This window comes from Maricaulis maris (assembly GCF_003634045.1).
GTDB lineage: Bacteria > Pseudomonadota > Alphaproteobacteria > Caulobacterales > Maricaulaceae > Maricaulis > Maricaulis maris.
In genome coordinates, this window is sequence record NZ_RBIM01000007.1 from 1 (window position 1) to 55,599 (window position 55,599).

Here is a 55,599-nt window from a genome sequence, read left to right on the forward strand (position 1 = left end):
CACACCGTCATCCCGGCGCAAGCCGGGACCCAGTCTGCGAGACAAGCTATTGCCATGCTTGGCGAAAACGCGTGTGCGAGACTGGGTCCTGACTTCCGTCAGGATGACGGTTTTGAAGCGCAGGGCGGGGATAAACGCCCACTTTTCTTCCCCACGAGTGGGGAAGAAGGGGCGATGGGGCCGAGCGAGTCTTATCCTGGTGTCATCCCGGACGGATGCCCGGCCCCGAGCCGGGCGGAGATCCGGGACCCATTATCGCGAAAGCTGGCAGAACCGGGCTGATGGGTCCCGGGTCTTCGCCCTGATCAAGTCAGGGCTCCGCCCGGGATGACAAGCCAGGGGTGGCCGGTGAGCGTATCCGCGTCTTCAGCGCTGGATTCTCCCGCAGGCTGCCAAGTCCCGATCCCCCGCAAAACAAAGCACATTTTTCCCGGCCGCAGCCCCGCAAAAGCGGGGCGGAGAGCCGGGACCAACCAATCTGTCCTGCAAGCGATGAGTTTCCCGTCGGTCCCGGATGGCGCTGCGCGCCTCCGGGAAAAATGAGAGGGGATGGAACATGATTTTCTCCCCACGAGGTGGGGATGTGGACCGAGGCAAGGCCTCGGCGCAGACGGCGCGAGGACCCGACTTTTCTGCCACCTCTCCGCGTGATATCATCACGCTATCAGGAGGCGGTCATGGGCCAGGTCATCATTCGCAATCTTGACGACGCGGTCGTCGCCAATCTCAAACGCATGGCGGCGCGGGATGGCAAGTCGCTGGAGCAATTCCTGCGTGAGGTGCTCGAGGAGCGAACCTATCGCGACAAGGAGACCTTTCTTGAATTCGCACGGGGCGTTCGCGAACGGTGCCGTCCCAGCGACCTCGATCCGACAGACCTGATCCGCGAGGACCGGGACCGTTGAGACCGGCTGTGTTCGATGCCAGCGTCGCCGTTCGGGCGTTTCTGCCTGTGCCGGGCAACGACCGGGCTGAAGCGGCCATCAGGTCCTACGCCATGGTCGCGCCGGCCCTGATCGTGACCGAAGTGGCGAATACGATCTGGAAGTATCATCGCAGGGGCGACATGGACCGCGGGACCTGTCTGGAGGCGATCCGGCATTTCGCGCCATACCCGGAATTGCGGCCGGACATCTCGCTGCATACCGAGGCCCTGGAGATTGCCTGCGAGCAGGACCATCCGGTCTATGACTGCCTTTACCTCGCCCTCGCACGTCGCGAGGGCTACCCTCTTCTCACCGCCGACAAGCGCCTGCTGGCCCTGGCCCGGGAACGGCTGGACCTGGCGGCGATCGGGCTGGACGAGGTCGAGGTCTGACACCCGCTTCATCGATTGCGGACCTTGATCCGCGGCGCTTTCACACAATTTCTCCCGCCGAGCCTTGGACCGGCCCCATTCCCGCGCCAACTTGCCGCCAGCAAGGGGACACAGCATGAAAATCCTGATCCTGGCCGCGATGCTGTTCGCGGCCCAGCCCGAAGCGACACCGCCGCTCGAGATCGAACCGGTCACCGAGGGTGTTTGGCGCCATGTCAGCTATCAGCGTCTGGAGGCGATCGGGCCCTATCCGTCGAACGGGCTGGTCATCGAGGCCGGTGTCGGCCTGGTCCTGGTGGACACGGCCTGGGGCGCGGCGGAGACTGAACGCCTGCTGGACGAGCTGCAGCGCCGTTTCGGCCGGCCGGTCATCGCCGCCATCGCCACCCACGCCCATGAGGACCGGGTCGGCGGGGCCGATGTGCTCGCCGCTGCCGACATCCCGGTCTACGCCACGCCGGACATCATCGCCGCGGCCGAGGCGCGCGGCCTGCCGGTGCCGTCCCATGCGCTGGGGGAGACCACGCCGCCGGCCCTGATGGTGGCCGGGATTAGCTGGTTCGCCGCCGGCGCCGGACATGCGACGGAAAACATCGTCGTCTATCACGCGCCCAGCCAGACCCTGTTCGGCGGATGCTTCCTGCGCGACGCTGCGGCCCGCGCACTTGGCTATACGGCCGATGGCAATGTGCCGGGCTGGCCGGCGGCGGTCGAAGGCGTCCGCGCCGCCTATCCCGATGCCGTCCACGTCGTGCCGGGACATGGCCTGCCGGGTGGACCGGAGCTGCTCGATCACACAGTTTCGCTGCTGGAAGAAAGGACATCGCCATGACCCTGACCCCCGATATTAGGTTGGTATCCAGCTGGGCCTCCTTCGGCGGCACGCTGTCTGTCCACGATCATGACAGCGAGGCCTGCCACGGCCCGATGCGCTTTGCTGTCTACACGCCGCCGCAAGCCAGGAAAGGACCGGTGCCGGTGGTCTGGTTCCTGTCCGGCCTGACCTGTAACTGGTCGAATGTGATGGAAAAATCCGGCCTGCAGCGCGTCGCCGCCGAGCTGGGCCTGATGGTCGTCGCGCCGGACACGTCACCGCGTGGCGAGGATGTCGCGGACGACGAGGGCTATGATCTTGGACAGGGCGCCGGCTTCTATCTCGATGCCACCGAGCCGCCCTGGACGCCGCATTTTTCCATGGAGACCTATATCGCCCATGAATTGCCGGCCCTGATCGGCTCGCAATTTCCGGCTGATCTGGAGCGCCAGGGCATCATGGGTCATTCCATGGGTGGCCATGGCGCCCTGACCCTCAATTTCCGCCATCCCGGCCGGTTTGCCTCGGTCTCGGCCTTCGCGCCGATCGTCGCGCCGACGAAAGTGCCCTGGGGGCAAAAGGCGCTGAAAGCCTATCTCGGTGATGAGTGTCCGGCCTGGGGCGAGCATGATGCCTGCGAGCTCGTCAAGCGCCAGCCGAGCGACCAGATGATCCTGATTGACCAGGGCGAGGCCGACCAATTCCTCGACGAGCAATTGCGTCCGGACCTCTTCGAGGCGGCGTGCCGGGAGGCGGGGCAGTCCGTGACCGTTCGCCGCCATCCCGGCTATGACCATTCCTACTGGTTCATCGCCAGCTTCATCGAGGACCATTTGCGCCATCATGCCAAGGCGCTGGGCGCCGGCGACTGAGCCTTTAGCGCTGGCCGATCTCGGACACTGACAGCGTGGCTTGAGCGTACTCGCCCTGGCGGTAGGAGCCGACCCAGACCGAATAGGCGCCGGAGCCCGGATTGCCGATGGTGATGGTCGGGTTGAGGCCCGGCCCGCTGTCGTCATCGCAATAGAATTGCCCGTTCGGCGCCTGCACGATCAGCGTCGTGTCGGCCTGGGAGGTCGCGGAAATCGTCAGATTGTAATTGCCGGCGGAGTAGTAGACGGCAAAATCCACCGCATCGGCGACCCAGCCGGTGCAATTGGTGAACAGGTTGCGGGCAGCAATATTGCCGCCCGATGTGATCGTGGTGCGATACGGGTCCGGCGTGAAACCGGCCCGCAGATTGACCGAGCCAAAGGTCTGGGCCGACGTGGACCCGTTGATGATAAGGCAGGCCAGGCCCGCAATGATGGCAAGTCTCTTCATGGAACGCTCTCCCTGTCCGTTTGAAGTGGGCAGAAGAAGGCCATGAGCGAGCCGGGCCCGGTATCCCCGGTTTCGGGGAGGGATGGCGCCAGGAAGGCCTCGCCCTAAAACGGATCGCGGCGATAATCGTCCGGGCGTTCGACGCGGTGGCGGGGGCGCATGTCCTCGTCGCCATCACCATCATCGCAAATCCATTCGCCCGGCGCGGCCGGGTCGTGCGGACCGGCGGGACGGCATTCGCCGGCGCCCAATTCTCCGGCGGACGGCAGATTCGGGTCGCGTCCCTTTTCCAGCCAGGCACAGCCGGACAGGGCGATCGCGGACAGACAGACAAGTATGAGGCGCATGACAACGCTCCGATGCGGGCTCCCCAGCCGGCGCATGGGGGGAGTTTAGCGGGTGGGAAGGTGGGGGCAAGTCTGTTGCAGGAGAGGCGCCGCCGCGCGGTCTCCTCCATAATTTCCTTGTCAGCCAGCGGATACGGCTGACTCCCGGCAAGGGATATATGGCGGGGTGTGCGCCGGGGCGCGGGCGTTGGCAGGAAGTGGCTCAAAGCAACCCTTTCCCTTCCTTTGCCCCGACAATCTTCCATCCATGTCGTTTCCGGCGCATCATTCGCTATCTTGCCAGGCTGGGGGACAGAAGATGATGCGGATAATCCTGATCGCGGGGCTGATGGCCCTGACCACCGCGACCGCCGGGGCCCAGCAGCAACCCTATTTCTGTCCCGCCCCGGAAGATGTCTGGGTGATGGACAAGGAATTCCCCGACGCGCCGGCCTGGCGGTATGAGGCGCGGGTGCGGGGGAATGCGCTTGGCGCCGATTCAACAGATTTCCGTCGCCAGAGCCGACCCGTCCGGGTCCCGACGCGCCCGGCCTCGAGCGTGCGTGGCCGGGCGCCTTCCACGACGCAAAACCGGCCAATTGTTGCGCCCATGCTGACCCATGCCCGCGCTGTCGGCGTGGACGCCAATCCCTTCGTGTCAAATCCCGACATGCCGCCGGTGATGGCAGCGCTCGAATGGGTGGCGGCGGAGGCCGGGCAATTCGGATCGGTCTGTCGCTACAGCTTGCAGGATGGCCAGCCAAGCGGCCGCAACGCCACCGCGACTATCCCGATCAACCGCCGCGACTGTGAAGCGCAACCCGGAACGATGGTCTGGCGCCATGACAGCCAGGTGAGCGGCTGGTCCTGCGAGGCGTCGCGGACGGACTGCCTCTTTTTCTGCGCAGCCGAGGCGGTGCTGGAAACTTGGTAGCGGTGGGTGTGGGCGGACACCCGCCTACCTTACCAGCTGCTTCACCGCCGCATGCCGCGGGCAGGTCACTTCGTGATCATTGACCATCCCCACCGCCTCCATGAAGGCATAGACAATCGTCGGCCCGACAAATTTGAAGCCGCGCTTTTTCAGGTCTTTCGAGATCGTCTCTGACAGCGCCGTCTTGGTCGGGACTTCGGCGAGGCTGGCATAGGCGTTCTGGATCGGCGTGCCGCCGACGAAGGCCCAGAGATAGTCCGAGAAATCCTCGCCGTTTTCGCGCATGGCGATATAGGCGCGTGCATTGCCGATGGCGGCGTCGATCTTGGATTTCGAGCGGATGATTCCGGGATCGGCGAGCAGGCGTTCGCGGTCGGCATCGGTATAGGCAGCGATCCGGTCCGGGTCGAAACCGTCAAAGGCGAGGCGCATCGTGTCGCGCTTGCGCAATATGGTGATCCAGGCGAGGCCGGCCTGGAAACCGTCCAGCAACAACTTCTCCCACAGGGCGCGGCTGTCATACTCCGGCACACCCCATTCGGTGTCGTGATAGGCGGCATAGATCGGATCGGGCGTATTCACCCAGGCGCAGCGCTGGTTCATGGATGGGTCCTTCGATGGTCCGAACCAGTGCAGCCTGTTCGGAGCGGCCTGCCAAGCCGCATTCTCAGGGACTGTTGCCAGGGTTGTGGCAGGAGGCGGCCGTCCTGCCGGGCCGATGGCGCTACCGCTTTATCCAGCCGTCGAAGACACGCATGAGAACGGGCATGATGGCGTACATCATCAAAGGGACGATGAGGGCGACGGCGAGGATCGTCACAAGCAGCTTTTCGCCCGGCAGAAGCCGGAAAAGCGCTTCTGGAATGAAGTACACCGGCGCCAGCAAACCGACGAAGGTGAGAAACGCGATTTTGTAGCGGGGCGGCGCTTGGCCAGTCGGGGAAGACGGCGTCATTGGACCCTCCATTGCGGGGAGAAACAGGCGTGGCGGGCAGACTCGTCGCAGACCCACCACGCTCTGCAGCTACGACAGCAGGCCGGAGCCTTACACGGCCGCGCTCGCGCGGACCTGACCGACGAGATTTGCCCAGTCCATGTCGAGACCTTGATAGACGTGACCGGCCTGCGACGCGGCGTTGTCGGCCAGGATTTCGACCATCAGGCTGGCACCGTCCGCCACCACGACACCGCTTTGCACGAGGCGCATCAGCCCCGTTTCGCGCTTGGTCATGTTGAACGTCCCGCTGGCATCAACGGCGACATAGGCCTCGAAGCCTTCGCGCACGGCGCGCATGGCGGGAAAGGCTGCGCAAACCTCGAGAGAAACGCCTGCAAAGATGAGTTTCTTGCGGCCGCTCGCCCGGATCGCGGCTTCGACACGTGGATCGTCCCATGCATTGACCGTGGTGCGATCAATGAAGTCCTGGTCTGGCAGCGCCGCTGTCAGCTCGGGAAAGGCCGGGCCCCAGAGCGTGTCGGCCGAAGTCGTGGTCGTAATGATCGGTAATCCGAGAGCCTTGGCGGCTTTTGCGAGGCCGACCACATTGTGTTTGAGCTCGGCGACGGAGTAGTCGCGGACTCCGGTCATCAGACCGACCTGATGGTCGACCAGCACAAGCGCGGCATTCTCCGCGGTGAGGGGTTCAGGGTTCAGGATATGGGTCATAGCTTCCTCCTTTGATTGAAGCCGTTGAAAGCGCCAGAATTGGCTGGGTGGGATTTCAGTCGATCGCGCCAAGCTGGCCGGCCGCGTAGGCCGCCTGCACGGCCTCGATTTCCTGGGCGGTGCTCATCACGAATGGACCTTGTTGCACGAAGGTCTCGCGCACGGGCTCGCCTTGCAGAAGGACGAGATGCGCACCGGTGTCACTTTGAACGCGTATTGAAGGTGCATTGGCATGGCTTCGAAGCGCGAGGGCGGTGCCCTTGTCCAGGATGGCCCAGGTGTCGCCCGCCTGGAGGCGCGCCTCGCCATCAACCACCAGCAGCCATGACGCCTGCCGTGTCTTGCCGCGGTGCGTGAACGCTCCGCCCGCTTGCAGGTGGATGTCGAGGATCGTCAGCGGCAGCGCCGGAGAAGATGCCCCGATGACACCATTGCTCTGCCCCAGCACAACACGCACACGGTGCTTGTCGCCTGTGATGATTGGCATTTCGGCGGCAGGAAGATGAAGAGAGGCCGGCGCGTCCGCCTTGTGCTTGGCAGGCAGGTTCACGAAAACCTGCAAGGCATGGATCCTGGCCCCCGGTCTTGGCGCCTCGTCATGGACCGCGCCTCGACCCGCCTTGAGCCAGTAAAGGTCCCCGGGCGCGATCTCGAAATCATTACCGAGCGAATCGCGATTGTGGAATTGCCCTTCACTGTCCTCGAAGAGAATTGACACCGCAGACATGCCGGCGTGGGGGTGAGCGCCGAAGGTCGGCTCGGTCATCACGAAATGATCTACCATGACCAGCGGATCCATCAGCCCGTCGAAGCGATCCTGCTTGAAGCTCAGGGCCTCAAATCCGTCACCGATGACAAGTGGGCGCCCACGTACGGGGCGGGAAATGTCGAGTCCGATCCGCTCTTCATCGTCCAGGGTTTGGGTCGGCATATTGGTCTCCATCTGTTGCGAATGGAGATATCAGCGGAACGATCACGATAAAAAGTGGCGATATTGGAAACTATCGTTCTATAATCAGAACGATAAAGGGGCCGGGTCATGGATTTGAATGACTATTATTATTTCGTCCACGTCGTGGAGAAGCGCGGTTTTGCCCCGGCCGGACGGGCGCTCAATGTTCCAAAGTCGAGGCTGAGCCGGCATGTGCAACAGTTGGAGGATCGCCTGGGCACGCGATTGATCCAGCGGACCTCCCGCCAGTTTATTGTCACCGATGCCGGCGAAGCCTTCTATCGCCACGCGCGGACGGCCCTGGATGAAATCGAGGCCGCTGAATCCGCCGTTCGCCGCCGGGCGAATACGCTGTCCGGCACGGTGCGCCTGTCGTGCTCGGTCGGCGTTGCCCAATTTGCCCTGTGCCGAGCCGTCGCGGACTTCCTGTCGGACAATCCCAAGGTCCGCATCATCCAACAGGTCACCAATCGAACGGTCGACCTTGTCGAGTCCGGATTTGACATGGCGATCCGCGGCCATATCGATCCGCTGCCGGATTCAAGCCTGATTCAAAGCCGCCTGGTCACGGTGACATGGCGCTTGTTCGCGGGGCACGCCTATCTGGAACAGAATGGCACCCCCTCTCGGCCGGAGGCGCTTGAGGGTCATATCGGGTTGAAGCTGGGCTGGCGTCCGGAAGTCGGGCACTGGACGCTCAGCAGCCCGCAAGAACCCCAGATCACAATTCCGTTCGAGCCACGGCTTTGCAGCGATGACATGGTCACCCTGAAACACGCGGCCGCTGACGGGCTGGGGATTGTCGCACTGCCGGACTATGTCTGCCGCGATCTCGTTGACGCAGGCCTGCTGGTGCCGATTCTGCCAGATTGGACAGCCGGGGATGCCCGGCTCAGCCTCCTCTTGCCCTCCCGGCGAGGCCTGCCGCCCGCAGTAGAAGCCCTTGCAGGCTTCCTGCGCGAGAATATCCAAGAGATCGTGTCGCCGACGGCTGGCTAGCGCTGCCCGGGCGGCAGTAACTGGTGCCGCGTGCCCCGTTTCCCGGTATCAGACCATGGCCGAGGCGGCTGTCTGGAGGTTGCGGGTCGCGCTGTCGATGGAGCGGCTGGTCTCTGCAAACTCGGCGATGCCGTCATTGATCGAGGCAACGCCGCTGGCGACCTGCTGCATGCTGGCGGACAATTCCGAAGTCACTGATGTCTGCTCTTCGGTGGCCCCGGCAACCGAGGTGGTGACTTCGTCGATCTCGCTGATCGTCGCGCTGATCTGATCGATGGCGCTGACCGCCTGGTCCGTCGAGCTGCGCATGGTCTCGATCTGGTCGGAAATCTTGTCCGTCGCGGAAGCGGCCTGGGTGGCCAATTCCTTGACCTCGGAGGCGACCACGGCAAAGCCCTTGCCGGCCTCGCCGGCACGGGCAGCCTCGATGGTGGCGTTCAGGGCGAGAAGATTGGTCTGTTCGGAAATCCCGTTGATCAGGGCAACCACATCGCCGATCGATTTGGCGCTTTCCGACAGTCCGCCAATGATTTCATTGGTCGCGCGCGCGGTTTCCACGGCATTGGCCGTCACTTCGGTGACCCGACCCAATTGCTGGGTGATCTCGCCGGCCGCGGCGGCCAGTTCCTCGATTCCGGCGGCGATCTCCTGCACGCCCATACTGGCCTGCTGGCTGGTGGCCGACATCTCGGTCGAGCGATTGGTCGACTGGGTCACGCTGGCGGCGATGCCGGTTATGTCGCGCTCGACTTCCTGCAGGGCGCTCTCGCGGGCCTGGCGCTGTTCGACATCGGCGGTGATGTCGGTTGCGAACTTGACCACGCGCATGATCTTGCCGGTCGGATCGAAGATCGGATTATAGCTGCCCACGATCCAGACCGTCTTGCCGCCCTTGCCGATGCGGCGAAACTGGTCGGACACGAACTCGCCGGCATTCAGCTTGGCCCACAAACCGCGATACCCATCGGAATCCCGCGCATCGGCCTCGACAAACATGGCGTGTTTCTGGCCGATGATTTCCGATTTCTCATAGCCCATGGTCGAGAGGAAAGCGGCATTGGCGCTGATGATCGTGCCGTCGAGCTCGAATTCGATCACGGCCTGGGTCCGGTCGATGGCCGCAAGCTTGCCCTGTTGGATGAATTGGCAAGTCTTCTCTTCGGTCACATCGGTGGCAAACTTGATCACCTTGCGAACGGACCCGTTATCCGCGAAGACCGGATTATAGGTGGCGCGGATCCAGACTTCCGAGCCGTCCTTGCCGAAGCGTTTGAACTCGTCGGAGACGTGCTCGCCGGCGGCCAACTTGTCCCAGAAGGCGGTATAGGCCTGGCTCGCTGTCTCTTCGGGGGCGACGAAAATCCGGTGGTGCTGCCCCTTGATCTCGTCCAGTCGATAGCCTGTCAGAGCGAGAAAATTCCGGTTCGCTGTCAGGATATGACCATCCGGCCGAAATTCGATGATCGCCATCGATGTGTCCAGGGCAGACATGATGGCCTGGGATTCGGATGAATTCTTGCGAGTGGAGCCAAACATCAATACTACCATGTGTTGAGTGGAATGTATTTATTTATGCAGGGAATAGGACGTGAAAGGCTTAATCGCGAGTTAATTTTAGGGTTATTATTGTTTCTATACTTATAGATAGGCTTCGATTTTTTGCCATCGGTGGGTGCGAGTGCGGGGTCGTTCCGGGTTCTGTTATCAAACCGAAATCAGCTGTTCTTGACCTAGACTTTCTGTGCCGCTTCCAGGTCGGCCCAGAATTCATCCGGCACCACGATCGTGGCTTCCTGTCCGTCGGCTTCGCAATAATGCTCGGCGGCGCGCAACCGGTCGAGGCGGGCGAGGATGACAGCGTGGTGGCCAAGACTGGCGCTGATGGCTCCGACCGTCGTCGGCCCGGCCATGACGGCGGTGCCGGGCGGTGGGGCCTCGGCGGCGAAGGTGGCGGGCAGGGACCGTTTGCGGATCGTGCCGCGGCGTTTCATGCGGCTGACGACTTCCTGGCCGATGAAACAGCCCTTCTTCCAGCCAACTCCGCCGAAAGCATCCAGATTGACGTCGGTGGGGAAGACGTCCGCCTCGCCATAATCGCGTCCGAAGGCGGGCACGCCGGCCTCGATCTCGAGTCGGTCAAGGGCGCGCACTTCGCTGCCGCTCTCTCCGATGCCGCGATGCACGCGGCCGGCGAGGCGCGGGTCTTCGGCGCTGCCGGGGAAGGGCGAGGTTGACCAGACGGCGATCAGATCACTGTTGAGTACGATCTCGGCCTTGGCCCGCAGTTTGAACAGGGTCAGCCGCTTCAGCAGCATGTCGGCGGCGGCTGCCGGCACGTCCAGCCAGATCGTTTCGCCGTCGGCGAAGACCAGGAAATCGACCATGATCTTGCCCTGCGGCGTCAGCAGGGCACCGGGGCGGCACTGGCCGGCAGTGAGGCCGGTGACATCGGCGGTGATGATCCGCTGCAGCAGGTCGCGGGCATCGGGACCGGCGACCGACAGGATCTGACGGTCGGGCAGGATGAAGGGCAGGGGGGCGGGCTGGTTCATGGTGTCGATATGGCATTGCGCCCGTCTCTGGCCAAGCCCTTCGCGGCGCGCTATCTGCGGTGCCCATGCAACGCGTTCTTTTCATCACATCGACCCGTATCGGTGATGCGATCATCAATTCCGGGGTCCTTGACCATCTCGTGCGGACGCGTCCGGAGGCGCGCTTCACGATTGCCTGTGGTCCGCTCGCCGCCTCGCTTTTCACCGAAACCCCCCGTCTGGAGCGCATCATCGTGATGCGCAAGAAGAAGGCGGGGCTGCATTGGTGGAATCTCTGGCGCGAAACCGTTGATGTGAAATGGGACCTCGTGGTCGATCTGCGCTGTTCGGGAACGGCCTGGTTCCTGCGCGCCAAGGAACGTCGCATTCTCAAACAAAGCGCCGTGCCGGTGCCCAAGGTCGAGGAGGCGGCCAGCGTGCTGCGGCTCGCACCGGCACCGGACCCGAAACTGCACCTGTCTGACGGCGTACGCGCCGAAGCTGCCGAGCGCGTGCCAGGCGAGGGGCCATACCTCGCGATCTGCCCGTCGGCCTCGTGGATTTTCAAGGTTTGGCCGGCGGAGAAGTTTGCCGAATTCATCCTCCGCTTCACCGCACCGGACGGGGTCATGCCGCACGCCCATGTCGTGATGCTCGGCGGGCCGGGTGACGAGCTGTACGCCCAGCCGATCTATGACGCCCTGCCGGAGATCGAATTCGTCGATCTGCTGGGCCTCGGTCTGCCGGAAACCGCCGCCTGTCTGGAGCGCTGCCGTCTCTATGTCGGTAATGATAGCGGGCTGATGCATATGGCCGCCGCCGTCGGCACGCCGACGCTGGGCCTGTTCGGACCGTCGGATGACCGTTGCTATGCGCCCTGGGGCACGCATACCGATGCGGTACGCGGACCGGTGACATTCGAGGAGATCGACAGCGCCCATGACGACCGCCGCAAGGCATCGACGAGCCTGCTGGCGGACCTCAGCGTGGATAGCGTGTATGATGCCGCCAAGGCGCTTTTTGAGAGGACGAGCTGAGCCATGACCCAGACCTTCGACGTAATTCTCAAGGGCGGCGAGATCGTCAATCATGACGGGCGCGGCCATGCCGATATCGGCATCATTGCGGGCAAGACCGCAGCGATCGGTGACCTGTCGCAAGCGTCGGCCGGCGAAGTGGTCGATTGTTCCGGCCTGATGGTCCTGCCCGGCGTGATCGACAGCCAGGTCCATTTCCGCGAGCCCGGCATGGAGTGGAAGGAAGACCTGCAATCAGGCTCGCTCTGCGCCGTGATGGGCGGGGTCACCGCCGTGTTCGAAATGCCGAACACCAATCCCACCACCACCGTGCCGGACATGCTGACCGACAAGCTGGCCCGGGCGAAAAACCGCATGCATTGCGATCATGCCTTCTATGCCGGCGCGACCAATGAGAATGCCGACATATTGCCCGAGATGGAGCGCATGCTGGGCTGTTGCGGTGTGAAGGTCTTCATGGGCGCTTCGACCGGTTCGCTTCTGGTGGCGGATGATGAGGGCGTGGAACGCGTCCTGCGCGCGATCAAGCGCCGTGCGGCCTTCCATTCCGAAGACGAATACCGCCTCGCGGATCGCCGTGGGCTGGCGGTCGAGGGCGATTGGACCAGCCACCCGCATGTGCGTGACGCCGAAGCCGCCATCATGTCGACCAAGCGCCTGGTGCGCCTGGCCCGCAAGACCGGCAAGCGCATCCATGTGCTGCACATCTCCACGGCCGAAGAGATGGACTTCCTCGCCGATCACCGCGACATCGCCTCGGTCGAGGCGACGCCGCAGCATCTGACGCTGGAAGGCCCGGAGATTTATGAGCGCATCAAGGGCCGGGCGCAGATGAACCCGCCGATGCGCGATGCCCGTCACCGGGCCGGCCTGTGGCGCGGTATCCAGCGGGGCATTGTCGATGTGATCGGGTCCGACCACGCGCCGCACACGCTGGAAGAAAAGGCCAAGCCCTATCCGCAAAGCCCGTCCGGCATGCCCGGTGTGCAGACCCTGGTGCCGATCATGCTCGACCATGTGAACGCCGGCCGTTTGACCATTGAACGCTTTGTCGACCTGACCTCGGCCGGCGCCCAGCGCATTTTCGGCATTGCCGGCAAGGGCCGCATGGCGGTCGGCTGGGATGCCGATTTCACACTGGTCGACATGAAACGCAAAGAGACCATCACCGATGCCTGGTCGGCGTCGAAATCCGGCTGGACGCCGTTTGACGGCATGTCGGTGACCGGCTGGCCGGTTGGCACGATCATTCGCGGCCGCTCGGTCATGCGCGACGGCGAGCTGGTCGTCTCCGGCGGCGGCGAACCAGTGCGCTTCATGGAAGCCCTGCCGCACGACTAGAGCCGGACGCTTGCGGCGCTGTGGCGCTGTGGCGCAGTGGCGATGAGGCGGTGGCGGTGCTAACAGGGCTGCATGCGCCTGCCCAAGCTCCTGACGACGATCCGGACCTATGATCTCGGTCAGTTCACGGCCGACCTGCTTGCCGGGTTGACCGTGGCGATGGTCGCGCTGCCGCTCAGCCTTGCCATCGCGATCGCTTCGGGCGCTGACCCGTCCACCGGCCTGGTGACCGCTGTGGTCGCCGGTTTCCTGATCTCCGCCTTTGGTGGCAGCCGGGTGCAGATCGGCGGGCCGACCGGGGCCTTCATCGTAGTGGTGTTCGGAATCATTGCCGATCACGGCTATGACGGCCTCGTTCTGGCCACCCTGATGGCCGGCTTCATCCTGCTCGTGGCCGGCTATTTCCGGGCCGGTCGGCTGATAGCCCACATCCCGGAGGCCGTGGTCAATGGTTTCACTATCGGCATCGCCATCATCATCGCGACCAGCCAGGTCAAGGACTTCTTCGGACTGAGTCTGGCCCATCTGCCAGCGGATTTCATCGAGACCGTGCCGATGCTGGCGGGCGCGGCCGACACGCTCAACCTGTCCGCGTTCGGCGTGGCCGCGGTGGCGCTGGTGTGCATCCTGTTGCTGCGCTGGCTGGCGCCGCGCTTTCCCGGCCTGATCGTCGGATTGGCCGTGGCATCGGGCCTAGTGGTGGTGCTGCACCTGCCGGTCGACACGATCCAGTCGCGTTTTGGCGCCTTGCCGTCCGGCCTGCCGATGCCGGCCCTGCCGGACATCTCCTGGTCGCGGCTTGTGGCGCTTCTGCCCTCGGCGATCATCATTGCCTTCCTGGCCGGGGTGGAATCCCTGCTTTCGGCGATGGTCGCGGACCGGATGATTGACGGCAAGCACCGGCCCAATGCCGAACTCACCGCCCAAGGCATTGCCAATATCGGCTCGGCGCTGTTCGGCGGATTGCCGGCCACCGGTGCAATCGCCCGCACCGCGACCAATGTCCGCGCCGGTGGCAAGACCCCGGTTGCCGGGCTGGTACACGCGCTGGCCCTCTTGGTGATCATGCTGTTCGCGGCGCCGGCTGCTGGCTACCTGGCCATGCCGGCCCTGGCCGCCCTGTTGATGGTCACGGCCTGGAATATGAGTGAACCGCATCGCTGGCCGGAATATTGGCGAGCTCCGGTCGGTGATCGCGCCCTGCTTTTCATCACCCTGGTGCTGACTGTCTTTGTCGACCTGACCGTCGCCATCGGGGTCGGCGTGGCGCTTGGCCTGGCGTTGCGTCTGGGACGGCGCAAGCCCGATGAAAGTGACTGGACGCCGCCCGAACGCTGAGCATCAACTGGGTGCGGCGATGATGAAGCGCTGGATTCTTTGCCGCCAACTCACGACAATCGCGCCAGAATCCAAATCACGCACCTCGCGAGAAGGCTTGTGCCATGACTACCACCATCCTCACCGCCATCGCCCCGGGCGAGCTGATCGACAAGATCACCATCCTGCGCATCAAGTCCGAACGCATCGACGACGAAGCCAAGTTGAAAAATGTCCGCACCGAGCTGGCCATTCTCAACGAGACCCTGGCCAGGGACGTGCCGGCCAGCGATGAGCTGTCCCGTCTCGACGCGGCGCTGCAGGCGGTCAATGAAGAGCTCTGGGTGATCGAGGACGATATCCGTGATTGCGAGCGGGCTGGCGATTTCGGACCGGAATTCATCCGCCTCGCCCGCGCCGTCTATGTCACCAATGACAAGCGCGCGACGCTCAAGAAGGAGATCAACCTCCTTTTGGGGTCCAATATCGTCGAAGAGAAATCCTACGCCGCCTATTGAGTTGATTGGCCAGGCTCTGTATGCGGGCGGGCATCCGGCGGCCCTTCGGGACCGCTGACGTCAAGCAAGGACTGCCTTTTGGAACGCCAGAGCTTCTATTTCTTCGATATCGACGAAAACATCCTCCACCTGCCGACGCGCATTCACCTGCTCAATACGATGACGGGCGAGGAACGGGCGATGCGGCAGCACGAGTATGAGGATATCAAGGCCTATCTCGGCGTGCCCGGCCTGTGGGAAGACTGGGCCGATCCGCCGGCCCGCGCCTATCGCGAGTTTGCCGACGGCAAGGATCGCAATGGCGAGGAATACCTGTTGCGCGACGTCAAACGGGCCATGGACAGCGCCAATTGGCGAGGCCCGTCCTGGGAGATTTTCAAATACGCTGTGCTCAAGCGTCGCCCGGTGGCCATTGTCACCGCGCGCCAGCATTCGCGCGAGACCATCAAGGCGGCACTGAAACTGATCGTCGATGCCGGCCACTTGCCGGAAGAGCCGAACTATCTGGCCATCTATCCCTGTTCCAACCCGGAAATCCGCGACGAGCTGGGTCCGCACCTGACCACAGCCGGTCTCAAGCGCCGCGCCATTCGCCAGTGTGTCGAGCAGGGGCTGGAGCAATATGGCCGCGATCTGCCGCACTCTTTCGGCATGTCCGATGATGATCTGAAAAATGTCGACCTGATCACCTCGGCCATGCTGGAGGCGAAGCTGGACTATCCCGACAAGCGCTTCTTCGTCATCTCCACCAATCGCCGCCGCCATGTGAAAATGGAAATCCTGCCGCCGCACAAGGACGAGGAAAAGCTCCGCGCGGCCGAGGATGACTGGTACGGGTGAGGTGTCGGCGGTCACGCGCCCTGAAATCAACAAACCCTTGTCAACTTGCTTGGCCGGATTCCGTGTATTATCTAGGTGCAGGTCGGTTTGCAGCAGAACAGGGAGAGCCATGAGATGACTGAGCGCGTCGAACGAGGCTTCCGTTGGGTTGCGAACCATCCCGGTGGGGCCATGTCATGGGCCGCGAGCATTGGAGCGATCATTTCGCTTGTTCTTGCGCTTGTCGCGTCTGCTTGAGCAGCTCGCCTGCGGTGCCGACGAGTAATCCAAGGAAAATATAGCCAAGCAGGGCTTGAGAGGCGGCCAATGCGCGCGCCTCTGCGGATGGAGCCAGATCTCCGTATCCCAGCGTGGTCCAGGTCACCACGGAAAAGTAGATGGCCTCGTGATAGCTTGGGAATTGACCGGCTTCGGTCTGGGCAAAGCCACTCATTTGGTAGAAGCGGGCGAACACGAAAATTATGACCGTCCCGTGGATCACGAGCGCGGACAGGGTTCGCAACGGTGACAAGCGGCGCATTTCAAGCATTCCGCCGATAATTGTAGTGAGCGCCAGCAATCCGACGGTGACGGGCAATTGGGCGCCCGTTTGGAAAACCGTCACCGGCCGCCAGATCGCTGCGGCGAAAATGGCTGTGGATACCAGCAGCGGCAAGAAATAATAGCCATAGACCGCCCGCACGAGACCCCCCTGAAAGCGCCACCCGTCGGCATGCTACTTTAGAGGGAGTCGGTTTTCCAGACTATCGAATGGTCCGGTGGCTGGACAAGACGGGAGCAGGCATGGCCGGTGCCTGGCTGCCCCCGAAATGCCTATTCGCTCCTGTGAACCGTCAGCAGCGGCACATAGGCCGAGCGGATGGCCGGGACGAGGCCGCCGAGGAAGCCGATAATGATGGCCATCACCATGCCGGCGATCACCGAGCCGCCGGTCACGGCGAAGGAAAACACCACCTGGGTGAAGCCTGATCCCAGTGTCGATGCGGATATCCCGTTGAACAGGAGATAGACGGCGCCGGCGCCGACCAGGCCACCGATCGCGGCCAGAACGAGGGACTCGACCATGGTGCCGACGGCAGCGGCAAAGCCGGAAAAGCCGATGGCGCGCAGGGTGGCGATCTCGCGCATGCGGGTATCGACCGAGGAATACATGGTGTTCCACGCCCCGGCGAGGGCGCCGATCGCCATCACGATGGCCAGCGGCCAACCGATGAATTCGATCAGCACGGCCGTTCCGCCCGCTTGGCCGGAGAAGAAATCGGTTTCGCTCTGGATGTCGAGATTCAGGCGTGGCTCGTTTTCCTCATAAGCGCGCAGCTCTTCAATGGCCTCCGGTGAGGTCAGCCGTGCCCGGATGGATTGCACGCCGGTGCCGCGATTGTAGAGATTCTGGATGACCGCGATGTCGGCCCAGATTTCGCTGTCAAACACCGAACCGCCAGTGGAGAAGATGCCGACCACGACCCATTCATTGGGGCCGAGGCGGATCGTTTCGCCCAGTTCGAAGCCGGAAAACTCGCGCAGCACCGCCTCGCCGACCACCAATTCATTGGTGCCCGTCTCGAACATGCGTCCTTCAACGAGTTCAAAGCCTTCGCGCAGGCGCAGGGCTTGTTCACCAACGCCGCGCAGGGGCAGGTTGGCTTCGGTTTGGGAGGAGCGCTTGATGCCGTCGGCAATGACAAAGAGTTCGCCGGACACCAGTGCGGTCCCGTCGGCATCACGCGCGATGCCAGGGGCTTCCTCGATCAGGCGGACCTGATCCGAGGAGAGGCCGGAATTGAGTTCGGCCTGTGACCCGGCCCGCAACATGACAGCCACGCTCTCGGACCCGGTGCCCTGCAGGGTTGCCCGGAAACCGTTCGACATGGCGAGGAAGCCCAGCAGCACGCCGGTTACCAGCGCGATCGAGATGATGGTCGCCAGGGACAGTCCGGCACGCTGGGGGATGGAGCGCAGGTTCAGCAGGGTGACGGCGCCGATTTGGTTCAACATGACGCGCTCCTATTGCTTGCCGAGCGCGGTGATGATTTTCACCCGCTGTGCATTGATGGCGGGGACAATCCCGGTGAGCAGGCCCAGCAGGATCGCCAGTCCGACGCCGACCCAGAACACTTGTGCTGACAGGGCGAGGCCGGGCAGGAAGGCCGCCGCGGCGTCGGCGACACCGGAAATCATCAGATTGGCCAAGCCGAGGCCGAGCAGGCCACCGACCAAGCTGAGCATGACGGATTCTGCCAGCACCATGCGGAAGATGCGCGGGGCCGGGAAGCCGAGTGTTTTCATCACGGCGATTTCGCCGGTCCGCTCATTGATCGCGGTCACCATGGTGAAGCCGACAATGATCAGGATGGTGGTGAAGGCCGAGCCGACCACGAACAACAGGATCAAGGCGATATTGCCAAACTGGTTGGCGAAGGCCTCGTTGAAGGCGGCCTCGGTTGTTGTTTCGGTTTCGGAAGGCGAATTGGCGAACAACTCATCGACCGCGCGGGACACCTGGTCGTTAAAGGACGGGTCTGTCGTGTTGATGATCAACCAGCCGACCTGGTCGGAGTTGAAGGCCAGCGCCTCGTTGTAATAGTCGTAGTGGAACACGGCGTAATTGGCCGGCACCTTGTCGTCTTCCGCGTCGAAAATGGCGCAGATGTTGAAGGTCCAGCTCGAAGTGCCGTCGGTCTTCTGCCAGATGTTGGACAAAAGCGGGATGGTGTCACCGACCGACCAGCCATACTGACCCGCCAGATCGGTACCGACCAGCAGGCAATCCCGCGTGTCCAGGAAGGCCTGGCGCTGCTCGGCGGGCATGGTCAGCTCCGGATAGGCCGCAAGATAGGTCGCCGGGTCGACGGCGAAGGTCTGGACCTGTTGCGTTTGCTCCTGGAAATAGCCGCCGAACCAGCTGGCATGGGCCACATTCTCGACGCCTTCGATGGCCGCCACGCGGTTCCAGTAGGCGAAGGGCATCGAGACGGTGAAATTGATCCGGTTGACCGTGATCAGCCGGTTGTCAGCCGCAAGCGCCCCGCCCGACGTCCACACTGTGTGGAAGGCCCCGAGAACCCCGAAGATCAGAAAAGCGATCAGGATCGACAGGGTGAGCAGGATCGCCCTCAGCTTCTTGCGGAAGAGATTCTTCCGGATCAGCGTGAGATCATTCATTGGGCCGGCTCCTGCGCCTGTTCGACGAAGCGGCCCTTGTCGAGATGCAGTTCGCGGCGGGCGTATTTCGCGGCCGAGGGGTCGTGTGTGACCATGACGATGGTCTTGCCCAGATCCTTGTTGAGGAGCTGCAGCGTCTCCAGGATTTCATCGGCCGACTTGCGATCGAGATCACCGGTCGGTTCGTCGCACAGCAGGACTTTCGGGTCGGCGACGATGGCGCGGGCAATCGCCACGCGCTGTTGCTGGCCGCCGGAGAGCTGGCGCGGCCGGTGCCCCTTGCGGTCGGCCAGGCCGACAATGTCCAGCGCCGTGGCGACACGCTCCTTGCGCTGCTTGCCGGACAGGCCGGTCAGCAGCAGGGGGAGTTCGACATTCTGGGCCGCGGTCAGCGTCGGCATGAGATTGTAGAACTGGAAGATGAAGCCGACATTCTGGGAGCGCCATTTGGCCAGCTTGCCTTCCGACAGCTTGTCGACGCGCACGCCCTGGCATTCCACCGATCCCGAGGTCGGACGGTCGATGCCGCCGAGCAGGTTGAGCAGGGTTGTCTTGCCGGAACCGGACGGACCCATGATCGCCATGAAATCCCCCTCCGGGATGGTCATGGTGAGTTCCTCGAAAATCGTGATCGACTCCTTGCCGCGGGTATAGCCCTTGGACAGGTCGGTGAGGCTGTAGAGCGACGTCATCGGCATTTCCTCGTTCGGCTGGCCGTCGCGCTCTTTTCGGGCGTCGGCGGTATCGGTCAAGCGTGCAGCAAACTTGCTGCTTTGTAAATAAAAGTACTTCTACTCGATGAAGATTACGCGCGACGCCATGTCCGGCAGGATGCGGCCATCGCGTTCATCAAAGGCAACGCGGACGGTGATGGTGGCGCGGGCGCGGTCGGCGGTCGGGATGATGGCTTCGACATGAGCCGGAATGCGCCAGTCCGGATAGGCGTCCAGCCGGGCCTCGACGCGTTGACCGGGCGTGACGCGGCCGATCTGGCCCTCATTCACATCGACCTCGATCTCCAGCGACTCCATGTCGACCAGGGTGGCGACACCGGTCCGGGTGAAACCGCCGCCGGCCGAGGCCGGGGACAGGATCTCGCCGACCTGGGCGTTCTTGGCGATGACGATGCCGGTAAAGGGCGCGCGCACGATATGGCGGTCGATCAGGTCTTCCTGGGCCCGCACCTGGGCGGCGACGGCCTGGTAATCGGCGCGCGCGGCATTGATTTGGGCGGTCAAGCTGTCGACCTGGGCACGGGCCGCGGTGACAGCGGCCTGGGAGCCGATATCGCGGGCGGCCAGCGTATTGGCCCGTTCCAGCACGGTCTGGGCCTCGTTGAGTTGGGCGAGCAGCGAGCGCGGGCGCGTCGCCGCGGCGTCGCGCTGGGCCATCAGGAGGTCGAGCTGGATGCGGGCGCGGGTATCGTCCAGACGGGCCAGGACCTGGCCAGCTTCAACGCTCGCGCCTTCCTCGACCAGCAATTCCTGGATCCGGCCGGTGATCTCGGCCGACACGGTCGCCTGGCGCCGGGCGACGACATAGCCGGTGGCAACGAGGCCGGATGTTCGCGGTGCGGGGCGGGCCGGCGTCGCGGCGGCTTCGGATGGCGTCTCGGAGGCGGGGCTGGGTGTGTCGACGGCGGCGACCGGCTGTGGTGCCGGCGTGGCGCTGCGGGTCAGATACCAGGTCGCGCCGGCCGAGATGGCGGCAAAGATGAGGGCGATGATCAGCGTGGTGGCAATCGACACGCCGCCTGAGCTTGCGCCCTCGTCGCGATCAATACTCAGTGATTCCAGTTGTGACCGGCGATCCGACATTGTGTCCCCTCACGCATCCCGCAGTCATCCTTACCGCGAGTTCATGACAATGGGAACGGGACTGGTGCGCGGCAAGTCCCGCTGGTGCCGGTTCAATCGCGCTCAATCAAAATAGGCCGAGCGCATCATTTCCGATAAATCCCGGCCGCGATGGGCAAGGGCGCGGCGTTCGGCGTCGGCTTCGAGACCGCAGCGGGTACGATAGCGTTGCTGGGCGCGGTAGCCGTCATTGAAGCCCTCGATCAACCGGTCACGCCAGCGCCGGTCATCGGCCGCTTCCATCGCCAGGAGTTCAACCATCTGCTCGCGCCATTGCTGGTCGTCGGGGCCGGAACAGGCGAAGGCCAGATAGTGGAGTTCGCCAAGCGTGTAGGCGAGATAGGGCAGGGTGCGTTCCAGGTCGAGCTCTTCGCGGATCTCCGGCGCGATGGCGTCATCGCGGGCCGGTTGGCCGGCTGCACGGGGCTCGGCAACCGGTTCCGGGCGGGTAAAACTGCGCGGTTTCTGGGCCAGGGCCGGGCTCGCCACAAGGGCCAGCAGGACAGGGAGGGCAAGGAGCGCGCGCATGGCGCGCATCATGGCACGGATTGTGGCGCGCTCAAGGCGGCGACGATCTTGCGGGCCCGGCCGATCACATCGCGCGTGCGGTCCCATTGGGTGCGCGCGATCGCTTCGTCATAGGGCAGGAAGGCGGCCTCGGTGACATCATCCGCCGGCACCGGCTCGCCGCCGGTCCAGACGCCGGCAAAGTCGACCAGCAGATAGTGCCAGTCGCCCGGCTGGCCGGTCTCGCGCAGGCCGATACTGTCGATCACATCGATCAGGCCGACAATGCGCGCCGTGGTGCCGGTCTCCTCGGCTAGTTCGCGCAGAGCCGCTTCGGCAGCGGTCTCGCCATATTCGATCTTGCCGCCGGGCAGCGACCATTGCCCCTCATAGGGCGGCTTGCCGCGCCTGATCAGCAGAACGTCATCGCCGCGAAACACCACCATGCCGGCCCCTGGCACGGGCTGGCGCCGCGTGGCGGTGTCAGGCGTTGCAGTCCCGTCAGACGGCGAACTCATTCGTCCGGATCATTGGCGGCCTGCGGGTCATACTTGCCATTGGGCGACCAGATCGCGAGCTCATTGCCGCTCGGATCGGTGAAATGGAAACGCCGCCCGCCCGGAAAGTCCTCGCGATTGATGATCTTGCCGCCGGCCTCTTCGACCCGCACTTCGGCGGCGAGGATGTCCTTGGCCTTGAGGATGATCAGGCAGCCGGTGGCAAAGGCCTTGTCCTCGAGCCGCAAACCGCCATCCAGGCCGGTATTCTCGAACGCGGCATAGGCCGGGCCGAAATCAATGAAGCTCCAGCCGAAGGCGCCGGCATAGAAGGCCTTGGCGGCTTCCATGTCGGTGACCGGTATCTCGTTATAGTCGATCTTGAGAATGGCTTCGTTGTCGTTCACTTGGCTGTCCATCCGCCGTCTACGCTGATCCAGGAACCATTCATATTGGCCCCGGCATCGGAGACAAGATAGAGCAAAGCACCGGCCAGCTGCTCATAGGTGACAAATTTCTTGGTCGGCTGGGCTGCCAGCATGACATCGCGCACCACCTCATCCTCGGTAATCCCGCGGGCCTTTGCCGTGTCGGCGATCTGGTTTTCCACCAGCGGTGTCTTCACATAGCCGGGGCAGATCGCATTGCAGGTGATGCCATCCTCGGCGAGTTCCAGGCCCAGCGTCTTGGTAAAGCCCATCACCCCGTGCTTGGCCGCGACATAGGCCGACTTGAACGGCGAGGCGACCAGCCCGTGGGCCGAAGCCAGATTGACGATGCGCCCCTTGCCCTGACGCTTCATGATCGGGATCGCGGCTTTCGCCGCATGGAAGACCGAGGTCAGATTGATGGCGATGATGGCGTCCCACTTCTCGGCCGGGAAGTCCTCGACCGGCGAGACATGCTGGATGCCGGCATTGGACAAGAGGATGTCCAGTCGCCCGAACTCACGCTCGGCCGAGGCGACCATGTCGGCAATTTCGTCCGGCTTGAGCATGTTGGCCGGATGGTAGCGCACCTCGACCCCGTGATCCGCCGCGATCTTCGCCCGCAGGGTCTCGATCTCAGCCGTATCGCCCAGCCCGTTGAGAATGATGTGACAGCCATTCTGAGCCAGTGCCTCGGCCATCGCCGCGCCAATCCCGCTCGTCGAGCCGGTAATGATGGCGACCTGGCCGCTCAGATCCGTACGAATGGAAGACATGAACCACCCTTCAAGTTTGCGCGGAGCGCAAGAGACGGGATGGCGGCAGGGAGGTCAAGGGGGCTGCACTTTTCTTCCCCACGATGTGAAAGCCCTCTCCATCCACCGTCATCCCACGGTCGCGGCGCGCCGCGATCCGGGGGGCCTCAGTGCTGGGGTCGCCGGGTGAAACGCGGAAGCTGGTGAGCGCGAGGCCCGCCGGCCAGTCGAGGTCCCCCGGATGATCGCTGTGCGCTCACCGTGGGATGACGGTGGGGAGAGTTAGAGTTTGAGGCCAGGGTTGGGCGGCACGGCCCAGAGCTCGTCCCAGAGGTCACGCCAGTGCGGATTGCGGTCCTCGATGAGATTGATCTTCCATTGCCGCGGCCATTTCTTGATCCGCTTCTCGCGGCGGATGGCTTCGACGATAACGCCGTGCGGTTCCCACCAGACCAGGCTCGTGCACTTGTATTTGCGGGTGAAACCGGAAGCGCTCCCATCCTTGTGCTGCCGGATCCGCCAGAGGAGGTTGGCCGTCACACCAGTATAGATCGGCCCATCATACCGGCTGGCCATCATGTAGACGGCAATCGTGCCTTCCCGGTCTTCCATGCAATTTATAATCGCATGATATTCGCATGCACTCAATTCACCGTCATCCCACGGTCGCGGCTCTGCCGCGATCCGGGGGACCTCAGCGCTGAAGGCGCCGGATGAAACGGGGAAGCGGGTGAGCGCAAGCCCCGTCGGCCAGCCGAGGTCCCCCGGATGATCGCTGCGCGATCACCGTGGGATGACGGTGAGGAGATTAAGCCGCCTTCTTCCCCGCCGCCGCCGGCTGCGGCCGGGTGAACAGCAGATCGCCCTCGCTCGAGCCCTCCGCTTCAAGCCGGTAGCCGCCGAGGTCGAACTTCACCAGGTCGGCCGGGTCGGTGATGCGGTTTTCGATGGCCCAGCGGGCCATCATGCCGCGGGCCTTTTTGGCGAAGACCATGAGGGCGCGCAGCTGGCCGTCTTTTTCTTCCTTGAAGGTTGCGGTGATGACGCGGCCCTTCAGCGCCTTCCTGTCGACGGCCTTGAAATACTCGTTCGAGGCCAGGTTGAGGATGATCGGTTCGGCGGCCTCGGCCTGCAGGCTGTTGAGCTCTTTTGCGATCTTGTCGCCCCAGAAATCATACAGGCTCTCGCCGCGTCTCGTGTGCAGCTTGCGGCCCATCTCCAGGCGATAGGGGTGAATGGCGTCGAGCGGTTTCAGGGCGCCATACATGCCCGACAGGATGCGCAGATGGTCCTGGGCCCAGTCGAGATCTTCGGCGGAGAGCGTGTGCGCCTCGAGGCCGCGATAGACCTCGCCTTTGAAGGCAAAGGCGGCCTGTTTCACGCCCGGCTCATCGGCATCAAAGGCCTGGAAGCGCTCGCGATTGAGGCGGGCGAGATCATCATTGATCTTCATCATCGCCTTGATCTTGGGAGCCGTCAGCTGGCGCGTCGTCTTCGACAGGATCCGGGTCTCACCGATCAGATCCGGCGTGGTCGCCGGCAGATCGCGATCGACGGCGTCGAAATTCATGTTCTTGGCGGGCGAGAGCAGAATCAGCATGGGCAATCTCCTTGCCGGCAAAGATAGGGCCCGTGCGGGCGCGTTGCCAGTGGCCGGCCGCCCGTTTTGGTTGTATCCTGCACCTGCTGAACAGGGGAGCGCGGCATGTCCTTCTTTTATGATCTCGACAAGTCTGACCCGCTCCAGCGCCGAATTGCCGCAAATCTGCTGACGTTGGGCGACGCCCTGACCGAGCAGATCCCGGCAAAGTCGATTGACGACACGCTCCTGCTCGCGACCTGGAATATCCGCGAATTCGACAGCCCGGCCTATGGTCTACGCGGGATCGAACCCTATCATTATATTGCAGAAATCATCTCCCGCTTCGACCTGGTCGCCATCCAGGAAGTCCGACGCGACACGGCGCCGCTGGAGAAGTTGCGTGGCCTGCTCGGCCGCTGGTGGAAATATCTCGTCACCGATGTCACCGGCGGCTCGGAGGGCAACAAGGAGCGCATGGCCTTCCTCTATGACAGCCGCAAGGTGCGTTTTGGCGGGCTGGCCAGCGAGGTCGTGATACCGCCGATCGAGACGCGTGATGCCAATCGCAAGCTGGTCTATACGCCGTCCAAGCAATTGGCGCGGACGCCCTATCTGGTCGGTTTCGAGACCGGCTGGTTCAAATTCATGCTGTCGACGGTCCATATCGTCTACGGCCAGAGCAAGGCCGAGGACCCCAAGCGCGAGGCCGAAATCCGGGCCATTGCCGATTTCATGGCGGCCCGCGCCAGGGAAGATCATGCTTGGGCGCGGAACATGATCCTGCTCGGTGATTTCAACATTTTTGATCCGGGCGATGTGACCTTCACGGCGCTCACCGATGCCGGCTTCGTCATTCCGGAAGGCCTGCAGCAGGTCACCAATGTCGGCAAGGAGAAGCGCTTTTTCGACCAGATGGCCTTCATGACGCCGAACCTGCGCAAGGATCAGATCCTCGCTTCGGGCGCCTTCAACTTCTACGACCATGTTTATCGCGAGGCCGATGAGGCGACCTATATCCCCGATATGGGCGCCGCCTATGACACCACATCGTCAGGCAAGCCGAGAGGCAATAAGTCGCTCTATTACAAGACCTATTGGCGCACCCACCAGATGTCCGACCACCTGCCGCTCTGGGCGGCGCTGAAAGTGGATTTCGGACGGGATTATCTGACGCGGCTGGCGGGCGCCGACTGACGATTAATCGGGACAGCCAGAATCCGTGCGCAGAAAACGCGGGACGGGCACCATTCGTCGCCCTCACGCCCCGCGCCTCCGGCGCGAACCCCGCCATAGACCGCTTGCCGAGAGACCGCCGCATCCGCTTCTTCAGGTCAAGGGCCGCAGAGCGGCCGCTGCGTGGTTTCACCCTTGAGCTGAAGAACCGGATACGGCCTGCTGGCTGATAAGCGTGCTATGGATGGCCCTGCGCGATGGCGCCGCGGTCGTCGCCGAACAAATGGCCGCTTGACCGATAGCGGTGGGGCCAGCCCGAACATGCGCTACAGCAAGACCCGCGGATTCATGATCCCCTTCGGGTCGAGCGCGGTCTTGATGGCGCGCATTACCGCCACATCAACCGGTTTTCGGCTGGCCAGTTCGGTGCGCTTCAATATGCCGATACCGTGTTCGGCCGAGATCGAGCCGCCGAAGCTGTCGACGAGGTCGTAGACCAGGCGCGAGAGCGGGGCGGCCTGGGCGATGAAGGCGTCATCGGCGCCGGTTTCGCGGGCGGCGACGTTGAAATGGACATTGCCGTCGCCGACATGGCCGAAGGCGATGACGAGGGCGCCGGGAAATTCGGCTTCCACGGCGGCCGTGGCCTTGGCCATGAAGGCCGGCATTTTCGAGACCGGGATCGAGACATCATGCTTGACCGCCTTGCCGTGGGCCCGTTCGGCCTCGGCGATGGTCTCGCGCAGGCGCCAGAAATCATGGATCTGGCTGTCATTCTCGGCGATGGCGGCATCGGCGATCAGACCGGCTTCAAAGCCCTGGCCCAGCGCGTCCTCGAGCGTCTCGCGTGCCCCGTCGGCGCGACCGAAGCTCATCTCACACACGACATACCAAGCGTGCTCGTCTGCCAGCGGGTCGCGAGTGCCGGGGACATGTTCCAGCACCATGTCCAGCGCCATGCGCGGCATCAGTTCGAACGCGGTGACGGCGCCGCCAGAGACCTGTTTGGCGAGGCCGAGGAATTTGACGGCATCCTCGGCGCTGTCGAGGCCGCAAAAGGCGACTTCCATGCGGGAGGGTCGCGGGAAGAGCTTCAACGTGGCGGCGGTGATAATGCCCAGCGTGCCTTCGGCGCCGATCAGCAATTGCTTGAGATCATAGCCGGTATTGTCTTTTCGAAGGCCAGTCAGCCCGGACCAGATCGTACCGTCGGGCAAGACCGCTTCCAGGCCCAGAACCAGCTCCCGCGTCATGCCGTAGCGCAGCACATGCACGCCGCCGGCATTGGTCGAGATCAACCCGCCAATCATCGCCGAGCCTTGTGAGCCCAGTGACAACGGGAACAGACGGTTATTGTCGGCAGCCAGGGTCTGCAGATTTTCCAGCACACAACCGGCCTCGACGGTCATTGAGTCATTGTCGACATCGACTTCACGCACGCCGGTCATGCGCTTCATCGTGATCAGGACCTCGCCCTGGGGCGTTGCGGCGCCGCACAGCGAGGTATTGCCGCCTTGCGGGGTGATGCTGACACCGGCCTCGTGACACAGGCGCACACAGGCAGCCACTTCTTCGGTATTGGCCGGCTTGAGCAGGATCGGGGTTGAACCCTGATAGCGACCGCGCCAGTCCGCAACATGGGGCGCCAACTCGTGCGCATCCTGCGACCAGCCTTTGGGTCCGAGCACTTGTTTGAGCTGGGCGAGCAGGGCGGCCGGCATTGGGGTGGTGGCGGGGCTGGCGGTTGAGAGCGTGTCGGTCATAACGGGTCCGGTACGGGGCTTGTGGTCAGATCAGGTCGTCCTTGGGCGCGGCGGCGCGTTGCAGCCGGTCATTGATGGCTTCACCCAAACCCTCATCGGGGATGGGTGCAACCGCTATTCTGGCCGCACCGCGTGCGTCGAGTGCGCGCAGGGCCGCAAACAGCCCGGTCGCGGCTTCGGCAAGATCGCCGCCGGGTGACAGGTTGAGATCGCCGTTGATCGGACCGAAGCCCAGGAAAACCTCCCCCGCTTCGGCCGCGCTGGCATTGAGACGCATGGTGGCATTGGGAGCGTAGTGGCTTTTCATCATGCCCGGTGCCAGCAGGGTGTCCTCCGAGCCGGGCTCGGCAAGCCGCCCGGTGATGGCTTCGATCTGCCGCCGCGCCAGCCCGCCGGGGCGCAACAGGGTCGGTGTGCCGCCCAGCAGGGCGATGACGGTCGATTCCAGGCCGACCGGACAGGCGCCGCCATCGAGAATGAGATCAATCCGCTCACCCAGACCGTCGGCGACGTGCTGAGCCGTGGTCGGGCTGATACCGCCGGACGGGTTGGCGCTCGGCGCAACCAGTGGCCCGTCAAAAGCGCGGATCAGGGCTTGGGCGGCAGCATGGCGCGGCGCCCGCAGGGCGATGGAGTCGAGGCCGGCATTGGCGATGTCGGCAATCGGTGCGTCCGGGCGTTTCGGCAGGACCAGGGTCAGCGGCCCGGGCCAGAAGGTTTCCGCGAGTTGATCCGCCAGGTCGGGCCAGCCAGCCAGGCGCCAGGCCATGTTGGGGCCGGCGACATGGGCGATCAGCGGGTTGAAGCGCGGCCGCCCCTTGGCCGCATAGAGCCGAGCCACCGCGTCCGGATTGCCGGCATCGGCGGCGAGGCCGTAAACCGTCTCGGTCGGCATGGCGACGAGACCGCCGGCCTTGAGAATGGCGGCGGCCTCTTCGATCACGGCGGGATCGCTTGCCGGTTTGATCGGGGCGGGTTTCACAGGGGCGCTCATGGCGATGAGCTAGCCCCCAAGCCCCCTGTCATGCAAGCACAAGCCGCAAGTCAGTCCGCCGCATCGGCTTCGATGTGCAGGACCATGGCGATTTCCGCCGCTGCCGATCCCCAGCTCGACCCGCCAACGCCGAAATCGGTCCGGGCGATGACGAAATGGCTGTCCGCCACGGCGCGGCCATCGGTGATATCCAGGGTGAAGGGCATGACCAGCGGCTGGTCGCTGCCACGAATGGTCAGGATGCCATGCGCCTCATAACCGGTGTCGGTGGCCCGGATGTCGTCAGAGACAAAACGCGCCGTCTCGAAATCGGTCGGGTTGAGGCCGGCATTCGAGAGCATGCTGTCATCCATCTGGCGATTGCCGGTCGAACCGCTGGCCGTGGACACGCTGGCCTCGATCCGTGCGTTTTCCAGATCGGCCGGATCGAGCGTGATCGCGGCGGCCCATGTGTCAAACGCGCCGGTGACGGCGCCGCCCGAGACCGTGGTCTCGAAGGCGACCGAGGAGGCGGCATGGTCGACGGTCCAGTCCTGGGCGAGGGCCGTCGGGGCCATCAGCGCCAGGCCGGAGAGGGCGAGCAGGGTGGTACGCAACATCAAGACTATCCTTTCAGGAAGGGGATCATGCGGCCGATCAATCCATCCTTGTTGATGAACTGGTGCTTAAGGGCCGCCGCCACATGCAGGCCCAGCAGGCCGAGAATGGCCCAGCCGCCGGCACCGTGCACGCTGCCGGACAGGTCCTGGAAGCCTTCGGTCTGCGGCACGGGCAGTTTCGGCAGGACGAGATCGGGATTGTTGAAGAGGAGGGTGGGCGGCTCGGCAGCCGAGGCAGCGATCAGCCCGCCCAGCGGCATGCCGATCATGATGACGTAGAAGGCCCAATGGGTTGCCGTGGCGGCAAATCGCTCCCAGCCCGCCATGCCGGCGGGCAGGGCCGGAACCGGATGGGTCAGCCGCCAAGCGAGGCGGCCGAGCGACAGGATGAGGATCAGGAGGCCGGTCGTCTTGTGGGCATTATAGGCGAACTGGACCTCGGCGATCGAAACCTCACCGCCTGCAAACAAGGCTTCGCGCAGGTCTTCCATGTACCAGCCATAGAACACCATGCCGACCAGAAGGACGGCGAGGATCCAGTGCAGGGCAATGGCAACCCCGGTATAGGTTTTTGGCGCTGTCATATCGGTCTCCCAGATTGCCGGCCTTTGCCGGTCACATGACCCATATGATGCCATTGGCCGTCGCGATAAAGCCACACCTTTGGATGCGATGGACAAAACACTGTTTCCGGATTCGCATCGGTGCGGCTTGCCGCTATGTTGCGCGACAAGAAATGCCAAACAGGCAATCCATGAGGAGGTTGGTCATGTCCTATCGCGCGCCCGTCGACGAAATGCGTTTCACGCTGGAAGAAGTGGCGGCCGTGGAAGGGCTGAAGGCGACCGGCGCCTTCCCCGACTTTTCCGCCGATCTGACCGCGGCGATCCTCGACGAGGCCGCCAAGCTGGCCGAGGGCGTGCTGGCGCCGCTCAACCGGGTCGGCGATGCCGAACACTGCAAGCTGGAAAACGACAAGGTCACCACCCCGACCGGCTTCCCGAAGGCTTATGCCCAATTCGTCGAGGGCGGCTGGCAGGGGCTGCAGTTCGGGACCGAACATGGCGGCATGGGCCTGCCGCGGGCGCTGGGCGTGACGGTGCTGGAGATGATCCAGGGCGCCAATCTCTCCTTTGGTCTCGGTCCGATGCTGACCTATGGCGCCATCGAGGCGCTGATCGAGCACGGCACGGACGAGCAGAAGGCGATGTATCTGCCCAAGCTGATCACCGGCGAATGGTCGGGCACGATGAATCTGACCGAGCCGTCGGCCGGGTCCGATGTCGGCGCGCTGCGCACCAAGGCCGAGCCCAATGCGGATGGCAGCTGGGCGATCTCGGGCCAGAAGATCTTCATCACCTGGGGCGATCACGACTGCGCCGAGAACATCATCCATCTCGTGCTGGCCCGCACGCCGGGCTCGCCGGACGGCACAAAGGGCATCTCGCTCTTCATCGTGCCCAAAATCCTGCCCGACGGTTCGGCCAATTCGCTCAAGGCGATCGGTCTCGAACACAAGCTGGGCATTCACGGCTCGCCGACCTGCACGATGGAGTATGCCGGGGCCACCGGCTGGCTGATCGGCGGCGAGAATGCCGGCATGCGCTGCATGTTCACGATGATGAATTCGGCCCGTCTCAATGTCGGCGTCCAGGGTGTCGGCATTGCCGAACGCGCCTATCAGCAGGCCCTGGCCTATGCGGCCGACCGCAAGCAGGGCCGCGCCATTGAGGCCGAGGGCCCGGCGCCGCACGCCATCATCCACCATCCCGACATCAAGCGGACCCTGGCGCTGATGAAAGCCAAGATCGCCGCAGCGCGTGCGATCTGCGTGTCCTGTGCGGTCGCCGCCGACATGGCGCATTATGGTGACGAGGACGAGGAGAAGGCGGCCGCCAAGCGTCGCGAGGAACTCCTCACCCCGATCGCCAAGGCCTGGTCGACCGATATCGGGGTCGAGGTCGCTTCGGCCAATATCCAGGTGCATGGCGGGATGGGCTATATCGAGGAAACCGGCGCCGCCCAGCATTTGCGCGACGCCCGTATCACGCCGATCTATGAGGGCACGAATGCAATCCAGGCCATCGATCTGGTCGGCCGCAAGCTCTCCATGGCCGATGGCGCGGCCTTTGACGAGCTCTATGCCGATATCGACCAGACCATCGAGAGTTGCCTGACGTCCGGCCATCCCGACCTGCCGCCGCTCGGCGAGCGGCTGCGTGACAGTCTGGAAGCCCTGCAGGAGGCCGCCGACTGGCTCGCCGAAGCCGACATGAAGGACCGCCTGGCCGGCGCCACGCCTTTCCTGACCCTGGCGGGAGAGACCGTTGGCGGCTGGCTGTTGTGCGTCGGCGCCGTTGCCGCCCGTCGCCGCCAGAAGGAAAATGTCGGTGATCCGGCTTTCGCCGCCCAACGCATCGCCCTGGCCAATTTCTACGCCGAAGCCGTCATGACCCTGGCGCCGTCGCGCGTCGACGACATCACCATGGGTGCCGACATGATTGATGAGGTCGGTTTCGGGCTTTAGGGGCGGCTTGCGCCTTTTCCGCCCCATAGCGCGGGGAGAAAATACCCCTCCATCCCCTCTCATTTTTCCCGGCTCTCCGCCCCGCTTTTGCGGGGCTGCGGCCGGGAAAAAAGTGTTTGGCTTGGCGGCGGCGGCGCGTGGCAGAATTCGGCGCTGATGACGCGGATAGGCCCGCTGACCACCACACGTTTGTCATCCCGGGCGAATGGCCTGCGTACGCAGGCCGCAGACCCGGGACCCAGACGCCCGGTCCTGCCAGCTTTCGCGATAATGGGTCCCGGATCTCCGCCCGGCTCGGGGCCGGGCCTGCGTCCGGGATGACAAGCGAGAGCGTCGTGGAACGCACCGCCAGCGCTCGCCCTTTTTCATTTTTCCCGGAGGCGCGAGCGCCGTGGCGATACCGATGCTTGGCTTACACCCACACCGCGTCGGCGTCGGGATGGCCGCGACCGTCGAGCAGACGGATCAGGCCGACGACACTGCGGATCAGCATCCACAACCAGGTCAGGGCCAGGCCGGTGGCGCCGAAGAGGGACAGGACGCCGGTCAGGATCATGAAGGTGCATACGACGATGCTCAGCACCGCCGTCCAGAATGACTTGATCTGGTAGGTATAGTGCGATTGCAGCCAGCGCGGCGCCCGTTCGCGCCGGGAATAGGCGATGATCACGGCGAGGATGCTGGAAATGCCGATGATATTGCCGATCAGGAACAGCACATAATTGAGGCCTGCGAATAATTTGTCGTCGCGGTCGGTAGCTTGGCTGTTCGGTTCGATGATCGTGTCGGACATGGGGCATTTCTCCTTGTCGATCAGGGTGCCAGCAGGCGGCGCCGCGTCCAAGCGGGACCGTGCGGAACATCGTCCCCTGCGGCTTCGCGGTCACGATTGCAGCTTAAAATACCGTCATTGGCAGGCGGACTTCTTGGTTGCGGGCGAATTTCGACGTATCGAAGAAGCTGTATTCGTCCGCACAGGACCATTCAGCCAGCGTTAGGCAGCCCGTGTTAGGCAGACTTCTGGATATTGCGATACCGGTTCTCCTTCTGGGTGGACTGGCCGGCTATCTCGGACTGCTCGCCGCCGGCTTGCTGGCCGGCTGGCAACTGCCCTATCCCGTCAGCTATCTCTGGCTGGCGGCGACCGGGTGTCCGGCGCTGGGCGTGGCTTTGATGTATTGGCGGGCCTGTTCGGACCGGCTTGTGCTGCAAGGGGATGAGGAATGAGCCTGATAATCACGATGGGCGACACGGTGCCCGGGCGCGAGATCGACCGTACGGTGGGTATCGCTCGCGGCAATGTTGTCCGGGCCCGCTTTTTCGGTCGCGATTTCATTGCCGGCCTGCGCAATCTGGTCGGTGGCGAAGTGCCCGAATATACCAGCCTCCTCTCGGAATCGCGCGAACAGGCGCTGGACCGCATGGTCCGGCACGCCGAGGAACTGGGCGCCGATGCCATCATCACGGTCCGGCTCTCGACGTCCTCCGTGATGGAAGGTGCCGCCGAAATTCTCGCCTATGGAACCGCAGTCAAATTGAAATGAGCCCTTTGATGAAGCGTCTTGCGGGCCGTGCGGCCGATGAAATCCTGGAAACCGTGCGTTTTGTCGCCGGTGTGGCGGCGGTGTGGCTGGGTCTGGTGACCTTCGGCTTTGCCGCCTTCCATATCCCCTCCGAGAGCATGCAGCCCTCGCTCGAGGTCGGTGACCGGGTGCTGGTGTCGAAATGGGCCTATGGCTATTCGGTCCACTCCCTGCCGCTGGGGCTGGGCTATGCCTTGCCGGACAGCTGGAATGGCCGCTTGGCCTGGTCGCAGCCGCGCCGCGGCGATGTTGTTGTCTTCCGCGACGAGAACCAGACACCGGCGCGCAATCTCATCAAGCGTGTCGTGGGCGTTGCCGGCGATGTCATCGAGGTCCGCGAGGGTCGGCTCTACATCAATGAGGAGGTCGTCCCGCGCATGCTGGAGGATGTCCGCATTTATCGCGAGGACCGGTCTGGCGTTGCTGTGACGGTGAGCCATTACACCGAAGTCCTGCCGGGCGACCGGGATCACGAGATCTACGAGCAGAATGACAATGACATGCTGGACAATTTTGGTCCGGTCACCGTCCGTCCCGGCACGGTTTTCGTGATGGGTGACAATCGCGATGCCTCGCGCGACAGTCGCGCCTCGGGCGGGCCGGGCTTTGTGCCGCTGGAAAATGTCGTCGGCCGCGCCGAGACCGTCCTGTTCACGCTGGAACGCTGCCGCCGCGAGCAGGGCCTGCATTGCCCCTCTGGCCGGGTCTGGCGCGGGCTGTAGGCCTTCCCGGAAACTGCGGCGACGGGTTTTTGCCGCTTCCCGGGCTGGTGACGCGGTGAGTGGCGCTCTAGTCTCTGTCCAAATCACGCATTCGGGGAGAGAGCGTCATGAGCCTCAAGGGTAAAACGATTTTCATCACCGGCGCGTCGCGCGGCATTGGCCTCGCGATCGGCGAGCGCTGCGCCCGTGACGGCGCCAATATCGTGATCGCGGCCAAGTCGGACACGGTGGACCCGCGTCTCGAGGGTACGATCCACACCGCTGCGGCGGCGATCGAGGCCGCCGGCGGACAGGCGCTGGCGGTCAAATGCGATATCCGTGACGAAGCCCAGGTCGAGGCGGCGGTGGCGGCCGCGGTTGACCGGTTCGGCGGTATTGATGCGGTGGTCAACAACGCCTCCGCCATCTATCCGCGTGGCACGGTAGATGTGCCGATGAAGCGCTATGACCTGATGCACCAGGTCAATGGGCGCGGCACTTTCCTGACCACGCAGAAATGCCTGCCCTATCTGATGAAGGCCGAGAACCCGCACATCATCGCCCTGGCGCCGCCGCTCGACATGCGCGGGATGTGGTTTGGTCCGCATGTCGCCTACACCTCGGCGAAATACCAGATGAGCCTGTGCATCCTGGGCTGGGGTGAGGAGTTCAAGGGCAAGATCGGCGCCAATGCGATCTGGCCGCGTACCGCCGTCGCCACCGCCGCCATCTCCAACGTGCTGGCCGGTGAAGAGGCGATGAAGAGTTGCCGCAAGCCGGAGATTCTCGCCGACACCGCCTATGCCGTCCTCAACAAGCCGGCGGCCGAGTTCACCGGTAATTTCATCATCGATGACAGCTTCCTGTGGGATGAGGGCGAGCGCGATCTCGACAAGTATTCCTACGACCCGTCGATCGAACTCCTACCCGACTTCTTCGTCCCGGAAGAGCCGGCAGCGCCTCCCGGTGTGAAGATCATGGCGATCCCGGCGGCGCACTGACCGGATTGGCGGCGAGGTCCCGGTCAACGCGGCATGGCCCTGACTGGCCGGGTGATTGCCCTGGATCGCGACACGGCGGAGAAGCAGGGTGATGACCGACACGTTTCTGACAATGGCCTACGCCATCGCAGCCGGATCCATCGGTTTCGCGCTGGTCATGGCGTTGACCAAATCCGGTCAGCGCGGCGACAGGTCATTATTCTTTTGCCTGGCGCTCATCGCGTTGCTGGCGCATGTGCTCGGTCAACTCGTCATTGTCTCGGGTGCCTATCGGCTTGCACCGCATCTGGTCGGGGCTGATCTTGCGATCAAAATGGTTCTGGGGCCGGCGGTCTTCTTCTTTGCCCGCGCCCTGGTCTCGACGACAAGCCGTCGTTTTGGCGGCTTCGACTGGCTGGTGCTGCTCGGCCCGGTACTGGTTCTTGTCGCGATGCTGCCCTTTGCCAGTCTGAGCGCCGACCAGAAACTCGCCCTGGCGGATCCGGCGACCCGTAATCCTGACCATTACCGGATCGCGCTCTACACCTGCACCGCGTCGCTGGTCATTTTCCTGACCTTCACCGGTTGCTACCTGATCTTGGCCCTGCGGCTGCAGATGCGGCACAGGCGGCGCATGATGGACGCGTTTGCCAATATTGAGCGCAAATCGCTGGACTGGCTGCGTACCATTCTTTTCGTCTTCGCTGGCGCCTGGACGTTCTTTGCCATCAAGCAAATCCTGTGGATGACCGGCACCTCGATCCCTGTTTTGAACATCGCCCTGGCCTTCACCGAAACCTTGGCAATCGCGGCCTTCGCCTATCTCGGCGTACACCAGCCCGCCCTGCCTTCGGACCGGGCGGCCAAAGCCGAGGCGCCGATCAGACGGCCGATCCTGACCGAGCAACGGATGACCCGGACGGCCGCCAAGCTCCTGGGCGCGTTGGAGGCCGACAAGCTCTACGCCGACAGCGACCTGTCGCTGCAAAAACTGTCCGACGTCACGGGCGTCACGAAGAACCATATATCCGAAACTCTCTCGCAGCATGTCGGCGTCAATTTCTTTGACTTCGTGAACAGTCACAGGGCCGACGAGGCCAAACGCTTGTTGAGCGAGACCGATCTCAATACGCTCGAAGTGGCCCTGGAGGTCGGGTTCAACTCCCGCTCAACCTTCAATGCGGCGTTCAAGAAACATGTCGGCACGCCGCCGAGCCAATATCGCGCAAAGGCACGAAGTGGCCGGTCGCGAGACGTGGAGAACGCCGTCACCTAGTGCACGACAATGTCCGAATGGCCCCATTCGGACGACAGGCAAGCCGGTCTCCTGCATGTCCGGGGGGCCGGTGATCGCACCGGCTTGGATCACTGCTTAGTCGACGGGGGCGCTCACGCCATGTCTGCATTACAACACACCGATCAATCCGCTCGCCGCATGGCCCGGCTGGCGGGTTTATCCTACGTCATCTATTCCGCTGCCGGGATTTACATCACCTTTGGCCCGATCCCCGGACTCAGCACGCTGTCGGGTGGGGACGCCGCGTCGCAGCCGCTTGAATTCCTGTTTCGGACGGGGCTCCTGGCCGAGGCGGTGATGTACACGTTCGTCGTCATCTCGGCCGCCGCCATGTACGCCGTACTGAAGCCGGTGAGCCAGGGAGGCGCCCTCGTCGGAGCCTTCTGCCGGTTGATCGAAAGTGCAATGGGGGCGACTTTCATCATCTTCAAATATGCCGCCTTTGCAGCGGTCGTGAACCCGGATCTGAGCCCCGGCTTCTCGGGTGAGGAACGATCCGCCCTCGTGATGCTCCTGCGCGATGTATACGGTTCGGCGATCTACTTCCTGCTGATCCCGATGGCCGTGGGCGGCATCCTCTTCTTCGCCCTGTTCTTCCGCGCGCGCTTCATTCCGCGATGGCTCGCAGCCTGGGGCATGCTCACCTATCTGGTTGTCGGATCCGTGGCCGCGACCATCGTCTTGTTCCCGTCCCTGAAGGAGCACGTCATGCTCTTCTTCCTGCCGGGGGCCCTGTTTGAGTGGGTGGTTGCTTTCTGGTTGCTTTTCGCCGGGATCAATACAGCGCGCTGGACGGGCAAGCCGTCAGCCACAGTCCAGGGCGCAGCCCCCTGACGCCGGTCATCCGGCTGTCCCGGTCGCGGGCGAGCTCACTGGTGCACTTATTCAGGGTGTGATGACCGTCACACCCTGAATAAGTGCCTGTCAGAGCTCACAACTTTACCGTTGGCTGAATCCGATTCACCGCTAGCTTCAGACCTGTCACGACAAGATAGTGAGGGGCGGGATGATGCGGACGAGATCGGGAAGTGGCTGGATCAGTGTGGTGATCATCGCCGGCGTCGCCGTCGGTTTCGCCCTGGCCTGGATCCGCGCCGGCTCTCCCTATAATTTCTGACCTGCGAGGCAGGGTCGGCGCGCCGCGCATAAAATCCCGCTTGCGCTTTTTCAAATTTCGCCAATATGGGATTTGGAGCGTCGCACTCTGCGGCCGGCCGGCCTTGATCCGGACCCGCCGCTGCCCCACTGCCTGCCGTCGACGCGGCTGGTCGGAGTGACAAATCCATGCTTCTCGTGGACACCTATCTTGCCCCCAGCCCGCTGGAAGGGCTGGGCGTTTTTGCGTCCGATTTCATCCCGGCCGGCACCCTGGTCTGGGTGCTCGACCAAGCGGTTGACCTGGTCCTGACCGAGGCCCAGCTGGCCGAACGGCCGCAGGTTTATCGCCAATACATGCAGCGCTATGCCTATTTCGACCGAGGCCTGAACGGCTATCTGCTGGACGGTGATCATGCCCGCTTTCTCAATCACAGCGGTGAGCCGAATATTGATTTCCGTGCCGACGGCAATGGCGAGGCCCGGCGCGACATTCACCCCGGCGAGGAAATCCTGTGTGACTACAGCCAGTTCATGGAAGACGTCGTGCTGCTGCCGACAGCGGCCCGGCACAATGGCGCCGCGATGAGCGCCTGACCCCGTCCGGAGCTGCAAACCCCGTCGGAATAAGGGCGTGGTCGGGGCTGGATTGCGGGGCGGGAAATGCCCACACTGGCGGTCATGAAAACCACGATTTTCGACAGCCCCGCCAGCCGCCTTCACGCCGTCCCGCCCGGACATCCCGAACATGTCGGTCGCTATGAGGCCGTGCGCTCGGCACTGCTTGCCCTGCCGGGATGTGATTGGGTCGAGGCTGGTGCGGCCGGCATGCCGGACCTCGCCCGCTTCCACAGCGCGGCACATGTCGACCGGGTGCTCAGTGCCTGTGCCCAGGCGCCGGACGGCGAGTGGGTGGCGCTTGATCCCGACACGCTTGTCTGCGACCGCTCCGCCGCCGCAGCGCTCGGTGCGGTCGGCGCGGCAGTGGCGGCCGTCGACACGGTGGTGGCCGATGATGGCGGCGCCGGCTTTGTGCTGGCGAGACCACCGGGCCATCATGCCGAGCCGGACCGGCCGATGGGGTTTTGCCTTTTCAACACCATCGCCATTGCGGCGATGCACGCGCTGGAGGTCCACGATCTGGCCTCGGTCGCCATCATCGATATCGACGTGCATCACGGCAATGGCACGCAATGCTTGGCCGAGCGCGACGGCCGCGTGTTTTTTGCGTCCCTGCATCAGGCGCCGCTTTATCCCGGCACGGGCGGGGAGGGCGAGACCGGCCTTGGCGGCAATGTTCTCAATTGTCCCATGCCCGAGGGCGTCACCGGTTCCCAGTGGCGGGCACGCTTCGAGACACAGGTGATTCCGGCGCTGAAACGGGCGAGGCCCGACATGATCCTCGTCTCGGCCGGATTTGATGCGCATGCGGACGATCCGGTCGGCGGTTGGGGGCTGCGCAGCAATGACTATGCCTGGGTTGCACGGCAACTGGCTGGCATTGCCCGCGATTTTAGCCGATCGCGGCTTGTTTCCGTGCTGGAGGGTGGCTACGACTGTCCGGCCTTGGGGCGGTCGGCGGCGGCGTTTGCCGGCGCGTTGTCCGAAGCGTGACCAAAAATCCTGCCAGGCTGCGTCGGGGCGCGCCGGTTGTTGCGCCTGCCCCCGCCCGTGACCGTGATCAAGTGTGACTGAAATCAGAGCATGACCGACATCAGACCTGCCACGCCTTCGCGGCCCGGCTTCATCACCATTGCCCGCCATGGCCAGCCGCTCGCGAACCGCGAAGCGATGCTGGACTGGCGCGGTTATGAGGACTGGTGGGACAATGAATACCAGCCCGCACCGCTGGTTGCCGGTCAGGTCGCTCCGGAGGCCTTGCAGCAACAGGCCGTCGAGGCGAGCACCATCTTTGCCTCGACCTTGCGACGGGCCGTGGAAACGGCGCAGGCGGTGGCGCCGAACCGTGAACTGGTGATCGACAAGGATTTCATCGAGGCGGAATTGCCGCCGCCGCCCTGGCCGGGCCGTTTCATGGCCAAGACCTGGGGCGTGTTTGCGCGCTGCACCTGGTGGCTGGGTCAGTCGCGCGGACGCGAGAGCCGGGTTGATGCCGACATTCGCGCGGCGCGCGCCGTTGAACGTCTGATCCGGGCCGCAGATGACGGACCGGTCGTGTGTTGTGCCCATGGCTGGTTCAACCGGATGATGCGACCGCACCTGAAAGCCGCTGGCTGGGTCTGTGTCCGCGATGGCGGTGACAGCTACTGGTCCTGGCGGCGGTATGAATATCGCGGCGACTGACGCACCGATTGCCGCGCACCGTCGGGCTTCCTATGGTGTCCGGCAATTCCGCCCGAACCGACACCCGGACCTTTCGAATACGGAGAGAGTTGATGGCAGCCGAGCCGCATGCCGATATTGCCACCCTGAGCTTTGAAAAAGCCCTTGCCGAGCTGGAAGGCATTGTCCGCCAGCTCGAGTCGGGCGAGGTCGAGCTGGAGCGCTCAATCGAGATCTATGAGCGCGGCGCGGCGCTGCAGGCGCATTGCGACAGCAAGCTGAAGGCGGCCGAGTTGAAGGTCGAAAAGATCGTCCGCGGCGAAGATGGCCAGCCGACGACCGAACCGGCCGGGCTGGACTAGTCGTGGCTGACGAAGATCCCGGCATGGCGTCGATCGAGGATTTCCTCAAGCTCGACATCCGCATCGGCACGGTGGTGCAGGCCGAACCCTTTCCGGAAGCGCGCAAGCCGGCGATCCGTCTGTGGATCGATTTTGGCGGCGAGTTGGGGACGAAGAAGTCCTCGGCCCAGATCACGGCCCACTACACGCCGGACGCGCTGATCGGCCGGCAGGTGCTGGCGGTGGTGAATTTTCCGCCGCGCCAGATCGGTCCGATGCGCTCGGAAGTGCTGACACTCGGCGTTTCTGATGGCACAGGAGAGATCGTGTTGATGGCGCCGGACCAGCCCGTGCCCGACGGGTCGCGACTGCATTAGCGACACACGAACAGCAAGATCGAGGCAGGTGCCTTGGGGGAGCCCTGACGGGCAGGCAGGACAGGCAGGTCGATGGAGACTTTCGAACAGCGACTCAACGAGCATGCCGACCGGGTGACGGTCGCGCTCGATGCCCTGTTGCCGCGGGCCGAGGGGCCGGAAGCCCATCTCAATTCGGCCATGCGTTATGCGGCCCTCGGACCGGGCAAGCGGCTGCGCCCCTTCCTCACCATCGAGGCCGGCCATCTTGTTCATGCCGATGAGCGCGGCATATTGCGCGCCGCCTGTGCGCTGGAATGCATCCACGCCTATTCGTTGATCCATGACGATCTGCCGTGCATGGATGATGATGATGTGCGCCGCGGCCGTCCGACCGTGCACAAGGCCTATGACGAGGCGACGGCCGTGCTCGCCGGCGACGGGCTGCAATCGGTCGCCTATGAAATCCTCGCCCATCCCGACACCCATCAGCGCGGCAGTGTCCGGGCCCGTCTGGTCGAGCGCCTGTCACGGGCGTCGGGTCCCTATGGCATGGTGGGTGGCCAGATGATCGACATCCGGGCCGAAACCGAACAGTTCGACATTTCTGTTGTCACCCGCATGCATCGCATGAAAACCGGAGCGCTGATCTCCTACGCGGTCGAGAGTGCGACCATCCTCAAGGATGTCGACGAGTCTGTACGTCGGGCGCTGGAGGGGTTTGCCCATGATCTTGGCTTGGCTTATCAGATAACGGACGATCTCCTGGATGCCACGGGCAATGCGGGCGAAGCGGGCAAGGCCGTCGGCAAGGATGCCGGTCAAGGAAAAGCCACCTTCGTCACCATTCTGGGAGTGGAAGGCGCGCGTGACCGTTCGCGGCACTTGGCCGCACAGGCCAAGGACCACCTTGAACCTTTCGGCGCACGAGCAGATGTTTTGAGAGAGGCCGTCGATTTCATCCTCGCGCGGCGCTCGTGAAAGGCCGCATGTCCATGGCACTGAAAACCCCGATCCTCGACACCGTCAATTCACCGGCAGATCTCAAGAATCTGCCGATCGACCGACTCAAGACGCTGGCCGATGAGCTGCGCGCCGAGACGATTGATGCAGTGTCGGTCACCGGTGGCCATCTGGGCGCCGGCCTCGGCGTGGTCGAACTGACCACCGCCCTGCACCATGTCTTCGATACCCCGACCGACACGCTGATCTGGGATGTCGGTCATCAATGCTATCCGCACAAGATCCTGACCGGTCGCCGCGACCGCATCCGCACCCTGCGCCAGGCCGGCGGCCTGTCCGGCTTCACCAAGCGTTCGGAAAGCGAATACGACCCGTTTGGCGCGGCCCACGCCTCGACCTCGATCTCGGCGGCGCTCGGCTTTGCCGTGGCGCGCGATCTCAAGGAAGAAGACCGCAATGTCATCGCGGTCATCGGCGACGGCTCGATGTCGGCCGGCATGGCCTATGAGGCGATGAACAATGCCGGCCATATCGGTGGCCGGTTGATCGTCATCCTCAACGATAATGACATGTCCATCGCCCCGCCGGTCGGCGCGATGAGCCATTATTTTGCCCGCCTCGTTTCCTCGCAGGGCTATCGCTCCATCCGCAAGCTCGGCAAGGGCGTCGCCAAGGCGCTGCGCGTCGAGGAGGCGGCACGCCGGGCCGAGGAATACATGCGCGGCATGGCCATGGGCGGCACATTGTTCGAGGAGATGGGCTTTCGCTATGTCGGCCCGATCGACGGCCATGATCTCGACCAGCTGGTCCCGGTCCTGCGCAATGTGCGCGATGGCGATAACGGCCCGGTCCTGATCCATGTCGTGACCCAAAAGGGCAAGGGCTATGCCCCGGCCGAGGCGTCTGACGACAAGTATCACGGCGTCGCCAAGTTCAACGTCATCACCGGCGAACAGCAAAAGTCCAAGGCCGATGCGCCGTCCTACACCAAGGTCTTCGCCCGGCAATTGATCCGCGAGGCCGAGACCGACAGCCGCGTCGTCGGCGTCACCGCCGCCATGCCGGGCGGGACCGGGCTAGACCTGTTCGGGGAACGCTTCCCGGACCGCATGTTCGATGTCGGCATTGCCGAACAGCACGCCGTCACCTTCGCCGCCGGCCTCGCCGCCGATGGCATGAAGCCCTTCGCGGCGATCTATTCGACCTTCCTGCAGCGCGGCTATGACCAGGTGGTCCACGATGTGGCGATCCAGAAACTGCCCGTCCGCTTTGCCATCGATCGGGCCGGCCTGGTCGGCGCTGACGGCGCCACCCATGCCGGCAGTTTTGACATCGGCTATCTTGGCGCCCTGCCGGGCATGGTGCTGATGGCCGCGTCCGACGAGCTGGAATTGTCGCGCATGGTGAAAACTGCGGCGCTGATCGATGACGCCCCGTCCGCCTTCCGCTATCCGCGCGGCAATGGCACCGGCATTGAAATTCCCGACCAGATCGAACCACTGGAGATCGGTAAGGGCCGTGTCGTCCGCGAAGGCTCACGCATCGCCATCCTGTCGCTCGGCACCCGCCTCGAGGAAAGCCTCAAGGCCGCCGACGCGCTGGCCGTACAGGGCTTCTCGACCACCGTCGCCGACGCCCGCTTCGCCAAACCGCTGGACGAGGACCTCATCCTGCGTCTGGCGCGCGAGCACGAAGTCCTGATCACGGTGGAAGAGGGCGCGGTCGGCGGTTTCGGCGCTTTCGTGCTGCACCTGCTGGCCGACAAGGGCGCCCTCGATCGCGGCCTGCGCATCCGCACCCTGACCCTGCCCGACACTTTCCAGGACCAGGAAGCCCCGTTCGACATGTACGAAACCGCCGGCCTCAACGCCCGCCACATCGCCGCCAAGGCGCTGGAAGCCATGGGCAAGGATGATGCGGCAGCGGAACGTGTGGCGGCGGCGTTGATCGCGGGGTAGGGGGCTGGTTCGCTTTCTTCCCCATTCCATGGGGAAGTGGGCCGAGGCGCAGCCTCGGGTCGATGGGGTCGAGCGCAGCGAGAGACGCCCATGCCGCCTTCGGCGTCACCCCTCCGTCTCGCCGTCATGCGGCGATCCACCTCCCCACAATGTGGGGAGGAAAGCGACGAAAAATGCGAGACACCGGGACATACACCAATTGTCGCGCACCTCGCGCGCATCAACCCATACATCACTTGTCAGCCAGCGGGCCGTATCGGGGTCTTCAGGTCAAGGGCGCCGCAGGCGCCGCTTCGCGGGTATGCCCCTTGAGCTGAAGACCCCGATACGGCTGTCTCCCGGCAAGTGAAGTATGGCCGGGTGTGCGCCGGGGCGCCTTGCTTCCCAGAGATTGATCCATCCCTCTACCGTCATCCCACGGTGACCGCGAAGCGGGCATCCGGGGGACCTTGGCTTGCCGGCTGACAGGATGGTCGAGGTCCCCCGGACAAGCCGTCGGATGACGGAGTTTGGGGAGGTTTTCTCGTCTCAATGACCCACATTTTGTCATCCCGGGTGGACGCCCCGCCTTCGCCGGACACCCAACGGGGATGACAAACATCCCTATCGGAACTGCATCACCGGAACAGCATCAGCGGGATGTGGCAATTGCGGATCATGTCTGTCGTGGTCGAGCCGATCACCAGATTGCGCAGGCGGGAATGGCCGTAGGCGCCCATCACCAGAAGCGAGATGGCTTCGTCCTCGACATAGTCGACGATGACGTTTTCAGGCTCGCCGGTCCGGATGGCCGTGGTGACATTGTGGCCGGCGGTCCGCAGCTCATCGGCGGCGGCTTCAAGGGCGTCGGTACGACCGGGGTCGTCCTTGCCGACTGTCAGAAGGTGTAGCGGGATGCCCTTGAAGAGCTGGCCGCCGGCAATGTGGCTGACGGCTTTCCTGGCGCTGGCGCCGCCGTCAAAGGCGATCAGTGCCCGTTCGACCGGGACGAATTTGCGTGAGGCGACCATGACCGGCTTGTGGGCGGCGCGGACAATGCGTTCCAGGTTGGAACCGAGATGCTCCTTGGCGAAATCGGCGGCCTCGCCGCGCTTCCCGACCAGGATGAGATCGGCGTCGCCCTCGACCTGTTGCAGCGCTTCGACCAGATCGCCGTGGCGCAGGCGGCGGGACACTTCCGGTACGCCGTGGTCAGCGAGATAGGCGGCTGCCGCGTCGAGGATGGCGTGGCCGCGTTCCTTGGCCAGCTTGGCGCGTTCTTCGTCATGGGCGGCGAGCTTGTCCAGCAGGTCATGCTTGGCGCCCAGGCCCAGCGAGCCGGACAGGTTGGTCGGCAGGCTCTGGGTGTCGCGGCGGCCGAGCACGTGCAACAGCTCGATCTGGGCGCCCATCGTGGTGGCGACCCAGGCGGCGTGATCGCACACGCTTTCGCCATAGACCGAACCGTCGACGAGAAGGATGAGTTTGGTCATGGAATTTCCCCTAATGGCCCATCAGCTTGTCCAGCGCGCCGGGCGTGTCGTGAATGCCCAAACGGTCGACCAGGGTCTTGCTGGCCTCGTTCATGCCGAGCAGTTCGACCTCGGCCCCCTCGCGGCGGAATTTGAGCACCGCCATGTCCACGGCCGCGACGCTGGAGAGATCCCAGACATGCGCCTGGCCGAGATCGATGATGACGGTATCGACCGCATCCTTGAAATCGAAGGCCCGCAGAAAATCTTCCGACGAGGCGTAGAAGAGCTGGCCGTCGACGCGATAGGTCCGGGTTCGCCCGTCGGCTGACACTTCGCTGGTGACCGTGAAGGCGCGCGAAATCCGCCAGGCGAAGAAGAGCCCGCTCAGGAGCACACCGACGCCGACGCCAATCGCCAGGTTATGGGTCGCGACGACGCCGATCACGGTGGCGATCATGACGAAGCTGGAACTCTTGGGGTGGTCGCGCAGATTGCGGATCGAGCTCCAGGAGAAGGTCCCGACCGAGACCATGATCATGATCGCGACCAGGGCCGGCATCGGGATCTGGGCGACCAGATCGCCCAGCACCAGGATCATGAACAAGAGGACCGAACCGGCAGTGAGGGCCGACAGGCGACCGCGTCCACCCGATTTCACATTGATCACCGATTGCCCGATCATGGCGCAACCGGCCATGCCGCCGAAGAAACCGGTGATCGAATTGGCGATACCCTGACCGATACATTCGCGATTGCGGTCGCTGGGTGTGTCGGTGAGATCATCGACAATCTGCGCCGTCATCAGCGATTCCAGCAGGCCGACGGCAGCCACCGCGGCTGAATAGGGCAGGATGATCATCAAGGTGTCGAGATTGAAGGGAATGTCCGGGATCAGGAAGACCGGCAGCGTCGTGGGCAGATCGCCCATATCCCCAACCGTGCGCACATTGTCCCAGCCGAAGAAGAGCGCCAGGCTGGTCAGGACGATGATGCAGACCAGCGGCGAGGGGATGGCCTTGGTGATGTAGGGGAAGCCATAGATGATGGCGAGGCCGGCGCCGACCAGGACATAGGTCAGCATGCTGACATTGGTCAGTTCCGGCAATTGCGCCATGAAGATCAGGATGGCCAACGCATTGACGAAGCCGGTGATCACCGAGCGCGAGACAAAGCGCATCAGATCGCCCAGCTTGAGAAATCCGGCACCGATCTGCAGCAGGCCGGCGACCACGGTCGCGGCGAGCAGGTATTGCAGCCCGTGCTCGCGGACCAGGGTGACCATCAGCACCGCCGTCGCTGCGGTGGCCGCGCTGATCATGCCCGGACGCCCGCCGGTAAAGGCGATGATCACCGCGATCGAGAAGCTGGCATACAGCCCGACCCGCGGGTCGACCCCGGCGATGATGGAGAAGGCGATCGCTTCCGGGATCAGCGCCAGCGCCACCACGATGCCGGCCAGCACGTCACCGCGCAGGTTGAAAAACCAGGTGCGGCGGATGTGGTCGAAAAGGGCCGGGTCGAGCGTGGGAAGTCGCATGATGGTGTCCGTTCGTTCGCGCCGGCATCCGGGCAATGGGTGCTCGTTGCGCAGTGTTCTGGCGGCCAAGCCGCAAATGGTCGGAACGCGTTGTGAGATCAGCGTTGCCCCGCAAAGGGCAACGCCGCAGCGGTGCGCGAGGCGATAGCACAGACAGCGGAATTGGCAAACCGGCAAGGGGGAGGAGACAGGTTCTCGCCCATTGAGAGGAAGGACGATCTCTGGCGCTCATGTGCAGCCTGATCCATACATCCCTTGTCAGCCAGCGGGCCGTATCCGGTTCTTGAGGTCAAGGGCGGCGTAGCCGCCGCTTCGCGGGCTTCCCCTTGAGCTCAAGAAGCGGATGCGGCTTTCTCTCGGCAAGGGATGTATGGCGGGGCGTGCGCCCGTGCGCCGGTTGACAGGGCTGGATTGGATCATGCCGCTGCACCCGTCCTTCTCCCCTCGCGGGAGAAGGTGGCCTGAAGGGCCGGATGAGGGGGGAGGCAGCTCCGGTGCAAACCGGCATGGCTCCCAGACCTCGTCTGACGCTATCCTCGCCCCCTACCAGCCTCACCCGGACCCAACCATGCGCGCAGACCTCTACCTCGTCGAACACGGCCATTTCGACACCCGCGCCCGCGCCCAGGCGGCGATTGCGGCGGGGAAGGTTTCGGCGAACGGGGTCACGGTGACCAAGCCGTCGCAGAAGATTGCGGACGGGGCCGAGATCGTCGCCGAGGCGGCGCATCCCTGGGTGTCTCGGGCGGCGCTGAAGCTGGTGGCGGGGCTGGACGGGTTTGGTGTCGATCCGACCGACCGGGTCTGCCTCGATGTCGGATCATCGACCGGCGGTTTCACCGAGGTCTTGTTGTCGCGCGGGGCGCGGCATGTCTATGCGGTGGATGTCGGGCGCGACCAGCTCCACCCCTCGCTTCAGGCTGATCGGCGGGTCACATCGCTGGAGGCGACCGATGCCAGGTCATTGGCCGCCGAGATGTTTTCCGAGCCGCCCTCGCTGCTGGTCTGCGATGCCAGCTTCATTTCACTGCTGAAGGTCATCGCCCGCCCCCTGGCGCTGAGCGCGGCGCGCAGCGACCTGATCGCGCTGATCAAACCCCAGTTCGAAGTCGGCAAGGCCTTGATCGGCAAGGGCGGTCTGGTGAAGAGCGAGACGGCACGCGATGACGCAGTGGCGACCGTGCGTGCGGAATTGGACGGACTGGAGAATTTCTCGGTACGCGCGGTCATGGACAGTCCGATAGAGGGGGGCGACGGCAATCGGGAATACCTTATTGCCGCCGCCCGCAATCACCAAGCCTGAAAGGCGTTTTTGCCTGAGATTGGTGTCTGGATTATTGGCCGTAAGTGTCGGCCGGGCGCCAGATTCCATCCGTGCCCTGACACATATAGACTTGGTCGGTGACGGTCTGGCCGTATTCATTCATGCGACGGGTCTGCGACCAGTGGCAGCTGCCGGTGGCCGAGTTTGTCGGATAGTTCGAGGCCGCGTTGTAGACGCGCGCCGGCTCGGCCCGGTCGGCACCGCCGAGCAGTTCGCCGGACGAGCCGTAGTCATACGTGTCGCCATAGCCGTCATCATAATAGGCGCTGTCGTCATAGTCGGCCTGGTATTGGTCATTATAGTACGGGTCATTGCCATAGCCGCTGTCGCTATATTGGGCGCCGGGCTTGTCGCCGTAATAGGGCTGGTTGACCCGTCCGCGATTGGCGCAATCCTCACCACCGGCGACACCGGCACCGATCAGGGCGCCAACGCCGGCACCGGCGATGGTGCCGACTTCCTCGGCATTGCCGCGATCACGGTGCTGGTAGCGGGCGCCGCGATGACCACGACCCCAGCTGCCATGACCGCCACGTCCGCCGCGTCCATAATGACGGTCGCGACCATGACGGTTGTTATTGCTGTCATCGGCCAGCTCATTGCCAATCACGGCACCGAGAATGCCGCCGATGATGGCGCCGGCGACCTGACGGCCCTGGCGTTCGGACTCGCAGTCCTGATAAGTCTGGGCCTGGGCCATGGACGGCAGGGTGACACTGAGTGCAGTCGCGGCCAGAAGCGTGGGGGTCAACAGTTTCATCTCTACCTCCGTTTCGGATCGGTCCGACGGTATCCGCCGGTGTTGAGTTCTGTTCTAGCGCGACCGCGATGAGCCGTAGATGAACGCCTGCATGACAGTTACGCAAGAAAAAGGCCGACCCTGGCGGGGCCGGCCTTTCCGTCACGGCACCCCACGCACACAGGGAACCGCTATTTCTGCGGAATGCCGCTATTGGTGGCGCGCGACCTGCCAGTCGCCATAACCATCCCGGCACATGCGCACACGGTCATAGGCAAAGGTGCCGTCCGGCATGTAGACTTCGGCATCACCCCAACGGCATTCGACGCCGGCGGAGTAATAGGTCTCGCGGATGATAATCGTGCCGCGGACACCGGAATACGGATTGCCCCAATAATAGGGTTGTCCGTATTCGAAGGCGTAGTTCATCGCGTACTGGTATTGCGCACGGTCGCAATTATCCATCCGGTTCAGGCTGTCGCCGAGGACCGCCCCGAAACCGGCACCGAGCAGGATGCCGGCTCCGACATTGTCGTCGCCGGCGGCAGCGCCGCCAATGATCGCGCCGAGCAGGGCGCCAACCACCGCGCCGTCGCCATTGTTATTGTAGCGGCAGATACCGTCATAATAGGCGAACTGGCGGTTGGAATAGCCATAGTCGTAATAGCGCGTGTTGTAGCGCCAGCGGCTCGACGGCCCCCAACGCCCGTAATAGCGCGAATTCGACCAGCCATGATTCATATGGCGCAACCAGCGCCGCTGCGCCTGGTGGCGTTGGCGGTCATGATAGAAATTGTGGCGGCGCTGCGCGTATTCCCAGCGGCGCGGATTATGGCCGGCGAACGGACGCGATGGCCGTCCCGGGCGGTGGGCGCCGGGGCGGTTCGGCCGGTTGGGACGCGCATCCGGGCGACGATCCCTCGGTCCGCGCGCATCCGGGCGACGACCGGGATTACCCACGCCGGGGCGGCGTCGGTCCGGGCGCGTATCGGGGCGACGTCCGGGATTGCCAACATCGGGGCGGCGTCCGCCGGGCCGGGCGTCAGGCCGTCGTCCGGGATTGCCCGCATCGGGGCGACGCCGGTCGGGGCGTGTATCAGGGCGACGCCCAGGATTGCCGGCATCCGGGCGGCGACCGCCGGGCCGGGCATCGGGCCGACGACCCGGGTTGCCCGCATCGGGGCGACGTCGATCAGGTCGGGTATCGGGGCGGCGTCCGGGATTGCCGGCATCGGGTCTACCGCCGCCGGGGCGGGTGTCAGGCCGGCGCCCCGGATTGCCGCCAGAGGTTGGACGCGACGGCGCCGGGCGGGCGTCATCGCTGCCACGCCCACCGCGTCCGGAACGATCACCGCGACTGCCGCGATTGCGGTCGCCGCGCGTGCCTTGATCGCCGCGATTGCCGCCACGTCGGGCGCCACGGCCGGTTTCATTGCCGCGATCGCTACGGACTTCGTCACCGCCGCCGCGGCGCTGGGCTTCGGCCGGTTCGATGGCGAGCAGGGCCGGCAGCAGGATGAGTGACGCGAGAGAGGCGCCAAGCCATTTGCGCTTGAGCTGCTTCATGCGGTGTTCCTCCACGGGGTCGCGCCGGGCAGACCCGGCCAATCTGCCTGAACCCTAGGATTTCGCGTATGAGCCGAACATGAACGCCGGGTTCACCTTCATGACCAGTCGGCGGATGAACGCGGATGGCCGTGGCTGATTTACCAGGCCGACTGGCCGGCATGGCGGAGTTTCTGGTCGGCCAGAACAAGCGCCGCCATGGCTTCGCCGACGGGCACGGCGCGAATCCCGACACACGGATCATGGCGCCCGCGTGTCTCGATTACGGTCTCCTCGAAATCCCGGTCCAGCGTACGCCGTTCCACCGTGATCGAGGAGGTTGGCTTGACGGCAAAGCGAACGACCAGGTCCTGCCCGGTGGAAATCCCGCCCAACACGCCGCCATTATGGTTGGACATAAAGACCGGCCCGTCCTCGCCCATCCGCATTTCGTCGGCGGCGTCCTCGCCGCGCATGGCGGCAGAGCCGAAACCGGCCCCGATCTCGACACCCTTGACCGCATTGATGGTCATCATCGCGGCGGCCAGTTCGCTGTCCAGCTTGGCATAGACCGGCGCCCCCCAGCCCGCCGGCAGGCCGGCGACCACGACTTCGACAATTGCCCCGGTCGAGGAGCCGGCCCGGCGCAGCGCGTCCATATCGGCTTCCCATAGCGCAGCAGTTGTCGCGTCAGGGCAGAAGAAAGGGTTGTTGGCGACTTCATCCCAGTCCCAGCGGGCGCGGTCGATGGCCCGACCTCCCACTTGCACCAGCGCGGCGCGGATCGAGATGCCGTCGCCCAGCACTTTGCGGGCAATGCCGCCGGCGGCGACGCGCATGGCGGTTTCGCGGGCCGAGGACCGACCACCGCCGCGATAATCACGGATGCCGTATTTCATGTCATAGGTGTAGTCGGCATGGCCGGGCCGCCATTTATCGCGGATGGCGCTGTAATCCTTCGAGCGCTGGTCGACATTCTCGATCACCAGGCTGATCGGCGTGCCGGTGGTCACCGGACCATCGGTGCGGTCATCCTCGAAGGTGCCGGACAGGATGCGGACCTGGTCGGGTTCCTGGCGCGGCGTCACATGGCGCGAGGTGCCGGGACGGCGCAGGTCGAGGAAAGGCTGCAGGTCGGCTTCGCTCAGCGGAATGCCGGCGGGGCAACCATCGACGACGGCGCCGATCGAAGGGCCATGGCTTTCGCCCCAGGTGGTGACCCGGAAAAGATGTCCGAACGTGTTGTGTGACATGGTGTATCCGCCTTGAGTGCGGGCAGATTAGACACAGCTTGGCGTCAGGTCACGCGGCCGACTGCGCTTTGCGGATCCAGCGGGCAAGGCGGGTGGTCACCGAGGGACGCGAGAATTCGTGCATGAAGGCGTCGAGATCGGCGGCATCGGGGAAATCGGGCGTCGGTTCGACCGGCGTCTCCCCCTCGGCCTGAACGCGGATCGTCACACTGATACGGTCTTCGCCAACCGCCGCAAGGTCGGTGCCATCGCGTGTTCCGGCCGGGATGCGCACCAGCAGCGGTTTGTCGCCATGACGCAAGGTCCGGGTCAGTCCGCGCGCCGCTTGGGCCGCACTGATCTCGATCTCGAGGCAGACCGGCGCGTTGGCCCGGATATAGTCCATCGCCGCAACGATCCGCGCGAGTTCGGTGAGCGTGGCCGTCGTCGGTGGTGTGACGTCAGGATGCAAGCGTTTGACGCGGCTGCGAAACGCCGCACGCGCCGCCGCTACACCGTCCATCGGGGCCACCCCGAGGACAGCGAAAGCCGCATCCAAACTCACAACACGCGATGTCATGAGGTTGATCTAGCACGAGAAGATTCCTGAAAGGTTGACGGGCGGGGGGAGGGCTTCGCCAAGCGGGCAGGCTGGATTGGCGCGTTGTCGACGTGGCCCGCGACTTCTGAAAGCTCGGAAACTGGGTCTGTCCCGGTTATTCCAACGCGCAAAAAATGGTATGTGTCCCCATTTATTCACGGGACAGACACAATTAGTGCCCGTCTACGTCTGCGCCCCCGGCGCAAATTCCCCCATAAACCGCTTGCCGAGAGTCCGCCGTATCCGCTTCTTCAGGTCAAGGGCGCCGCAGAGCGGCCGCTGCGCGGTTTCACCCTTGAGCTGAAGAAGCGGATACGGCCTGCTGGCTGACAAGCGCTGTATGGATGGCTCCGCACCGGGCGCCCTTTTTCAGTGGCGAACAGGGAAGCTGCGTGCGCGTGCTTGATGTCGCTGGAAACCGCGCCGTCCGCTGGCGATGGACGCACCGGGAAAGCTTGACGTGCCGGGTCAGGCGCTTACCTAGGCGGACGTGTTCCAGGAGCGCCCCCGATGTCCGACGACAAACTCATCCCGCCCAGTCCCGACGCCGAGACCTATGCCAGGACGGCGGTCGCGACTGCCAATGCCGTGGAAATTTTCGACCGTGAGGACCCCTTTGCCCTGTTCGCCGACTGGCTGACCGAGGCGAAGAAGAAAGAGCCCAATGATGCCAATGCGGTGGCGTTGGCGACGGCGGATGCGTCCGGCCTGCCGGATGTGCGCATGGTGCTCTTGAAGGATGTCGATGTCGACGGTTTCGTCTTCTACACCAATCTGGAGAGCGGCAAGGGCGGGCAATTGGCGGAAAACCCGCAGGCGGCGCTTTGTTTTCACTGGAAGTCCCTGCGTCGGCAGGTGCGGGTAAGGGGGGCGGTCGAGCCGGTCAGCGCCGAGGAGGCCGACGCCTATTTCGCCTCGCGTGCCCGTGACAGCCGGATCGGGGCCTGGGCCTCGAAACAGTCGCGGCCGCTGGAAAGCCGTTTTGCGCTGGAAAAATCGGTCGCCCGCGAAGCGGCCCGCTTCGGTCTGGGCGAGGTGCCGCGCCCGCCGCACTGGTCAGGCTTTCGCATCCGCCCGCTGAGCCTGGAGTTCTGGCGCGACCGCCCCTTCCGTCTGCATGATAGAATGTTTTTTGACAGGCCGGATTTGGGGTCGACTTGGACTGTGAGCCGGTTATATCCCTGAGCTGAACGCCTGAGGGGGCTGAATAGTGGAACGTCTGACCGACATGCTGCGCTTGATCATCCAACCGCTGGGCTGGATCACGGCGCCGCTCGCCCTGCTCACGCCGCTCTGGTTCCTGATCGCGGCGCTTGGCACCAAGTTGAGTTTTTGGGGCTGGGAGTTCGGGCTTTCCTGGATGACGCTCGATATCGGTCCGAAACTGATCCTGGCCTGCGCCATCACGGGTGTCTTGATGACAGTCCTGGTCGTGGCGCATCGTCTGATGACGCAGCGCTGGTTTGGTGTGATCAGCGTGCCGATCCTGGCCCTGCTCATCGCTATCGGCGGTTATGGCGGGCGTTATGTGTTCGATGGCTTGGCCGACAGTCGACCCACGCTGCTCGACGTGACAACCGATTTTCAGGACCCGCCGCATTTCACGCCGGCCTATGCGGCGCGTCGTGGCAGTGCCCAGCGCTCACTGGATTTTGACCCGTCCGGAATGCAATTGCAGGCAGAATATTATCCCGGCATCACCAGTCTGACGGTTGAGCGGGAGGCCGGGGCGGTGTTTCGCGAGGCGCTGATGTATGGCCGCGAGGCCGGTTGGCGGATCGGCACAGCCTCCGACGCGGCCGGCATGTTCGAAGCCGGTGCCGAGAGCCTGATGTTCGGCTTTCGCGATGATATCGCGGTCCGGGTGACCGAGCTGGAGGACGGCCGCAGCCAGGTCGATATCCGCTCGCTGGCCCGCCAGCCGGTCCATGATCTGGGCCGCAATGCCAAGCGCGTCGAGCGCTTCCTGGCGGCGATGGGCGGTGAGGGCGAGGCGGGGTAGGGCCGTCGTTTGCCCAAGCTTGCTATCCCTTGTCATCCCCGCCGGATGTCCGGCGCAAGCCGGACGCAGGGCGGGGACCCAACTGATTGCAACAACCATAATTCCCTGACTTTCGCCCCGCCTTCGCCGGGCGTCCATCAGGGGTGACAATTCGTGCTTTTAAGCCGGTTCCGCGAGCCTGAACGCCGCGCTCAGATCGACCTGGTCGACGGCATCGCTGGCGACCTTGCCCAGTTCCACCAAGTGGATGACATGGGCCAGCACCGAGTGGGCGGCGGCGGGGTGGAGGCGTTTGTCGACATCGGCATACATGATGGCGACCATGTCGCGGATATTGTCATGGCCGTCAGCGAGGCAGGCGAGGATCTGGTCCTCGCGGGCGCGGCGGTGGTCGATATAGGCCTGGATGAAGGGGCGCGGGTCATCGATCGACGGGCCGTGGGTGGGCCAAAGCCTGGCGAAGTTGCGGTCGCGCACCCGCTCAAGCTGATAGAGATAATCGCCCATATGGCCGTCCGGCGGACTGATCACACTGGTCGACCAGCCCATCACATGATCGCCGGAAAACAGCGTGTTCTCCTCATGCAGCGCGTAGCAGACATGATTGGATGTGTGGCCGGGCGTGTGTAGCGCCTCGATCGTCCAGCCCTTGCCGCGGAAGATCTCTTCATCGCCGACTTCGATATCGGGCTGGAAGCCGACATCATCCCCCGCTTCCAGGCGAACCTCGCCGCCCGCGGGCGCGGCCTGTTGCGGACCGAAGCCATAGACCTTCGCGCCATGCCGTGCCGCGAGCGGGTGGGCGAGGGGGGAATGGTCGAGATGGTGGTGGGTGACGAAGACGTGGCTGACGGTCTCGCCCTCGAGCGCCCTGTCCAGCGCCTCGATATGGGCCGGATCAACCGGGCCGGGGTCGATGACCGCGACCGAGCCGTGGCCGATGATGTAAACGCCCGTACCGGTGAAGGTGAAGGGGCCGGGATTGGGCGCAATGACGCGCCGGATCAGGGGGGAGAGCGTGTCGCAACGCCCGTACTCGAAATCGAAATCGCGTACGAAAGGAATTGAACTCATGATGCTTGCTTGGCCGGTTCCGGTTTTGGGTGACCAAGGAATTCCAGGAATGCCGCGGCCAGCCGTCGTGTGACTTTGATCTTGTCATCTAACTGCATCGCGACCGGTGGACCCATATCAGTTTTGTTCACATCCACGACATAGAGGCGCCCGTCATCGCGATTGCGCAAGACGTCGAGGCCGCCCCAATCCAGCCCCATCGCCCGGGTGAAGGCGGCGAGCTGGGCCTTTTCCTGGGCCGAGAAGACATCATCGGTCTCGGCGCATTCAATTTCGTCATTGGAGTTGGAGAAGCGGTTGCCGATCTTGCGGCGCTTGCGGATCACCAGCGGGATATGGCCGTCCATGGTCGGACAACGCAGGTCCTCAACCATGCCACCCGGCACGGTGTTGTCGATCACACGCTGATAGACCCGACCCGCCTTCGGCGCGGTGATCGGTCCCTCGATCACCCGCCCGTCATGGGCGCCGTTGAGCTCGGATTTCTCGACCATCGGGCCGGCCCAGGTCATCGGGTCGACAGACAGGGAATAGCCGAAGGACTGTTCGAAGACGGCCGCGACATGGCTCTTTTCGATGCTTTGGCAGTCGCGATTGATGACCCGGGCATCGGGCGGCACATTGCAGGGTCGGCAGGTCGTGGAATCGTCGAACACAAAGACGGCATCGGCTTCGCCGGGATGGGCCGCGATGCGCGCGCCGGCGGCGTGCAGCACCGACCAGATCAGATACCAGGGACGCGGCCGGTCGGGCGCGAACCAGATTTTCGGCCCGT

Annotated in this window: 61 protein-coding genes (1 of these 61 only partly in view); 29 read left to right on the plus strand and 32 right to left on the minus strand. The window is 64.0% G+C overall.

What is annotated here, in order from left to right; genetic code table 11:
* Positions 1–677 precede the first annotated feature (677 nt).
* The 4 genes from C7435_RS17015 to fghA all read left to right on the plus strand — a co-directional run bounded on the left by C7435_RS17015 (position 678) and on the right by fghA (position 3,004).
* Positions 678–905 carry a FitA-like ribbon-helix-helix domain-containing protein gene (locus C7435_RS17015; RefSeq protein ID WP_147422709.1) on the plus strand — a complete coding sequence of 76 codons (228 nt, stop codon included), beginning with the start codon at positions 678–680 and terminating at the stop codon, positions 903–905.
* Positions 906–913: 8 nt separating this feature from the next.
* Positions 914–1,318, plus strand: a complete 405-nt coding sequence (locus tag C7435_RS13900; RefSeq protein ID WP_158025636.1) for a type II toxin-antitoxin system VapC family toxin — start codon at positions 914–916, stop codon at positions 1,316–1,318.
* Between the two features lie 115 nt (positions 1,319–1,433).
* Complete coding sequence (gene bla / locus C7435_RS13905; RefSeq protein ID WP_121212163.1) at positions 1,434–2,150, plus strand: subclass B1 metallo-beta-lactamase; 717 nt, start codon at positions 1,434–1,436, stop codon at positions 2,148–2,150.
* Positions 2,147–3,004 (plus strand): S-formylglutathione hydrolase, encoded by an 858-nt coding sequence (gene fghA, locus C7435_RS13910; RefSeq protein ID WP_233350782.1) that lies wholly within the window; start codon positions 2,147–2,149, stop codon positions 3,002–3,004. The genes bla and fghA overlap by 4 nt, the downstream gene beginning before the upstream one ends.
* 4 nt (positions 3,005–3,008) lie before the next feature.
* On the opposite strand, the gene C7435_RS13915 is transcribed toward fghA, so the two are convergent.
* Together C7435_RS13915 and C7435_RS13920 are read right to left on the minus strand one after the other, a co-directional pair.
* Positions 3,009–3,455 (minus strand): peptidase S1, encoded by a 447-nt coding sequence (locus C7435_RS13915; protein WP_121212164.1) that lies wholly within the window; start codon positions 3,453–3,455, stop codon positions 3,009–3,011.
* Positions 3,456–3,559: 104 nt separating this feature from the next.
* A complete protein-coding gene (locus C7435_RS13920) occupies positions 3,560–3,802 on the minus strand; it encodes a hypothetical protein (protein WP_075191134.1) in 243 nt (80 codons plus the stop codon).
* A 298-nt stretch (positions 3,803–4,100) separates the two neighbouring features.
* Between C7435_RS13920 and C7435_RS13925 the strand changes: the two genes are divergently transcribed.
* Positions 4,101–4,715, plus strand: coding sequence for a hypothetical protein (locus C7435_RS13925; RefSeq protein WP_121212165.1), 615 nt, complete (start codon positions 4,101–4,103; stop codon positions 4,713–4,715).
* 24 nt (positions 4,716–4,739) lie between these two features.
* Here the strand turns inward: C7435_RS13925 and C7435_RS13930 are convergent, their stop codons facing one another.
* The 4 genes from C7435_RS13930 to C7435_RS13945 form a co-directional block, all read right to left on the minus strand.
* Entirely contained in the window at positions 4,740–5,318 is a 579-nt protein-coding gene (locus C7435_RS13930; protein ID WP_121212166.1) for a DNA-3-methyladenine glycosylase I, read from the minus strand.
* A gap of 121 nt (positions 5,319–5,439) precedes the next feature.
* Positions 5,440–5,670 carry a putative antibiotic biosynthesis monooxygenase gene (locus C7435_RS13935; protein ID WP_121212167.1) on the minus strand — a complete coding sequence of 77 codons (231 nt, stop codon included), beginning with the start codon at positions 5,668–5,670 and terminating at the stop codon, positions 5,440–5,442.
* Between the two features lie 90 nt (positions 5,671–5,760).
* Positions 5,761–6,381, minus strand: a complete 621-nt coding sequence (locus C7435_RS13940) for an isochorismatase family protein (RefSeq protein WP_121212168.1) — start codon at positions 6,379–6,381, stop codon at positions 5,761–5,763.
* Positions 6,382–6,436: 55 nt separating this feature from the next.
* The gene (locus C7435_RS13945) at positions 6,437–7,312 is read right to left on the minus strand and encodes a pirin family protein (protein WP_121212348.1); all 876 of its coding nucleotides are present in this window, start codon (positions 7,310–7,312) and stop codon (positions 6,437–6,439) included.
* A 108-nt stretch (positions 7,313–7,420) separates the two neighbouring features.
* Here C7435_RS13945 and C7435_RS13950 point away from each other — a divergent pair, with 108 nt between their 5' ends.
* Positions 7,421–8,332: a LysR substrate-binding domain-containing protein gene (locus C7435_RS13950; protein ID WP_121212169.1), complete on the plus strand. Its 912-nt coding sequence runs from the start codon at positions 7,421–7,423 to the stop codon at positions 8,330–8,332.
* Positions 8,333–8,380: 48 nt separating this feature from the next.
* On the opposite strand, the gene C7435_RS13955 is transcribed toward C7435_RS13950, so the two are convergent.
* Positions 8,381–9,880, minus strand: coding sequence for a methyl-accepting chemotaxis protein (locus C7435_RS13955; RefSeq protein ID WP_325048657.1), 1,500 nt, complete (start codon positions 9,878–9,880; stop codon positions 8,381–8,383).
* A gap of 182 nt (positions 9,881–10,062) precedes the next feature.
* Entirely contained in the window at positions 10,063–10,884 is an 822-nt protein-coding gene (gene ygfZ / locus C7435_RS13960) for a CAF17-like 4Fe-4S cluster assembly/insertion protein YgfZ (protein WP_075191128.1), read from the minus strand.
* A 65-nt stretch (positions 10,885–10,949) separates the two neighbouring features.
* On the opposite strand from ygfZ, the gene C7435_RS13965 reads away from it, so the two are divergent.
* The 5 genes from C7435_RS13965 (at position 10,950) to C7435_RS13985 (ending at position 15,916) form a co-directional block, all read left to right on the plus strand.
* Complete coding sequence (locus tag C7435_RS13965) at positions 10,950–11,900, plus strand: glycosyltransferase family 9 protein (protein ID WP_121212171.1); 951 nt, start codon at positions 10,950–10,952, stop codon at positions 11,898–11,900.
* Between the two features lie 3 nt (positions 11,901–11,903).
* Entirely contained in the window at positions 11,904–13,241 is a 1,338-nt protein-coding gene (locus C7435_RS13970) for a dihydroorotase (protein ID WP_121212172.1), read from the plus strand.
* A gap of 72 nt (positions 13,242–13,313) precedes the next feature.
* Complete coding sequence (locus tag C7435_RS13975; RefSeq protein ID WP_121212173.1) at positions 13,314–14,579, plus strand: SulP family inorganic anion transporter; 1,266 nt, start codon at positions 13,314–13,316, stop codon at positions 14,577–14,579.
* A gap of 104 nt (positions 14,580–14,683) precedes the next feature.
* The gene (locus tag C7435_RS13980) at positions 14,684–15,076 is read left to right on the plus strand and encodes a DUF6165 family protein (protein WP_075191124.1); all 393 of its coding nucleotides are present in this window, start codon (positions 14,684–14,686) and stop codon (positions 15,074–15,076) included.
* 78 nt (positions 15,077–15,154) lie between these two features.
* Positions 15,155–15,916, plus strand: coding sequence for a hypothetical protein (locus C7435_RS13985; protein ID WP_121212174.1), 762 nt, complete (start codon positions 15,155–15,157; stop codon positions 15,914–15,916).
* A gap of 199 nt (positions 15,917–16,115) precedes the next feature.
* Here the strand turns inward: C7435_RS13985 and C7435_RS13990 are convergent, their stop codons facing one another.
* From C7435_RS13990 to yaaA, 11 genes are all read right to left on the minus strand, one after another.
* The gene (locus tag C7435_RS13990; RefSeq protein ID WP_075191122.1) at positions 16,116–16,598 is read right to left on the minus strand and encodes a potassium channel family protein; all 483 of its coding nucleotides are present in this window, start codon (positions 16,596–16,598) and stop codon (positions 16,116–16,118) included.
* A gap of 131 nt (positions 16,599–16,729) precedes the next feature.
* A complete protein-coding gene (locus C7435_RS13995) occupies positions 16,730–17,911 on the minus strand; it encodes an ABC transporter permease (RefSeq protein WP_075191121.1) in 1,182 nt (393 codons plus the stop codon).
* 9 nt (positions 17,912–17,920) lie between these two features.
* Positions 17,921–19,078 (minus strand): ABC transporter permease, encoded by a 1,158-nt coding sequence (locus tag C7435_RS14000; RefSeq protein ID WP_121212175.1) that lies wholly within the window; start codon positions 19,076–19,078, stop codon positions 17,921–17,923.
* Complete coding sequence (locus C7435_RS14005; RefSeq protein WP_121212350.1) at positions 19,075–19,770, minus strand: ABC transporter ATP-binding protein; 696 nt, start codon at positions 19,768–19,770, stop codon at positions 19,075–19,077. The genes C7435_RS14000 and C7435_RS14005 overlap by 4 nt, the downstream gene beginning before the upstream one ends.
* Positions 19,771–19,869: 99 nt before the next feature.
* Positions 19,870–20,895 (minus strand): efflux RND transporter periplasmic adaptor subunit, encoded by a 1,026-nt coding sequence (locus tag C7435_RS14010; protein ID WP_121212176.1) that lies wholly within the window; start codon positions 20,893–20,895, stop codon positions 19,870–19,872.
* Between the two features lie 102 nt (positions 20,896–20,997).
* Positions 20,998–21,462, minus strand: a complete 465-nt coding sequence (locus tag C7435_RS14015) for a TIGR02301 family protein (RefSeq protein WP_147422710.1) — start codon at positions 21,460–21,462, stop codon at positions 20,998–21,000.
* Between the two features lie 8 nt (positions 21,463–21,470).
* The gene (locus C7435_RS14020) at positions 21,471–21,959 is read right to left on the minus strand and encodes an NUDIX hydrolase (protein WP_121212178.1); all 489 of its coding nucleotides are present in this window, start codon (positions 21,957–21,959) and stop codon (positions 21,471–21,473) included.
* Entirely contained in the window at positions 21,956–22,345 is a 390-nt protein-coding gene (locus C7435_RS14025; RefSeq protein WP_233350785.1) for a VOC family protein, read from the minus strand. Before C7435_RS14025 ends, C7435_RS14020 begins: the two co-directional genes overlap by 4 nt.
* Entirely contained in the window at positions 22,342–23,142 is an 801-nt protein-coding gene (locus C7435_RS14030; protein ID WP_075191115.1) for a 3-hydroxybutyrate dehydrogenase, read from the minus strand. Before C7435_RS14030 ends, C7435_RS14025 begins: the two co-directional genes overlap by 4 nt.
* A 261-nt stretch (positions 23,143–23,403) precedes the next feature.
* Positions 23,404–23,733, minus strand: a complete 330-nt coding sequence (locus C7435_RS14035) for a GIY-YIG nuclease family protein (RefSeq protein ID WP_170150482.1) — start codon at positions 23,731–23,733, stop codon at positions 23,404–23,406.
* A gap of 196 nt (positions 23,734–23,929) precedes the next feature.
* Positions 23,930–24,721, minus strand: a complete 792-nt coding sequence (gene yaaA / locus C7435_RS14040) for a peroxide stress protein YaaA (RefSeq protein WP_121212181.1) — start codon at positions 24,719–24,721, stop codon at positions 23,930–23,932.
* 105 nt (positions 24,722–24,826) lie between these two features.
* On the opposite strand from yaaA, the gene C7435_RS14045 reads away from it, so the two are divergent.
* Positions 24,827–25,897 carry an endonuclease/exonuclease/phosphatase family protein gene (locus C7435_RS14045; protein WP_121212182.1) on the plus strand — a complete coding sequence of 357 codons (1,071 nt, stop codon included), beginning with the start codon at positions 24,827–24,829 and terminating at the stop codon, positions 25,895–25,897.
* 305 nt (positions 25,898–26,202) lie between these two features.
* Here the strand turns inward: C7435_RS14045 and C7435_RS14050 are convergent, their stop codons facing one another.
* The 4 genes from C7435_RS14050 to C7435_RS14065 are packed head-to-tail and all read right to left on the minus strand — an operon-like array spanning position 26,203 to position 29,816.
* Positions 26,203–27,639, minus strand: a complete 1,437-nt coding sequence (locus C7435_RS14050; RefSeq protein WP_121212183.1) for an FAD-binding oxidoreductase — start codon at positions 27,637–27,639, stop codon at positions 26,203–26,205.
* Between the two features lie 25 nt (positions 27,640–27,664).
* Complete coding sequence (locus C7435_RS14055) at positions 27,665–28,633, minus strand: L-threonylcarbamoyladenylate synthase (protein ID WP_199288365.1); 969 nt, start codon at positions 28,631–28,633, stop codon at positions 27,665–27,667.
* Positions 28,634–28,683: 50 nt separating this feature from the next.
* Positions 28,684–29,232, minus strand: coding sequence for a YceI family protein (locus C7435_RS14060; RefSeq protein WP_121212184.1), 549 nt, complete (start codon positions 29,230–29,232; stop codon positions 28,684–28,686).
* A 5-nt stretch (positions 29,233–29,237) separates the two neighbouring features.
* On the minus strand, positions 29,238–29,816 hold the full coding sequence (locus C7435_RS14065; RefSeq protein ID WP_121212185.1) for a cytochrome b: 579 nt from the start codon (positions 29,814–29,816) through the stop codon (positions 29,238–29,240).
* A gap of 185 nt (positions 29,817–30,001) precedes the next feature.
* Between C7435_RS14065 and C7435_RS14070 the strand changes: the two genes are divergently transcribed.
* Complete coding sequence (locus tag C7435_RS14070) at positions 30,002–31,759, plus strand: acyl-CoA dehydrogenase (protein ID WP_121212186.1); 1,758 nt, start codon at positions 30,002–30,004, stop codon at positions 31,757–31,759.
* Positions 31,760–32,171: 412 nt separating this feature from the next.
* Here C7435_RS14070 and C7435_RS14075 read toward each other — a convergent pair whose 3' ends face one another.
* Positions 32,172–32,552 (minus strand): DUF4870 family protein, encoded by a 381-nt coding sequence (locus tag C7435_RS14075; RefSeq protein WP_121212187.1) that lies wholly within the window; start codon positions 32,550–32,552, stop codon positions 32,172–32,174.
* Between the two features lie 212 nt (positions 32,553–32,764).
* Here C7435_RS14075 and C7435_RS14080 point away from each other — a divergent pair, with 212 nt between their 5' ends.
* From C7435_RS14080 to dxs, 13 genes are all read left to right on the plus strand, one after another.
* A complete protein-coding gene (locus tag C7435_RS14080) occupies positions 32,765–32,986 on the plus strand; it encodes a hypothetical protein (protein ID WP_121212188.1) in 222 nt (73 codons plus the stop codon).
* Positions 32,983–33,303, plus strand: coding sequence for a YbjQ family protein (locus C7435_RS14085; RefSeq protein WP_075191105.1), 321 nt, complete (start codon positions 32,983–32,985; stop codon positions 33,301–33,303). The genes C7435_RS14080 and C7435_RS14085 overlap by 4 nt, the downstream gene beginning before the upstream one ends.
* Positions 33,304–33,311: 8 nt before the next feature.
* Positions 33,312–34,064 (plus strand): signal peptidase I, encoded by a 753-nt coding sequence (gene lepB / locus C7435_RS14090; RefSeq protein WP_233350786.1) that lies wholly within the window; start codon positions 33,312–33,314, stop codon positions 34,062–34,064.
* A gap of 107 nt (positions 34,065–34,171) precedes the next feature.
* Positions 34,172–35,044: an SDR family oxidoreductase gene (locus C7435_RS14095; RefSeq protein ID WP_121212190.1), complete on the plus strand. Its 873-nt coding sequence runs from the start codon at positions 34,172–34,174 to the stop codon at positions 35,042–35,044.
* A 91-nt stretch (positions 35,045–35,135) separates the two neighbouring features.
* Complete coding sequence (locus C7435_RS14100; RefSeq protein WP_121212191.1) at positions 35,136–36,299, plus strand: helix-turn-helix domain-containing protein; 1,164 nt, start codon at positions 35,136–35,138, stop codon at positions 36,297–36,299.
* 9 nt (positions 36,300–36,308) lie between these two features.
* On the plus strand, positions 36,309–37,154 hold the full coding sequence (locus tag C7435_RS14105; protein WP_121212192.1) for a DUF4386 domain-containing protein: 846 nt from the start codon (positions 36,309–36,311) through the stop codon (positions 37,152–37,154).
* Between the two features lie 450 nt (positions 37,155–37,604).
* A complete protein-coding gene (locus C7435_RS14110) occupies positions 37,605–38,012 on the plus strand; it encodes an SET domain-containing protein (protein ID WP_121212193.1) in 408 nt (135 codons plus the stop codon).
* A gap of 66 nt (positions 38,013–38,078) precedes the next feature.
* Positions 38,079–39,029, plus strand: coding sequence for a histone deacetylase family protein (locus C7435_RS14115; protein ID WP_233350787.1), 951 nt, complete (start codon positions 38,079–38,081; stop codon positions 39,027–39,029).
* A 90-nt stretch (positions 39,030–39,119) separates the two neighbouring features.
* Positions 39,120–39,719 carry a histidine phosphatase family protein gene (locus C7435_RS14120; RefSeq protein WP_121212195.1) on the plus strand — a complete coding sequence of 200 codons (600 nt, stop codon included), beginning with the start codon at positions 39,120–39,122 and terminating at the stop codon, positions 39,717–39,719.
* 92 nt (positions 39,720–39,811) lie between these two features.
* Positions 39,812–40,060: an exodeoxyribonuclease VII small subunit gene (locus C7435_RS14125; protein ID WP_075191096.1), complete on the plus strand. Its 249-nt coding sequence runs from the start codon at positions 39,812–39,814 to the stop codon at positions 40,058–40,060.
* Between the two features lie 23 nt (positions 40,061–40,083).
* Positions 40,084–40,416 (plus strand): tRNA-binding protein, encoded by a 333-nt coding sequence (locus tag C7435_RS14130; RefSeq protein WP_121212196.1) that lies wholly within the window; start codon positions 40,084–40,086, stop codon positions 40,414–40,416.
* Positions 40,417–40,488: 72 nt separating this feature from the next.
* Positions 40,489–41,376 (plus strand): polyprenyl synthetase family protein, encoded by an 888-nt coding sequence (locus C7435_RS14135; protein WP_121212197.1) that lies wholly within the window; start codon positions 40,489–40,491, stop codon positions 41,374–41,376.
* 14 nt (positions 41,377–41,390) lie between these two features.
* Positions 41,391–43,316 carry a 1-deoxy-D-xylulose-5-phosphate synthase gene (gene dxs / locus C7435_RS14140; RefSeq protein ID WP_121212352.1) on the plus strand — a complete coding sequence of 642 codons (1,926 nt, stop codon included), beginning with the start codon at positions 41,391–41,393 and terminating at the stop codon, positions 43,314–43,316.
* A gap of 617 nt (positions 43,317–43,933) precedes the next feature.
* On the opposite strand, the gene C7435_RS14145 is transcribed toward dxs, so the two are convergent.
* A complete protein-coding gene (locus C7435_RS14145; RefSeq protein ID WP_121212198.1) occupies positions 43,934–44,788 on the minus strand; it encodes a universal stress protein in 855 nt (284 codons plus the stop codon).
* A gap of 10 nt (positions 44,789–44,798) precedes the next feature.
* Entirely contained in the window at positions 44,799–46,307 is a 1,509-nt protein-coding gene (locus C7435_RS14150) for a SulP family inorganic anion transporter (protein ID WP_121212199.1), read from the minus strand.
* Positions 46,308–46,875: 568 nt separating this feature from the next.
* Here C7435_RS14150 and C7435_RS14155 point away from each other — a divergent pair.
* Complete coding sequence (locus tag C7435_RS14155; protein WP_121212200.1) at positions 46,876–47,610, plus strand: TlyA family RNA methyltransferase; 735 nt, start codon at positions 46,876–46,878, stop codon at positions 47,608–47,610.
* Between the two features lie 31 nt (positions 47,611–47,641).
* Here C7435_RS14155 and C7435_RS14160 read toward each other — a convergent pair whose 3' ends face one another.
* From C7435_RS14160 to C7435_RS14180, 4 genes are all read right to left on the minus strand, one after another.
* Positions 47,642–48,391 carry a hypothetical protein gene (locus C7435_RS14160; RefSeq protein ID WP_075191090.1) on the minus strand — a complete coding sequence of 250 codons (750 nt, stop codon included), beginning with the start codon at positions 48,389–48,391 and terminating at the stop codon, positions 47,642–47,644.
* A 189-nt stretch (positions 48,392–48,580) separates the two neighbouring features.
* Positions 48,581–49,936, minus strand: coding sequence for a hypothetical protein (locus C7435_RS17020; protein WP_147422711.1), 1,356 nt, complete (start codon positions 49,934–49,936; stop codon positions 48,581–48,583).
* 140 nt (positions 49,937–50,076) lie between these two features.
* The gene (gene aroC / locus C7435_RS14175) at positions 50,077–51,168 is read right to left on the minus strand and encodes a chorismate synthase (protein ID WP_121212202.1); all 1,092 of its coding nucleotides are present in this window, start codon (positions 51,166–51,168) and stop codon (positions 50,077–50,079) included.
* 49 nt (positions 51,169–51,217) lie between these two features.
* Positions 51,218–51,727: a hypothetical protein gene (locus tag C7435_RS14180; protein WP_121212203.1), complete on the minus strand. Its 510-nt coding sequence runs from the start codon at positions 51,725–51,727 to the stop codon at positions 51,218–51,220.
* A 531-nt stretch (positions 51,728–52,258) separates the two neighbouring features.
* Between C7435_RS14180 and pdxH the strand changes: the two genes are divergently transcribed.
* Both pdxH and C7435_RS14190 read left to right on the plus strand, forming a co-directional pair.
* On the plus strand, positions 52,259–52,933 hold the full coding sequence (gene pdxH, locus C7435_RS14185) for a pyridoxamine 5'-phosphate oxidase (protein WP_121212204.1): 675 nt from the start codon (positions 52,259–52,261) through the stop codon (positions 52,931–52,933).
* A gap of 25 nt (positions 52,934–52,958) precedes the next feature.
* Positions 52,959–53,750, plus strand: coding sequence for a DUF1499 domain-containing protein (locus C7435_RS14190; RefSeq protein WP_121212205.1), 792 nt, complete (start codon positions 52,959–52,961; stop codon positions 53,748–53,750).
* A 159-nt stretch (positions 53,751–53,909) separates the two neighbouring features.
* Here C7435_RS14190 and C7435_RS14195 read toward each other — a convergent pair whose 3' ends face one another.
* Positions 53,910–54,824 carry an MBL fold metallo-hydrolase gene (locus C7435_RS14195; protein WP_121212206.1) on the minus strand — a complete coding sequence of 305 codons (915 nt, stop codon included), beginning with the start codon at positions 54,822–54,824 and terminating at the stop codon, positions 53,910–53,912.
* Positions 54,821–55,599, minus strand: partial view of an ATP-grasp domain-containing protein gene (locus C7435_RS14200; RefSeq protein WP_233350789.1) — the 3' portion only. It continues 199 nt past the right edge of the window; the window shows 779 of its 978 coding nt (coding positions 200–978); its start codon lies off the right edge, out of view; it ends in the stop codon at positions 54,821–54,823. The genes C7435_RS14195 and C7435_RS14200 overlap by 4 nt, the downstream gene beginning before the upstream one ends.

Coding starts and splice junctions, on each gene's coding strand:
- C7435_RS14005 (WP_121212350.1), bottom strand. CDS start 19,770: ATGACGTCGCTCTACAGCCTCACCGACCTGTCCAAGGGCTATACCCGC.
- C7435_RS14035 (WP_170150482.1), bottom strand. CDS start 23,733: ATGGAAGACCGGGAAGGCACGATTGCCGTCTACATGATGGCCAGCCGG.
- C7435_RS14115 (WP_233350787.1), top strand. CDS start 38,079: ATGCCCACACTGGCGGTCATGAAAACCACGATTTTCGACAGCCCCGCC.
- C7435_RS14130 (WP_121212196.1), top strand. CDS start 40,084: ATGGCGTCGATCGAGGATTTCCTCAAGCTCGACATCCGCATCGGCACG.
- C7435_RS13935 (WP_121212167.1), bottom strand. CDS start 5,670: ATGACGCCGTCTTCCCCGACTGGCCAAGCGCCGCCCCGCTACAAAATC.
- C7435_RS14085 (WP_075191105.1), top strand. CDS start 32,983: ATGAGCCTGATAATCACGATGGGCGACACGGTGCCCGGGCGCGAGATC.
- lepB (WP_233350786.1), top strand. CDS start 33,312: ATGAAGCGTCTTGCGGGCCGTGCGGCCGATGAAATCCTGGAAACCGTG.
- C7435_RS13965 (WP_121212171.1), top strand. CDS start 10,950: ATGCAACGCGTTCTTTTCATCACATCGACCCGTATCGGTGATGCGATC.
- bla (WP_121212163.1), top strand. CDS start 1,434: ATGAAAATCCTGATCCTGGCCGCGATGCTGTTCGCGGCCCAGCCCGAA.
- pdxH (WP_121212204.1), top strand. CDS start 52,259: ATGTCCGACGACAAACTCATCCCGCCCAGTCCCGACGCCGAGACCTAT.
- ygfZ (WP_075191128.1), bottom strand. CDS start 10,884: ATGAACCAGCCCGCCCCCCTGCCCTTCATCCTGCCCGACCGTCAGATC.
- C7435_RS14145 (WP_121212198.1), bottom strand. CDS start 44,788: ATGACCAAACTCATCCTTCTCGTCGACGGTTCGGTCTATGGCGAAAGC.
- aroC (WP_121212202.1), bottom strand. CDS start 51,168: ATGTCACACAACACGTTCGGACATCTTTTCCGGGTCACCACCTGGGGC.
- C7435_RS13940 (WP_121212168.1), bottom strand. CDS start 6,381: ATGACCCATATCCTGAACCCTGAACCCCTCACCGCGGAGAATGCCGCG.
- C7435_RS13955 (WP_325048657.1), bottom strand. CDS start 9,880: ATGGTAGTATTGATGTTTGGCTCCACTCGCAAGAATTCATCCGAATCC.
- C7435_RS14060 (WP_121212184.1), bottom strand. CDS start 29,232: ATGTTGCGTACCACCCTGCTCGCCCTCTCCGGCCTGGCGCTGATGGCC.
- C7435_RS14010 (WP_121212176.1), bottom strand. CDS start 20,895: ATGTCGGATCGCCGGTCACAACTGGAATCACTGAGTATTGATCGCGAC.
- fghA (WP_233350782.1), top strand. CDS start 2,147: ATGACCCTGACCCCCGATATTAGGTTGGTATCCAGCTGGGCCTCCTTC.
- C7435_RS14180 (WP_121212203.1), bottom strand. CDS start 51,727: ATGACATCGCGTGTTGTGAGTTTGGATGCGGCTTTCGCTGTCCTCGGG.
- C7435_RS14000 (WP_121212175.1), bottom strand. CDS start 19,078: ATGAATGATCTCACGCTGATCCGGAAGAATCTCTTCCGCAAGAAGCTG.
- C7435_RS13920 (WP_075191134.1), bottom strand. CDS start 3,802: ATGCGCCTCATACTTGTCTGTCTGTCCGCGATCGCCCTGTCCGGCTGT.
- C7435_RS14095 (WP_121212190.1), top strand. CDS start 34,172: ATGAGCCTCAAGGGTAAAACGATTTTCATCACCGGCGCGTCGCGCGGC.
- C7435_RS17015 (WP_147422709.1), top strand. CDS start 678: ATGGGCCAGGTCATCATTCGCAATCTTGACGACGCGGTCGTCGCCAAT.
- C7435_RS14045 (WP_121212182.1), top strand. CDS start 24,827: ATGTCCTTCTTTTATGATCTCGACAAGTCTGACCCGCTCCAGCGCCGA.
- C7435_RS14030 (WP_075191115.1), bottom strand. CDS start 23,142: ATGTCTTCCATTCGTACGGATCTGAGCGGCCAGGTCGCCATCATTACC.
- C7435_RS14075 (WP_121212187.1), bottom strand. CDS start 32,552: ATGTCCGACACGATCATCGAACCGAACAGCCAAGCTACCGACCGCGAC.
- C7435_RS13945 (WP_121212348.1), bottom strand. CDS start 7,312: ATGCCGACCCAAACCCTGGACGATGAAGAGCGGATCGGACTCGACATT.
- C7435_RS14070 (WP_121212186.1), top strand. CDS start 30,002: ATGTCCTATCGCGCGCCCGTCGACGAAATGCGTTTCACGCTGGAAGAA.
- C7435_RS13950 (WP_121212169.1), top strand. CDS start 7,421: ATGGATTTGAATGACTATTATTATTTCGTCCACGTCGTGGAGAAGCGC.
- C7435_RS14105 (WP_121212192.1), top strand. CDS start 36,309: ATGTCCGAATGGCCCCATTCGGACGACAGGCAAGCCGGTCTCCTGCAT.
- C7435_RS14125 (WP_075191096.1), top strand. CDS start 39,812: ATGGCAGCCGAGCCGCATGCCGATATTGCCACCCTGAGCTTTGAAAAA.
- C7435_RS14120 (WP_121212195.1), top strand. CDS start 39,120: ATGACCGACATCAGACCTGCCACGCCTTCGCGGCCCGGCTTCATCACC.
- C7435_RS13930 (WP_121212166.1), bottom strand. CDS start 5,318: ATGAACCAGCGCTGCGCCTGGGTGAATACGCCCGATCCGATCTATGCC.
- C7435_RS14020 (WP_121212178.1), bottom strand. CDS start 21,959: ATGAGTTCGCCGTCTGACGGGACTGCAACGCCTGACACCGCCACGCGG.
- C7435_RS14195 (WP_121212206.1), bottom strand. CDS start 54,824: ATGAGTTCAATTCCTTTCGTACGCGATTTCGATTTCGAGTACGGGCGT.
- C7435_RS14050 (WP_121212183.1), bottom strand. CDS start 27,639: ATGACCGACACGCTCTCAACCGCCAGCCCCGCCACCACCCCAATGCCG.
- C7435_RS14160 (WP_075191090.1), bottom strand. CDS start 48,391: ATGAAACTGTTGACCCCCACGCTTCTGGCCGCGACTGCACTCAGTGTC.
- C7435_RS13970 (WP_121212172.1), top strand. CDS start 11,904: ATGACCCAGACCTTCGACGTAATTCTCAAGGGCGGCGAGATCGTCAAT.
- C7435_RS13995 (WP_075191121.1), bottom strand. CDS start 17,911: ATGTTGAACCAAATCGGCGCCGTCACCCTGCTGAACCTGCGCTCCATC.
- yaaA (WP_121212181.1), bottom strand. CDS start 24,721: ATGCTGATTCTGCTCTCGCCCGCCAAGAACATGAATTTCGACGCCGTC.
- C7435_RS13975 (WP_121212173.1), top strand. CDS start 13,314: ATGCGCCTGCCCAAGCTCCTGACGACGATCCGGACCTATGATCTCGGT.
- C7435_RS14100 (WP_121212191.1), top strand. CDS start 35,136: ATGACCGACACGTTTCTGACAATGGCCTACGCCATCGCAGCCGGATCC.
- C7435_RS17020 (WP_147422711.1), bottom strand. CDS start 49,936: ATGAAGCAGCTCAAGCGCAAATGGCTTGGCGCCTCTCTCGCGTCACTC.
- C7435_RS14150 (WP_121212199.1), bottom strand. CDS start 46,307: ATGCGACTTCCCACGCTCGACCCGGCCCTTTTCGACCACATCCGCCGC.
- C7435_RS14055 (WP_199288365.1), bottom strand. CDS start 28,633: ATGAGCGCCCCTGTGAAACCCGCCCCGATCAAACCGGCAAGCGATCCC.
- C7435_RS14155 (WP_121212200.1), top strand. CDS start 46,876: ATGCGCGCAGACCTCTACCTCGTCGAACACGGCCATTTCGACACCCGC.
- C7435_RS14015 (WP_147422710.1), bottom strand. CDS start 21,462: ATGCGCGCGCTCCTTGCCCTCCCTGTCCTGCTGGCCCTTGTGGCGAGC.
- C7435_RS14135 (WP_121212197.1), top strand. CDS start 40,489: ATGGAGACTTTCGAACAGCGACTCAACGAGCATGCCGACCGGGTGACG.
- C7435_RS13915 (WP_121212164.1), bottom strand. CDS start 3,455: ATGAAGAGACTTGCCATCATTGCGGGCCTGGCCTGCCTTATCATCAAC.
- C7435_RS13925 (WP_121212165.1), top strand. CDS start 4,101: ATGATGCGGATAATCCTGATCGCGGGGCTGATGGCCCTGACCACCGCG.
- C7435_RS13980 (WP_075191124.1), top strand. CDS start 14,684: ATGACTACCACCATCCTCACCGCCATCGCCCCGGGCGAGCTGATCGAC.
- C7435_RS14065 (WP_121212185.1), bottom strand. CDS start 29,816: ATGACAGCGCCAAAAACCTATACCGGGGTTGCCATTGCCCTGCACTGG.
- C7435_RS14110 (WP_121212193.1), top strand. CDS start 37,605: ATGCTTCTCGTGGACACCTATCTTGCCCCCAGCCCGCTGGAAGGGCTG.
- dxs (WP_121212352.1), top strand. CDS start 41,391: ATGGCACTGAAAACCCCGATCCTCGACACCGTCAATTCACCGGCAGAT.